General features: G+C 48.3%; 59 protein-coding genes and 1 pseudogene (2 of these 60 cut by a window edge). 43 read left to right on the forward strand and 17 right to left on the reverse strand.

Annotated elements, in window-relative coordinates; genetic code table 11:
- From GOM71_RS14025 to GOM71_RS14065, 9 genes are all read left to right on the forward strand, one after another.
- Positions 1-111 carry the final stretch of a HelD family protein gene (locus GOM71_RS14025; RefSeq protein WP_156282109.1) on the forward strand. The gene continues 1,989 nt to the left of window position 1, outside the view, so 111 of the gene's 2,100 nt are visible here — the last part of the coding sequence; its start codon lies beyond the left edge, outside the window; it ends in the stop codon at positions 109-111.
- A 128-nt stretch (positions 112-239) separates the two neighbouring features.
- Complete coding sequence (locus GOM71_RS14030; protein WP_253944844.1) at positions 240-947, forward strand: DsbA family protein; 708 nt, start codon at positions 240-242, stop codon at positions 945-947.
- 7 nt (positions 948-954) lie between these two features.
- Positions 955-1,380, forward strand: a complete 426-nt coding sequence (locus GOM71_RS14035; protein ID WP_156282112.1) for a disulfide oxidoreductase — start codon at positions 955-957, stop codon at positions 1,378-1,380.
- Between the two features lie 167 nt (positions 1,381-1,547).
- The gene (locus tag GOM71_RS14040; RefSeq protein WP_156282114.1) at positions 1,548-2,648 is read left to right on the forward strand and encodes a nitric oxide synthase oxygenase; all 1,101 of its coding nucleotides are present in this window, start codon (positions 1,548-1,550) and stop codon (positions 2,646-2,648) included.
- A gap of 6 nt (positions 2,649-2,654) precedes the next feature.
- The gene (locus GOM71_RS14045) at positions 2,655-3,815 is read left to right on the forward strand and encodes a DUF3900 domain-containing protein (protein ID WP_367649609.1); all 1,161 of its coding nucleotides are present in this window, start codon (positions 2,655-2,657) and stop codon (positions 3,813-3,815) included.
- Between the two features lie 93 nt (positions 3,816-3,908).
- Positions 3,909-5,195 (forward strand): hemolysin family protein, encoded by a 1,287-nt coding sequence (locus tag GOM71_RS14050; RefSeq protein ID WP_156282116.1) that lies wholly within the window; start codon positions 3,909-3,911, stop codon positions 5,193-5,195.
- 146 nt (positions 5,196-5,341) lie between these two features.
- Positions 5,342-6,130, forward strand: coding sequence for an undecaprenyl-diphosphate phosphatase (locus tag GOM71_RS14055; protein WP_156282118.1), 789 nt, complete (start codon positions 5,342-5,344; stop codon positions 6,128-6,130).
- Between the two features lie 69 nt (positions 6,131-6,199).
- Positions 6,200-6,406 (forward strand): hypothetical protein, encoded by a 207-nt coding sequence (locus GOM71_RS14060; protein WP_156282120.1) that lies wholly within the window; start codon positions 6,200-6,202, stop codon positions 6,404-6,406.
- A gap of 101 nt (positions 6,407-6,507) precedes the next feature.
- On the forward strand, positions 6,508-7,083 hold the full coding sequence (locus tag GOM71_RS14065) for a hypothetical protein (RefSeq protein ID WP_156282122.1): 576 nt from the start codon (positions 6,508-6,510) through the stop codon (positions 7,081-7,083).
- Here GOM71_RS14065 and GOM71_RS14070 read toward each other — a convergent pair.
- On the reverse strand, positions 7,076-8,482 hold the full coding sequence (locus tag GOM71_RS14070) for a hypothetical protein (protein WP_156282124.1): 1,407 nt from the start codon (positions 8,480-8,482) through the stop codon (positions 7,076-7,078). The two genes, GOM71_RS14065 and GOM71_RS14070, sit on opposite strands and share 8 nt — an antisense overlap.
- 17 nt (positions 8,483-8,499) lie before the next feature.
- Between GOM71_RS14070 and GOM71_RS24725 the strand changes: the two genes are divergently transcribed.
- Together GOM71_RS24725 and GOM71_RS14075 are read left to right on the forward strand one after the other, a co-directional pair.
- Complete coding sequence (locus GOM71_RS24725; RefSeq protein WP_301539632.1) at positions 8,500-8,631, forward strand: hypothetical protein; 132 nt, start codon at positions 8,500-8,502, stop codon at positions 8,629-8,631.
- Between the two features lie 60 nt (positions 8,632-8,691).
- A complete protein-coding gene (locus GOM71_RS14075) occupies positions 8,692-8,961 on the forward strand; it encodes a hypothetical protein (protein WP_156282126.1) in 270 nt (89 codons plus the stop codon).
- Between the two features lie 102 nt (positions 8,962-9,063).
- Here GOM71_RS14075 and GOM71_RS14080 read toward each other — a convergent pair whose 3' ends face one another.
- On the reverse strand, positions 9,064-9,690 hold the full coding sequence (locus GOM71_RS14080; protein ID WP_156282128.1) for a DedA family protein: 627 nt from the start codon (positions 9,688-9,690) through the stop codon (positions 9,064-9,066).
- 212 nt (positions 9,691-9,902) lie between these two features.
- Here GOM71_RS14080 and GOM71_RS14085 point away from each other — a divergent pair, with 212 nt between their 5' ends.
- The 23 genes from GOM71_RS14085 to GOM71_RS14195 all read left to right on the forward strand — a co-directional run bounded on the left by GOM71_RS14085 (position 9,903) and on the right by GOM71_RS14195 (position 34,538).
- Complete coding sequence (locus GOM71_RS14085; protein ID WP_156282130.1) at positions 9,903-10,151, forward strand: hypothetical protein; 249 nt, start codon at positions 9,903-9,905, stop codon at positions 10,149-10,151.
- Positions 10,152-10,209: 58 nt separating this feature from the next.
- The gene (locus tag GOM71_RS14090; RefSeq protein ID WP_253944845.1) at positions 10,210-11,154 is read left to right on the forward strand and encodes a serine hydrolase domain-containing protein; all 945 of its coding nucleotides are present in this window, start codon (positions 10,210-10,212) and stop codon (positions 11,152-11,154) included.
- 81 nt (positions 11,155-11,235) lie between these two features.
- Positions 11,236-13,203, forward strand: coding sequence for a stalk domain-containing protein (locus GOM71_RS14095; RefSeq protein ID WP_156282134.1), 1,968 nt, complete (start codon positions 11,236-11,238; stop codon positions 13,201-13,203).
- Positions 13,204-13,434: 231 nt separating this feature from the next.
- Positions 13,435-15,021 carry a PucR family transcriptional regulator gene (locus tag GOM71_RS14100; RefSeq protein WP_156282136.1) on the forward strand — a complete coding sequence of 529 codons (1,587 nt, stop codon included), beginning with the start codon at positions 13,435-13,437 and terminating at the stop codon, positions 15,019-15,021.
- A gap of 14 nt (positions 15,022-15,035) precedes the next feature.
- Positions 15,036-16,382 carry a 5'-deoxyadenosine deaminase gene (locus GOM71_RS14105; RefSeq protein ID WP_156282138.1) on the forward strand — a complete coding sequence of 449 codons (1,347 nt, stop codon included), beginning with the start codon at positions 15,036-15,038 and terminating at the stop codon, positions 16,380-16,382.
- 35 nt (positions 16,383-16,417) lie between these two features.
- Positions 16,418-17,518, forward strand: a complete 1,101-nt coding sequence (locus tag GOM71_RS14110; RefSeq protein WP_173275624.1) for an XdhC family protein — start codon at positions 16,418-16,420, stop codon at positions 17,516-17,518.
- The gene (locus tag GOM71_RS24450) at positions 17,400-18,038 is read left to right on the forward strand and encodes a nucleotidyltransferase family protein (protein WP_367649613.1); all 639 of its coding nucleotides are present in this window, start codon (positions 17,400-17,402) and stop codon (positions 18,036-18,038) included. Before GOM71_RS14110 ends, GOM71_RS24450 begins: the two co-directional genes overlap by 119 nt.
- A gap of 193 nt (positions 18,039-18,231) precedes the next feature.
- Complete coding sequence (locus GOM71_RS14120) at positions 18,232-19,389, forward strand: BMP family ABC transporter substrate-binding protein (RefSeq protein WP_156282143.1); 1,158 nt, start codon at positions 18,232-18,234, stop codon at positions 19,387-19,389.
- Between the two features lie 158 nt (positions 19,390-19,547).
- Positions 19,548-21,086, forward strand: a complete 1,539-nt coding sequence (locus tag GOM71_RS14125; RefSeq protein ID WP_156282145.1) for an ABC transporter ATP-binding protein — start codon at positions 19,548-19,550, stop codon at positions 21,084-21,086.
- On the forward strand, positions 21,083-22,213 hold the full coding sequence (locus tag GOM71_RS14130; RefSeq protein WP_156282147.1) for an ABC transporter permease: 1,131 nt from the start codon (positions 21,083-21,085) through the stop codon (positions 22,211-22,213). The genes GOM71_RS14125 and GOM71_RS14130 overlap by 4 nt, the downstream gene beginning before the upstream one ends.
- Before the next feature lie 16 nt (positions 22,214-22,229).
- Positions 22,230-23,159: an ABC transporter permease gene (locus tag GOM71_RS14135; protein WP_156282149.1), complete on the forward strand. Its 930-nt coding sequence runs from the start codon at positions 22,230-22,232 to the stop codon at positions 23,157-23,159.
- 173 nt (positions 23,160-23,332) lie between these two features.
- Positions 23,333-24,241: an FAD binding domain-containing protein gene (locus tag GOM71_RS14140; RefSeq protein ID WP_156282151.1), complete on the forward strand. Its 909-nt coding sequence runs from the start codon at positions 23,333-23,335 to the stop codon at positions 24,239-24,241.
- 9 nt (positions 24,242-24,250) lie between these two features.
- Positions 24,251-26,575 carry a xanthine dehydrogenase subunit D gene (gene pucD / locus GOM71_RS14145; protein ID WP_156282153.1) on the forward strand — a complete coding sequence of 775 codons (2,325 nt, stop codon included), beginning with the start codon at positions 24,251-24,253 and terminating at the stop codon, positions 26,573-26,575.
- The gene (locus GOM71_RS14150) at positions 26,572-27,090 is read left to right on the forward strand and encodes a (2Fe-2S)-binding protein (protein ID WP_156282155.1); all 519 of its coding nucleotides are present in this window, start codon (positions 26,572-26,574) and stop codon (positions 27,088-27,090) included. The genes pucD and GOM71_RS14150 overlap by 4 nt, the downstream gene beginning before the upstream one ends.
- A 23-nt stretch (positions 27,091-27,113) precedes the next feature.
- Entirely contained in the window at positions 27,114-27,584 is a 471-nt protein-coding gene (gene uraD, locus GOM71_RS14155; protein WP_253944846.1) for a 2-oxo-4-hydroxy-4-carboxy-5-ureidoimidazoline decarboxylase, read from the forward strand.
- Positions 27,585-27,597: 13 nt separating this feature from the next.
- Complete coding sequence (pucL, locus tag GOM71_RS14160; RefSeq protein ID WP_156282159.1) at positions 27,598-28,557, forward strand: factor-independent urate hydroxylase; 960 nt, start codon at positions 27,598-27,600, stop codon at positions 28,555-28,557.
- 2 nt (positions 28,558-28,559) lie between these two features.
- Entirely contained in the window at positions 28,560-28,928 is a 369-nt protein-coding gene (gene uraH, locus GOM71_RS14165) for a hydroxyisourate hydrolase (protein ID WP_156282161.1), read from the forward strand.
- A 42-nt stretch (positions 28,929-28,970) separates the two neighbouring features.
- Positions 28,971-30,353, forward strand: a complete 1,383-nt coding sequence (locus GOM71_RS14170) for an allantoinase (protein ID WP_156282163.1) — start codon at positions 28,971-28,973, stop codon at positions 30,351-30,353.
- Entirely contained in the window at positions 30,350-31,606 is a 1,257-nt protein-coding gene (gene allC, locus GOM71_RS14175; RefSeq protein ID WP_156282165.1) for an allantoate deiminase, read from the forward strand. Before GOM71_RS14170 ends, allC begins: the two co-directional genes overlap by 4 nt.
- A 25-nt stretch (positions 31,607-31,631) precedes the next feature.
- A complete protein-coding gene (add, locus tag GOM71_RS14180) occupies positions 31,632-32,669 on the forward strand; it encodes an adenosine deaminase (RefSeq protein ID WP_156282167.1) in 1,038 nt (345 codons plus the stop codon).
- Between the two features lie 345 nt (positions 32,670-33,014).
- Entirely contained in the window at positions 33,015-33,380 is a 366-nt protein-coding gene (locus GOM71_RS14185; protein WP_367649611.1) for an ArsR/SmtB family transcription factor, read from the forward strand.
- 73 nt (positions 33,381-33,453) lie between these two features.
- On the forward strand, positions 33,454-34,224 hold the full coding sequence (locus GOM71_RS14190; protein ID WP_156282169.1) for a metallophosphoesterase: 771 nt from the start codon (positions 33,454-33,456) through the stop codon (positions 34,222-34,224).
- 41 nt (positions 34,225-34,265) lie between these two features.
- Positions 34,266-34,538 (forward strand): HesB/YadR/YfhF family protein, encoded by a 273-nt coding sequence (locus GOM71_RS14195; protein WP_156282170.1) that lies wholly within the window; start codon positions 34,266-34,268, stop codon positions 34,536-34,538.
- Positions 34,539-34,602: 64 nt separating this feature from the next.
- Here the strand turns inward: GOM71_RS14195 and GOM71_RS14200 are convergent, their stop codons facing one another.
- Positions 34,603-35,244 (reverse strand): metal-dependent hydrolase, encoded by a 642-nt coding sequence (locus GOM71_RS14200; protein WP_156282171.1) that lies wholly within the window; start codon positions 35,242-35,244, stop codon positions 34,603-34,605.
- Positions 35,245-35,353: 109 nt separating this feature from the next.
- On the reverse strand, positions 35,354-35,677 hold the full coding sequence (locus tag GOM71_RS14205; RefSeq protein ID WP_156282173.1) for a hypothetical protein: 324 nt from the start codon (positions 35,675-35,677) through the stop codon (positions 35,354-35,356).
- A 105-nt stretch (positions 35,678-35,782) separates the two neighbouring features.
- On the opposite strand from GOM71_RS14205, the gene GOM71_RS14210 reads away from it, so the two are divergent.
- Together GOM71_RS14210 and GOM71_RS14215 are read left to right on the forward strand one after the other, a co-directional pair.
- Positions 35,783-36,508 carry a polysaccharide deacetylase family protein gene (locus GOM71_RS14210; protein ID WP_156282175.1) on the forward strand — a complete coding sequence of 242 codons (726 nt, stop codon included), beginning with the start codon at positions 35,783-35,785 and terminating at the stop codon, positions 36,506-36,508.
- Positions 36,509-36,583: 75 nt separating this feature from the next.
- Positions 36,584-37,564, forward strand: a complete 981-nt coding sequence (locus GOM71_RS14215; protein WP_156282177.1) for a CgeB family protein — start codon at positions 36,584-36,586, stop codon at positions 37,562-37,564.
- On the opposite strand, the gene GOM71_RS14220 is transcribed toward GOM71_RS14215, so the two are convergent.
- Positions 37,551-38,171 (reverse strand): polysaccharide deacetylase family protein, encoded by a 621-nt coding sequence (locus GOM71_RS14220; protein WP_156282179.1) that lies wholly within the window; start codon positions 38,169-38,171, stop codon positions 37,551-37,553. The two genes, GOM71_RS14215 and GOM71_RS14220, sit on opposite strands and share 14 nt — an antisense overlap.
- 98 nt (positions 38,172-38,269) lie before the next feature.
- Between GOM71_RS14220 and GOM71_RS14225 the strand changes: the two genes are divergently transcribed.
- The 7 genes from GOM71_RS14225 (at position 38,270) to GOM71_RS14255 (ending at position 44,030) form a co-directional block, all read left to right on the forward strand.
- Complete coding sequence (locus tag GOM71_RS14225) at positions 38,270-39,250, forward strand: CgeB family protein (protein ID WP_156282181.1); 981 nt, start codon at positions 38,270-38,272, stop codon at positions 39,248-39,250.
- Positions 39,247-39,891, forward strand: a complete 645-nt coding sequence (locus tag GOM71_RS14230) for a polysaccharide deacetylase family protein (protein ID WP_156282183.1) — start codon at positions 39,247-39,249, stop codon at positions 39,889-39,891. Before GOM71_RS14225 ends, GOM71_RS14230 begins: the two co-directional genes overlap by 4 nt.
- 24 nt (positions 39,892-39,915) lie before the next feature.
- On the forward strand, positions 39,916-40,896 hold the full coding sequence (locus tag GOM71_RS14235; RefSeq protein WP_156282185.1) for a CgeB family protein: 981 nt from the start codon (positions 39,916-39,918) through the stop codon (positions 40,894-40,896).
- Complete coding sequence (locus GOM71_RS14240; protein WP_156282187.1) at positions 40,893-41,651, forward strand: glycosyltransferase family 2 protein; 759 nt, start codon at positions 40,893-40,895, stop codon at positions 41,649-41,651. Before GOM71_RS14235 ends, GOM71_RS14240 begins: the two co-directional genes overlap by 4 nt.
- Before the next feature lie 103 nt (positions 41,652-41,754).
- Positions 41,755-42,717 carry a nucleoside hydrolase gene (locus GOM71_RS14245; RefSeq protein ID WP_156282189.1) on the forward strand — a complete coding sequence of 321 codons (963 nt, stop codon included), beginning with the start codon at positions 41,755-41,757 and terminating at the stop codon, positions 42,715-42,717.
- Between the two features lie 17 nt (positions 42,718-42,734).
- A complete protein-coding gene (locus tag GOM71_RS14250) occupies positions 42,735-43,247 on the forward strand; it encodes an acyl-CoA thioesterase (protein ID WP_156282191.1) in 513 nt (170 codons plus the stop codon).
- A 267-nt stretch (positions 43,248-43,514) separates the two neighbouring features.
- Positions 43,515-44,030, forward strand: coding sequence for a hypothetical protein (locus GOM71_RS14255; RefSeq protein WP_156282193.1), 516 nt, complete (start codon positions 43,515-43,517; stop codon positions 44,028-44,030).
- Positions 44,031-44,098: 68 nt separating this feature from the next.
- Here GOM71_RS14255 and GOM71_RS14260 read toward each other — a convergent pair whose 3' ends face one another.
- From GOM71_RS14260 to GOM71_RS14315, 12 genes and pseudogenes are all read right to left on the reverse strand, one after another.
- Complete coding sequence (locus GOM71_RS14260) at positions 44,099-44,593, reverse strand: C40 family peptidase (RefSeq protein WP_173275630.1); 495 nt, start codon at positions 44,591-44,593, stop codon at positions 44,099-44,101.
- Positions 44,594-44,959: 366 nt separating this feature from the next.
- Complete coding sequence (locus GOM71_RS14265) at positions 44,960-45,238, reverse strand: translation initiation factor 2 (RefSeq protein WP_156282196.1); 279 nt, start codon at positions 45,236-45,238, stop codon at positions 44,960-44,962.
- Positions 45,239-46,060: 822 nt separating this feature from the next.
- Complete coding sequence (locus tag GOM71_RS14270) at positions 46,061-47,176, reverse strand: hypothetical protein (RefSeq protein WP_156282198.1); 1,116 nt, start codon at positions 47,174-47,176, stop codon at positions 46,061-46,063.
- Positions 47,177-47,500: 324 nt separating this feature from the next.
- The gene (locus GOM71_RS14275) at positions 47,501-47,962 is read right to left on the reverse strand and encodes a hypothetical protein (RefSeq protein ID WP_156282200.1); all 462 of its coding nucleotides are present in this window, start codon (positions 47,960-47,962) and stop codon (positions 47,501-47,503) included.
- Positions 47,963-47,966: 4 nt separating this feature from the next.
- On the reverse strand, positions 47,967-50,054 hold the full coding sequence (locus GOM71_RS14280; RefSeq protein WP_156282202.1) for a site-specific integrase: 2,088 nt from the start codon (positions 50,052-50,054) through the stop codon (positions 47,967-47,969).
- Entirely contained in the window at positions 50,054-51,409 is a 1,356-nt protein-coding gene (locus GOM71_RS14285) for a tyrosine-type recombinase/integrase (RefSeq protein ID WP_156282204.1), read from the reverse strand. The genes GOM71_RS14280 and GOM71_RS14285 overlap by 1 nt, the downstream gene beginning before the upstream one ends.
- Before the next feature lie 417 nt (positions 51,410-51,826).
- Positions 51,827-52,261 carry a hypothetical protein gene (locus GOM71_RS14290; protein ID WP_156282206.1) on the reverse strand — a complete coding sequence of 145 codons (435 nt, stop codon included), beginning with the start codon at positions 52,259-52,261 and terminating at the stop codon, positions 51,827-51,829.
- Positions 52,262-52,327: 66 nt separating this feature from the next.
- On the reverse strand, positions 52,328-53,614 hold the full coding sequence (locus GOM71_RS14295; protein ID WP_156282208.1) for a hypothetical protein: 1,287 nt from the start codon (positions 53,612-53,614) through the stop codon (positions 52,328-52,330).
- A 259-nt stretch (positions 53,615-53,873) separates the two neighbouring features.
- Positions 53,874-53,975, reverse strand: a pseudogene (locus GOM71_RS14300) (DUF4256 domain-containing protein); the annotation flags it as partial.
- 334 nt (positions 53,976-54,309) lie between these two features.
- On the reverse strand, positions 54,310-55,095 hold the full coding sequence (locus tag GOM71_RS24985; protein WP_156282210.1) for a TniQ family protein: 786 nt from the start codon (positions 55,093-55,095) through the stop codon (positions 54,310-54,312).
- Position 55,096: 1 nt separating this feature from the next.
- Positions 55,097-56,179, reverse strand: coding sequence for an ATP-binding protein (locus GOM71_RS14310; protein WP_156282212.1), 1,083 nt, complete (start codon positions 56,177-56,179; stop codon positions 55,097-55,099).
- Positions 56,088-57,671 carry the 3' portion of a hypothetical protein gene (locus GOM71_RS14315; protein WP_156282214.1) on the reverse strand. The gene runs 387 nt beyond the window's last position, so only the last 1,584 of its 1,971 coding nucleotides appear in the window; its start codon lies off the right edge, out of view — the gene reads right to left on this strand; its stop codon occupies positions 56,088-56,090. The genes GOM71_RS14310 and GOM71_RS14315 overlap by 92 nt, the downstream gene beginning before the upstream one ends.

Here is a 57,671-nt window from a genome sequence, read left to right on the forward strand (position 1 = left end):
GCCAAGCTGCTCTATGTCGGCTGTACAAGAGCACTTCACAAGCTGAAGCTGCTGCACACAGGAGAGCTGACAAAGCTCATTGCGCCTGAGCAATTGACAATAGCTCCATAAGTTTGACAGTATTAAGACAACTCATGCCGTTTTATTGACTTTAAAACAGTGTGTAACTAAAATTGTGACAGGACATAAACGTATGGATGTCAGCAAGACTATCTTCGTCTAGAAAGGATTTGAATGGATTGAGCAAACCGAAATCGAAAAAACAGCAGAGACCGAATCAGCAGCAGTACAAGTCGAAACAATCGCAAAGAAAAGCTTCGAACAAACCGCTAATCTTTCTAACGTTGGCTTTTGTTGCGGTCATTGCTGTCATCATCATCGGCATGAACCAGCAGAACAAACCGGTCAGCTTCGACTATGCAAGCCTTCCGATGCAAGGGAGCGCGGACGCGCCGGTGAAAATCGTCGAATTTGGCGATTACAAATGCCCGGCCTGCCAAGATTTTGCGCAGAACGTTAAGCCGCAGCTGGAGCAAGAGTACATTAACAGCGGTAAAGTTGCTTTCCACTTCATCAACTATACGTTTATTGCAGAGGATTCCTATACAGCGGCCTTGGCGGCTGAATCGGTTCGCCAACAGAATGAGGAAGCTTTCTGGACGTATTATAAGCTGCTATATGATAATCAAAAAGCGGAAACGATTAAATGGGCGACGCCTGATTATCTCGTTCAGCTTGCTAAAGACGCGAAACTGCCAATCGATTATGATCTGCTGCGCAGCGATATCGACAACAAAACCTATAAAGATCGCATAGAGAAAGACAACTCCCTCGTTCGTCCAATGAATGTTACGGGCACGCCAACGTTGTTTGTAAACGGCAAAAAACTAAATTCCTATTCTTATAACAGCGTTAAAGCCGCAATTGATAATGAGTTAAAGGGGTAGGCAGCACATGAACGAAACGTGGATGCAAAAATACAGCCTTTATTTCGCCTGGATCGTGTCGCTTGCAGCGACGGGCGGCAGTTTGTATTTTAGTGAAATCGAAGGCTTTATTCCATGCGATTTATGCTGGTATCAACGTATCTTCATGTATCCGCAAGCGATTCTGCTCGGCATTGCAAGCTATCGCGGAGACCGGCGGATGATTGGTTACTTAATCCCGTTAAATATTGTCGGCGGACTCATTTCTTTGTATCATAATGTGGAAATTTGGTTTCCGAAGCTGGGCGAAATGGCGCCTTGCCGCTCGGGCATCCCATGCAACCAGGACTACCTTAACATCGGAGGCTGGCTGACCATTCCGCTTATGGCGATGGCAGCTTTCATTCTTATTACGATTTTTCTGTTGCTTGGACGGCGCAAGGAAGAGGAATAATCCGCTTGTTGGACAAGTGTCTTAAAAAGCTTCGGTCGAACGGATGGTTTAAATCATCGTTCGATCGAAGCTTTTTTTCCAAATAGCGCAGCACTATTTTCCAAGAACTATAGTTTACAGCGGAAGAAGCGCATCGGTATAATAAAAAATTAGGGAGTAACGTCAACATGAGTATAGCTAGCCGATATTTATTGAACGAAGCGGAGCCATTTATATCCGCATGTTACGCAGAGCTTGGCAAGCCGGAAGAGGAAGCGGTGAAACGGATTGCCGAAGTGCGCAAGCAAGTAGATCTTGAAGGCTTTTATACGCAAACCTATGAGGAAATAAGCCACGGAGCCAAAATGGCATGGCGCAACAGCAACCGCTGCATCGGGCGTTTGTTCTGGCAGTCGCTTGAAGTGTTTGACGCAAGACGAATGAAGCAAGAGGATGAAATGGCCGAAGCGATATTTAATCACATAAAATATGCGACTAATAACGGTCGCGTTCGTCCAGCTATTACTATTTTCGCGCCTCAGCTTGGATATCAGCGTATCCGAATATGGAACCATCAGCTTGTCCGTTACGCCGGCTATCGTACTGCAAACGGCATTATCGGTGATCCGGCGTCGGTGAAGTTTACAGTGAAGTGCATGGAGCTTGGGTGGAAAGGCCGGCAAACGCCTTTCGACATACTGCCCCTCGTCATTCAAATCAATGACAGAGCTCCGATGCTGTACGAACTGCCGGACGGCTTAGTATTGGAGGTGCCGCTTGCTCACCCGGAGCTTAAGAACTTCGAGGAGCTTCAGCTGAAATGGTACGCGGTGCCGTTTATTTCGGATATGAAGCTGGAAATCGGCGGGATCGACTATACGGCGGCTCCGTTCAACGGCTGGTACATGGGAACGGAAATCGGATCCCGTAATTTGGCTGATACGGATCGTTATAATAAGCTTCCTGATGTTGCAAAGCTGATGAATCTGGATATGACGACAAATACGTCTCTTTGGAAAGATCGGGCGCTTGTCGAGCTGAATGCATCCGTTATTCATTCGTTCAAACGGCATGGCGTAAGCATTGTCGACCATCATACGGCTGCCGAGCAGTTCATGCGATTCGAGAAACAAGAGCAGGCAGCCGGCCGCGAGCTGACCGGGAGATGGTCGTGGCTAATTCCGCCGATGTCGCCAACAACGACTGCTGTCTGGCATCGCGGCTTTAAGGATAAGGAAATAAAACCGATTTATAGCTATCAATCATCTGCTTATGATGCCGGAGGTTAATGAATAGTGGATTTTCGAATGGAGTATTTATCCTTTTTCGTAATTGTAACCGACAGCGAGGACAGCGCTTCTTCCAAACGGTACAAGCATTTTCAGACGCTGGATGAAGACGATTATGAGGACAGTGAAATTAAAAAGTTTGTCGACGGCGAATTTAAACGGATTGTAAAGCGTAAAGCCGAGCGCAATCCGAATACGGAAAACGCGCCGACCAAAATTGGGCGATTTATGGTGGAGCCCGGCTATGAGCTTGGGAGCAACCAGAACTACAACTTGTTTCAAAGGCTGCGCGAAGCGGACAGCAAGGAGCGTTTTATCGGCATAGCGGACGAGCTTGTGCACATTTATATGGATACGAGCGCGGTTCGCGGCGGGGCGTTCATTATCGCTCGCGTAACGTTGAATACGTTTTTCGATGAACCATTTTTGTTTTTGCTGAAATGCGATTTTGAACCGAATATTGCCCGTATTGCCGATGAGCGCAATCTGATTTCTCAAGTCGAGATGGCGATTAGCGCACGGAGCATTAAATCGATTCAATATCCGCATATGCCTGAGGACGGCGTTCTGGAGCATTGGGAGCTGAAAATCCATCAGGCGTCGCATGCGCGGTATTTCGAAGACTTTTTGAAATTCGTCTCGTATGAGAAGCCTCTTCCTGAAGTGATGGGCGATCAGGTCGTTGAGATGGTTCAGCAGTTTATCGAAGAGAAATGGGTCGACGCGCCCGAAAGCACGGAACGGCGCGAAGAAGAGAATGCGCTTGAAATTTGGGCGAACAGCGATAAGCGCGAGCTGCAGGAATACTGGTCGCATGAACAGGTTGCCGCAGCGTCGGCAGCGCTCGTTGAGCAAAAACCGGATTTGTCGTTTACGTTTAAGCTGGACAGCGTAACGATTAAAGGTCTGCTCGCCGACTTTGGCTCGGCGTTCCATTTCGCCAAGCACAACGGAAGGTATGTTGTGGTCATCGAAGGGGACTCCTTTCAGTTTGATAAAGGAAAGTCGCCAATGGAGCTGCTGCATCCGCCGGATTTGGCTGATATTATGGATACGATCGGCACCCATCGCAAAGAACGTACCGGCAGCGATACGGATAGGGGTTCGGCAGCTGCGGATGCAGGCGTCATGAATCCAGACGCTTCCGCTGACGATGTTCCTTGGTAAGCGAACTCGGATTCAGTAGTGAATGAATGGCTATCTCCTTAGGGAACAATAGGGGATAGCCATTCTTTTTTTCGAAGGGGATTTGATACAGTCATGGCTTGGAATTTACTAATTTTTGCGCTGCTGCTGCTGTTTTCGGCATTCTTTGTCGCAACCGAATTTGCCGTCGTACGAATGCGTACGAGCCGTGTCAATCAAATGGTTAACGAAGGCGCTAAAAACGCGAAAGCGGTAGAGAAAATCATCCACCATCTCGACGGGTATTTATCCGCCTGCCAACTCGGCATTACCATTACATCCTTAGGCCTCGGCTGGCTCGGGGAACCAACGGTGCATGAACTGCTGCACCCGCTGTTCGAACATTTTAATTTGCAGGGCGATGTGTTGAACGTTGTTTCTTTCATCGTTTCTTTTGTCATCGTAACCTATTTGCATGTCGTGCTGGGGGAGCTCGCGCCGAAGTCGATCGCGATCTTGAAATCGGAAGCTGTCAGCCAATTTACCGCTCCGATCATTATTTGGTTTAATCGCATTATGTTCCCGTTTATTTGGCTGTTGAACGGCTCGGCGAACGGGCTGATCCGGCTGTTCGGCTTCAAACCGACCGGAGAGCATGAAGAAGCGCACTCCGAAGAGGAAATTAGGCTCATTATGTCGGAGAGCTACGAGAGCGGAAAAATCAACAAGAGCGAGCTCAGCTATGTGAATCGGATTTTCGAATTCGACGAGCGGCTTGCTCGGGAAATTATGGTGCCGCGAACCGATATGATTTGTCTTTACGCCGAAAAAACACGTGAAGAAAATATTGCGATTATCCGAAGGGAGCAATATACCCGTTTTCCCGTGGCCAGCGGAAGCAAAGATAACATTATTGGCGTTATCAATACGAAGCAATTTTTCATGCATGACTTTGCCAATCGGGATACGAGCGTCAAGTCGCTCATGCAGCCGATTTTGTCGGTGCCGGAAGTAATGCCGATTAAAAAGCTGCTTCGCCGAATGCAGCAGGAAAGCGTTCATATTGCGATTTTGCTCGATGAGTACGGGGGAACGTCAGGACTTATTACGATTGAGGATATCGTCGAGGAAATTGTCGGCGAAATTCGGGATGAATTCGATTCCGATGAAGTGAAGGAGATCGATAAGGTTGGCGAGTCGACGTTTATGGTGGACGGAAAAGCGCTTATTTTTGAAGTGAATGAAGCGACGGGCAGTCATCTGGAAAGCCATGATGTAGATTCGATCGGCGGTTGGCTGTTTAATCAGCAGCCGGAGCTTGCGGTAGGGGAGCCGTGGACTTACGCAGAGCTGACTTTTACAATCCGCGAGAAGGAAAAGCATCGCATTCGAAAAATTGAGATTACGGTAAACCGTAAATAACGTACAGGTGTTCCAGCTGTCATTATGATCCATGATCACGATGACGAAAGGGCACCCTTTTTTTGTGTTGAAGCAAGTCATTCCCGGTCATAATTGCCTGTTTGTCCTAATACAATGAAACCGAATGAAGGACAGGGGTGCTGCCGATGGAAGACTTAATAAACGCCATAATTCTCGGTATTGTTGAAGGGCTTACAGAGTTTTTGCCGGTATCGTCTACCGGACATTTGATTTTGACGGCCGATCTGCTTAACTTTCAAGATGCGCGGGCCAAAACATTCGAGGTAGTCGTACAATTCGGAGCTGTACTGGCCGTGCTCGTACTGTACCGCAAGCGGTTCGCCAGCTTGCTCAATTTTAACTTTGCCAAGCCGTCCGGGCTAAACGCGCTGCACATCTTTCTAGCGCTGATTCCTGCAGGCATCTTCGGCGTCCTGCTGCATGGGGCGATTAAACATTATTTGTTCAGTTCGTCAACCGTACTTATTGGTCTGGTCGCTGGAGGGTTGCTGATGATCGCCGCCGACCGCTGGAAGCGAAAGATTACAGCGGAGGAGATCGACGACATCTCGTACAAACAGGCGTTTGCGATCGGTCTTTTTCAAATACTGGCGCTATGGCCGGGTTTTTCGCGTTCCGGATCAACGATATCAGGCGGCATGCTATTCGGAGCGAGCCAGAAGGCCGCTGCCGAATTCACGTTTATCGTATCCGTGCCGATAATGGCAGGGGCAAGCGGTATTGATCTTATTAAAAGCAGGGAGTTTCTAACCGCAGCCGATTTGCCACTGTTTCTTATCGGGCTGTTAGCCGCTTTTATCGTTGCGACTATAGCGATCGTAACCTTCCTCAATTTAATTAAAAAATTGCGGTTGTCCTGGTTTGCCTATTACCGCTTTGCGCTTGCCGCCATTTTTGCCATCGTCATGTTGTAACCCATTAACTGCGGGGGGCTAGTCCGTCCCTGAACAGCGCCATAATTTGCTCTGCAGCCTGTTTAAGCGTTGCTCATCGCTTACGATTTCTTTACGGTTTTTTACCGTAAGAACAGCGGTGTAGGCGTGGGCGAGGAACAGCGGATTCGCATGGACAATTTCGCCTATTTTCGCCCGATTACGGCAATGCTGTACTTGACGGCGATGGTTGTGCTGGGCGCTATTGAACACAAGCCAAACAAGGCCGAAAACGGCCTTGTTTGGCTTATTTCGTGAGCAGCAACGCCGTGAGCCGTCACATTGCAGCGCATGTGTAACCATTTTGCTTCAATTGCCGTCTATAGTTGCAAACAGAAAGCAAATGGAGGTTTTTTGCATTGAAAAAAGCAACTATGATTACCGGTTCGTTAATAATAGCGATCGTTCTCGCCATTATAGTTGGCGTAATAGGCGCGGATAAGGTGCAGGCGTGCTCGTGTGAGGCAAATCCGGGCCCAAAAGCAATGTTGAAATTTCAGGATGTTGTTTTTGCGGGAAAAGCGGTGGCGGTGAAATCGAAAAGCAACATCCCGCTCCTTGCCTCATCCGACGTTCCGGTTCGAGTCGATTTCCAAGTTAGCGAGATTTGGAAAGGGGCTGTTGATGCCGATACGGCGGTTTTTACAGCTTCAAACGACAGTTGCGGCGTTGATTTTAAGCCTGGCACCGACTATTTGGTTTACGGCAATATGGAGAACGGCAAGCTCCGAGTTAATCTATGCGGCGGAACGAAAAAGCTGAACGCAGCTTCAGCCGATTTGCTCGTGCTAGGCAAAGGAACAGCGCCGTCCGGGCCTTACCGCGAAGACGGCGCTCTAACGAGGTGGATGCCGCTCTTGATCACGGCAGCTGCACTGACACTGTTTCTTTTCTTTATTGGCTATGCGCGCAAGCGCAGACGAACGTTTAAATAAGGAACATTGCAACGATAGTTGTTACGATCAGGCCGATAATGACTGGCTTCAAGTTGCGGCGCGCAAGCTCAAACGGGCTGACGCCGCAAATCGCTGCCGCAGGTATAAGCGCCCACGGCACAAGGGTGCCGCCGCCAACCCAAATCGCGGCAACTTGACCGAGCGCGGTCAGCGTAGCGATGCCGGAGCCGATTGCACCGGCGAACAATTTGGCGATGGAACCGGCGAGCGAAATGCCGGAGAAGCCGGAGCCGTCAAGACCGGTAACTGCGCCGACCGTCGTCAGCGTTACAGATCCGACAGCGCCGTTAACGGGAACGCTGTTCGCGAGCGCGACGCCAAGGTCGTTGACGATGCCGTGCGAGCCGGCGGGCAGCGTTTCGCCGAACATGGCGATGAAGCCGGAATCGCCGAGATAGAAAAAGGCGGCGATTGGAATGACCGGGCCAAATACTTTGAAGCCAAACAGAAACCCTTCGATCAAATAGCTGGTCGTTTTTTCAAGCCCTTTCGCTTTATGCGCCAGCATTGTAATGAGCAGAAGAATAAATATTGCAGTGCCGCCGATTAATGCGGTTGCGTCTCCGCCTTGCAGATCGAGCGCGAACATCGCAATGACGTCGAGTGTGAACAGAATCGGAATGAGAATGGCAAGCACGATTTTGGATCGTCGCGAAAGCGCATAACGATCTGTCGCTTCGTTGCCGTCAGCTGCCGCTGTGTCGGCGGCAGATACGAGGCCGTTTCGCCATTTTCCTTTTTTCATATCGCTGCGCATCATCCGGAAGGCGAAAACTGTTGTCACAACGCCCATGACGATGACGAGAGGGATGCTTGCTTGCATCACATCAGTGACGGGAATGCCTGCGGCATCGGCTGTCAATTTAGGCGCGCCTTGAATAATATAGTCACCGGATAATGCGATGCCGTGGCCGAATAAATTCATCGCCATAGCTGCGCCAAGCGCAGGCAGTCCGACGCGAATCGCTACCGGCAGCAGGACAGCTCCAATGAGAGCGACAGCTGGAGAAGGCCAGAAAAACCAGGACGTAACGAGCATAATAAGTCCGATTCCCCAGAAGGCGAGCGCAGGGGAGCGAAGCAGGAACGTGAATGGTGAAATCATGACTTCGTTTATGCCTGTTCGAATGAGTACACGGCTCATTGCGACGATTATGGATATAATGAGAATCGTGCCGAGCAATTCTTTAATGGCATAAATAAAACTGTTGAAAATGCCGCTGATCGAGCCGGTCAACGTTTCCGTTGCGAGCAGGCCGATGCCAAAAATGCCGACAATGCAAATAAGCGACGTATCGCGCCGCATGAGCATGAATCCAATAATGGCGATAATGAAGGTTAAATACACCCAGTGAATCGCCGACAATTGAATTTCCATATGGGATCACCCCTTATATGATACAAGAGACAGGTTTGACCCGCTCTCGTACTGTACATTATGCGGAAGCCATAATAGGCGTTCATACCGAACGAAACTATTTTGTTGCAGCAGCGGCATTGACGAATCCGGCATTAACGATACAATAAATGTGTTAAAGTTAAATTTTTGAGGCAAATTAAGATTGTGATTGGAGTTCGGAGGTCATCATGGAACAGGTAAAAGTGTTAAATGCAAAAATGACGTATACGAAGGAAAGCGGTTATGTCGGACAAGTTCAATTTGAAGTGACCGGATTTCCGAATCAGTATGAAATAACGCTGCATAGCCGCAAAGCGACAGAGTGGGGTTACGGGTTATTTTTTCTGAACGAGTCAGGAGACGAGGAGCAGCTGCTTCAGGTGGAAGATATGCTGGAAGAGGATGACGAGCTTTTCGATTATTTAGTCAATGCGGCACAGGAGAAACTTGAAAAATAAATTTGCTCAGCGCAGCAAAAAAACCATTCGTTTTCTGGCATTTGCCGGGAAAATGAATGGTTTTTATCTATTGCGCGATTATTATCGTTCTTGCTAACGATGTTACATATTCCGCTCGGCTTTCTCGTTCTTCCGTGAACGGCTGCGAATACCGAAGTGCCAAACCAGGAAAGCCGCCGCGACTGCAGCCAATATGAGAACAATGATGACGCCGTATTCGTAAATCAGATTTCCGATTTCCTCGACATGATCGCCAAACAATGAGCCGATAATAAAATAAGTTAATGTCCAAATCAATGCGGACGGATAAGCGTACATCGCAAAACGCGCATAATTCATTCGGTTTGTGCCGGCAACAAACGGCATAACATGCCGCAAAAACGGAAGCAGCAATCCGATGCCAAGCGACCAGCCGCCATATCGTTCATTGAGCTGATGCGCTTTAGTGACAAATTTCTCGATGTTTTTTTTGCGCATAAACCAATCGAACAGCTTAGAGCCGGCAAATCGGCCGATTGCATAGTTAAAGGTCATAGCAGAGCATATGCCTAGAAACGTCATCAAATAAGCCGGTATAGGATCAAGAATGCCTGATGCCGACAATGCGCCTCCTGTAAGAACGACGGCTTCATTCGGGATGGGAAGCCCGATTAAACCTAAACATAGTACAAGGAAAAGAGCGACATACCCGATTTGTTCGATAATGTCCAATAAAAATTGATAGCCCATTGGCTTTGTTCACCCTAACGATTATAGATTTCAAATTTGCAATCCTGTTTGCTCATCATAGGCTAACATAATTATAAAAATTACGAAAGCGGTGATAATCAGAACGAACGGAAAAAATTTCTTAACCGTTTCGTAACCAATTCGGCTGTTGCCTTGTCTAATATGATAGCATGGCTTCATTTTAGTTCAATAATAAAAGGCGGCGGGACGAAATGTCTTCATTTCAAATACAGGTGGAACGGCTTCGCGCATACGAGCCGATTTGTTATACGATTTGTTTATCTTTGCTTGCGGATCAACGAGCGGCTGAGTTTACGGCGGAAAAGCTGCTGTTAAAGCTGTTTGGCGACGCGTCATTTTGGCAGCTTGACGAAAGCAAGCGGGAACGTTATGTATTACGTTTAGCAAGCGCTATTTGTTTCGAACAGTTTGAAACGCAATACTATATGAAATCCTCATAACGGCTGGAAGGAAGTATGAAACCGGATGGCGATTGCACACCACGATAATGACCCTTTCTTGATCAAAAGCTCGCCTGCAGAAGCAGGCTTAGATGCGGCCGCATTGGAAAGACTGGAACCGCTGCTTGCCGAATGGCGCATGACATCGGTGCTAATCGCAAGAGGCGGACAATTGGCGTACGAATGGCATGAGAAGGGCGAAGACAGCGTAGCGCCGCTGTTATCCTGCACTAAAAGCGTTTTGTCCTCTTTGATCGGCATAGCAATTGAAGAAGGGCGGATTGCCGGCGTCGATCAGCCGATTTCCGATTATTTCGGCGAAGCGGCTGATCCGCAAATCAAAATCAAGCATTTGCTGACGATGACGGCGGGCTGGGATTGGCCTGATTTCGATAAACGATATAAAGCGATGAAAGCTTCCGCTGATCCAGTCGGTTTCGTGCTGGACTGCGATCTCGTACATGAACCGGGCAGCGCTTACGCTTATAATTCCGGCGGATCGCATCTGTTGTCTGTTATTTTGACGAAAGCGGTCGGATGCAGCGCTTTGGATTATGCGAGCAGCAGGCTGTTTCAGCCGATGGGCTTTCGCCAGGCGAAATGGACTTCGAGGCGAGGGATTAATGAAGGCGGTACCGGGCTCCAGCTTTACAGCCGGGATTTAGCCAAGTTTGGACAGCTGTTTTTGCAAAAAGGAAATTGGTTCGGCCGGTCCTTGCTATCAGCCGATTGGATCGAACAATCGACCAAGCCGCATCATCGCGCGTTGTTAAACTACGAACCGCCGATATACGGCGCATACGGATTTCATTGGTGGCATTCGCCCGCATCGCATAACGGCGCGTTCGATTGCTTTTTTGCGTTTGGCCACGGCGGTCAAATTCTTCTTGTCGCTCCAGAAGCGGAGCTTGTTGTTGTCGTACGGAAACGTATAACCGGCCGAAACGCGGCGATCTACTCCAGAAGACTTATTATGGATTATATTGTATCTTCAATAATTTAATTATAGGTGCAACTTTTTCCTTTACGTTGCGTTCATAAGTTTGTCAGATCATGCCTTAATACATATCAAAAGGAGATTTCAATGGTTAAAAAAGCAAGCCTTTTCGCTCTTGTCGCCCTGTTACTCATGTCTTTAGCCATACCATTTCAAGCCCATGGAGCTGCGCCGCCTGCGACAGACCATTTGGTGCTCATTCAGAAAACCTCGCAAATGTATCACAACGGCAAATATTTTAAAGCATCACAGCCATTGACCGAGAAGAAGGGGGTAACTTACGTCGCAGCCCGTTCGATCAGCGAACGGTTATATTCAAAGCTTTACTATGATTCGAAAGCGCAAGAATATGTCATTTCCTATTTGAAGCAAGAGATTCGTTACCGGACGAACAGCTCCAGCTATAAAGTAAACGGAGAAGTAACGGAAATGAACGGCGCTCCGTTCATTCAGAGCGGGACGCTGATGATCCCGATTCGTTCCCTTCTTAAACCTTACGGCATTACAATGCAAGTGAAGGCTGCGGAGAAAAAAATCGATTGGATCTGGATCGTGAAGCCGCAAGCCGATTTCACCGTTTCCCCACAGACGATTTATGCAGGAGAGACGGAAGTGTCGTATGTTGATAAAGCGTATCATCCTGGCGGCAAGCTGATTGTGGACGAGCGTTGGGAAGGATATGCGACTTCGTTCAGCACGCCGGGACAGTATACGGTAAAACGCTGGGTGCAGGATGAAAACGGAACGTGGAGCGATCCTTACTCGGTGGTTATCGATGTGATGAAACCGAATGAACCGCCAGCAGCTAAGTTTGTAACGGACAAAGCTTCTTACAAAATGGGCGAGCCTATTTTGTATACCGATTTAAGCACGGATCCGGAGAACCAGATCAAGAAGGCGGAATGGACGAACAATGCCAAAGGCTTTTTCGTGCCGGGACCGCAGACTGTTACGCTTAAAGTAACGGATGCGCATGGCGCAACCAGCGAATATTCGCAAACCGTTACGATTGAGAATGAAACGCTGTACGCGAAACAAGATTTTGATAAGCTGTTTACCGATGTAGGCGATAAATTCCAGATTGATGGCGGAAGCGTCCTTCAAATGTCAACCATCCCGTGGACATTCACTGTGAACGGCCAACAGACGCTTATTCGCAGCAATAGCCCGGAGCATATAGAAGAAGAGGGCATTTATTACTCGGATACAGCCTCCGGCAATGTGCGCTTCCTGACGCACAATCAGAATAACCGCGTTAATCCGGTGAGAGTATACATTGTCGCAACGAACGAAAATGCGGAAGAGGCTACTGTGACGGAGCAGCATGTCGGCGTAGGCGGTCCCGCTCCTTACGTATCGCAAACCGGCAAAGCCGCGGTCGGCAATTTCTTGCTCTCGCATTCCGGCGTTGCGCTCAACAAGGTTACGGCGATTCCGGCTGGCGAAAGCCGCGTCATCCTCAGCAAGCTTAGCGATGTGAATTTGGCGCAAGCGAGAGTTGTGACAATGTATGCCGACGTTGTAACGTCCGCTCCAATCAAGTTTACCGTCGTTGTTGTCGACGCCGACAAAGACGTTCTTGCCGAATTGCCGAATCTTCAGCAATTGCCGCGAGACGGCAAGCATGTTCGCGGTACTTTCCACGACGCGAACCGCTCCGTTGGCATTATGGAACCGATCGGAGCGACGCCTTCGCGAATTATTATTACGGACAAAGTCGTCGATACGCGTTTGACGGGCTATGATGTGACAACCGGCGACCTCATGTCCAATGACGGCAATAACGGCGCCTATTACTCCGTAACGCTGTACAATGTTCATCCGCGCACGTTAATCGGAATCAATCCGAGGGGCGGTCATTACGGCGGCGCTTTCCTTGTTAATAATCAACTCGTTTACACGACATCGTCGACGATATTGAAGGATGCAAATGACGTTGGGGTACTGTACCGGACGGGAGACCGTGCGGAAACAGTGACGATCGCCTTTACGCCGGCGTCGGGCAGCAACCTTCCGTTTAATATTTTGTTATACCCGCTGCCTGCCTTGAAATAGAAAGCCATTCATGTAAGAGAGCTGTCTGCTGATTCTAAAGATCAGCGGGACAGCTCTCTTTTTTGTTTAATTGTGTTAATTAATGTGACATATAATTAATAAAATCAACTGAAATCTATTGAATTTAGTTCATCGCTGAACTATTATGTTATATAATATTACATATCCATTGATTTATCGTTTGCTCGCTTCGATTTACATGTCATTCATACAAGAAGCGGAGGGTTCTCTATGCATTTCACAGTCGAACAGGCGCTGGCGGTGTATCCGCTGTCGGAAGGGAAGCTTGTTGCCGGAACGTCCGGAAGAAGCCGGATTGTCAGATCCGTTAATGTAATGGATGCTCCCGATATTACGGATTGGATTAAAGAGGGCGAAATGCTGTTTACGACCGCCTATTTTATAAAAGATCAGCCGCAGGAAGCTGCGGAGCTGCTCTTTAAGCTGAATCAGCGCGGATCGTCTGCGCTTGGCATAAAGCTCGGTCGTTTCTGGGATGCGATACCCGACAACTTGATCGCACGCGCTGACGAGCTGGGCTTTCCGCTAATAGAGCTGCCGTACGAGTTTACGTTTTCAGACCAAATGAACGGCTTGTTTCGAGAAGAAATGAAACGGAATACCGGAGTGCTTCAAGATGTGCTGGATAAACAGATTCGATTGATGCGCTTTGCGCTCAAATCCGAAAATATGAGCGAGTTGTTTGATGCGGTAACGGAAATTACAGGCTATCCCATTGCGGTAATCGGTTCGCGCGGACAAATGGTTCACAACGAATCGGATGTCGATGATAGGGAGCTTCTCGCCAATTGGCCCTGGCCGCAGCCTCAGAAGTGGATGAAGAGCGCGAAATGGCAAGCATTCCGCGTGCCGTTGATGAAAAACGCGCGTTGCACCGGATTTGTATTGTTTTTTAACCCGCAGCTGTTCTTATCGTCTCCGGAAGAAAGTTTATATCTGCAAGCAGCGGAATTGATATCCTATCATATGAATATGAAATACGAGGATTATTTCGAACTGTCTGCGCAAAAGGATTTTGGCATACTTATTAAACGTCATTTGAAAAACGGTTTGCCGATCACTGCTGTGATCGAATATGCGGATCGATGGGAAGTCGACTTGCTGCAACAATCATATGTTTGCGTTTTGACGGCATGGCAGTTGGAGAATGGCCGATCGCCAAGAGCTGATAAAATCGACCGCTTGAAAACGGAGTTTTTAAGCCACACCCGTCTTCAAAGACTTAAAGGGCTGCATATGGTGATGGATGAAGGACTTCTGTCTATCTTTCCGGAATTGGGCGGCGTTCCAGAGGGTGAAATCGAACAGGCGATTTCCGCATGTTTTCACTCTGTTTATAGCGATATCGACGCGATGCCTATGGCAGCATTCAGCGGTCGCAAGAAAAAGCCTGAACAACTTCTGGAAGCTTTTGAGGAGTGCAAGCATTCGCATCGACTGGCTGCGGAGTGGGAGGCCGGACAGCTGATCGTCAAGTTTGAAACGATGGACCTTGCGCTGCTATTTGAGCATGTATCAAAGGAGCGGATGGAGGCGTTCTGCAACCGGTGGCTCGGCGGGCTCATTAATCGCGATCCGGATTATGCAGGAGAGATGCTTCGCACGCTGGAAGCTTATCTGGAGCACGACGGTCAACTGAACGAAACGGCGAAAAAACTGTTTATTCATCGGAACACCGCTACGTACCGCATAGAAAAGCTTAGCGAGATTTTGGATGTCGATTTTAAAAAGATGAATGATTTGCTGCGGCTCAAAATAGCGTTTATGTTCCGCAAGCTGTTAAACAAAAACGGTTAGAAGGAGCGATTCTCATGGGCGCGAACATTGCAGCGACAGCCACTATACTAATCCGCAATGCAGTCATTATGACGATGAATGCGGCGGATGACATCATTTTCGGAGACGTACTTATTGAGGGGGAGAGAATCGCGGCGATTGGAACGGATCTACCCGAGAAATCGGCCGATACCATTATTGATGCGGGCGGCAAAGTGCTGCTGCCCGGCTTTGTGCAAACTCACATTCATTTATGCCAGACGTTGTTTCGCGGACGCGCCGACGATCTTGAACTGATCGATTGGCTGCGTCAACGGATTTGGCCGCTTGAAGCGGCGCATAATGAGGATTCTGTCTACTATTCCGCCATGCTGGGAATCGGAGAGCTGATCCGCAGCGGTACGACGACCATTCTCGATATGGAAACCGTCCGTCATACCGAATCTGCGTTTCAAGCGATTGCAGAAAGCGGAATCCGCGCGGTATCCGGCAAAGTGATGATGGATCATGGGACGGAGGTGCCGCTCCCGCTTCAAGAAAAAACAGCTCAATCTTTGGAAGAAAGCGTTCGTCTGCTGGAGAAATGGAACGGCGCGGAAGGCGGGAGAATCGAGTACGCCTTCTGCCCGCGCTTCGTCGTTTCTTGCACGGAGGAGCTGCTGATTGGGGTTCGCGATTTGGCGGAGCAATACGGCGTACGAATCCATACGCACGCATCTGAGAATACAGGCGAAATTGCCATCGTCGAAGCGGAACGGGGCATGCGCAACGTCGTCTATTTGGATCACATTGGATTGGCTCGGCCTAATTTGATTTTGGCGCACAGCATTTGGCTGAACGATGAGGAAAAGCGGATCATCAAGGAGCGAGGCGTCAAAGTGACGCATTGCCCCGGTTCGAATTTGAAACTCGCTTCGGGAGTCGCCGAGATCCCGGAACTGATACGCGAAGGCGTAACGGTAGGGATTGGTGCGGATGGCGCGCCGTGCAACAACAATTTGGATATGTTTCAAGAGATGCGGTTAACCGCATATATGCAAAAAGTAAAGCATGGTCCGACAGTGATGAATGCCCGAACCGTTCTGCGGCTGGCGACGATGGGAGGCGCCGCTGTGCTCGGGATGGAGGATCGAATCGGCAGTGTCGAGGCAGGCAAGCTTGCGGATTTGCAGCTGCTAGATTTGGAAGATTTTCACGTGTATCCTTCATTTGACGCGGATTGGTATTCTCGAGTCGTTTATGCGGCAACCCGGGGAGATGTCGATACGGTCATCATAAACGGGAAAATCGCAATGAAAGGAAAAATGATGCTTACGATCGACAAGCCGACTGTGCTACGCGAGGCCGACCGTTCATTAAAGATGCTGCTGGCCAGACTTTAATAGAGTCCGAAGAGTCGGGAAGGGGGCTTATGGACATGCATCATGTGCTAGATGCGGTTAAGATGCTTGAACAGCGGGCAATGCTTGCGACGATCATTTCGGTCGAAGGGCATGCTTACCGTAAACCTGGAGCCTCTATGCTCATTATGGAAGACGGCGGTGTTGTCGGCACGATAAGTCCCGGTTGTCTTGAGGGCGATTTAAAGGAAAGAACTGCGGCGATTACGGCAATTCCGGGCAGCTGGGATATCGTATCCTACAACATGGATCCGGACGAGGATGCGGTATGGGGAGAAGCGATCGGGTGCGGCGGCAAGATTGAAGTGCTTGTCGAGGCCGTTGACGGGCTGTTATTGCAGGCGCTTCAATGTATGGATGATCTGCTTGCGCTGGGTGAAGCCGTTCGATTCTCGCGGTTCATGGACAATAAAGGGCTGAATTATACGGTTGAAAATGCTGCTGCGCTAAATGAGGCGGCAGCTCCGCTCGCTCCGATAGTTGATCGGCCGCAATTGTTCTCGACGGTCGTATCGCCCCGTGAACGGGTCATCGTATTTGGCGCCGGAATTGACGCAGAGCCGATTAGCCGATTGCTACAGCAAAGCGGGTTCCGCGTCGTCATCGCCGATTGGCGCCAATCGTTGCTCAATCGCGAGCGATTCGCCGGCGCTGAATTGACGCATAGTTTCACGGCGGCGGATATGGCGCGCAACATCGGACTTGGAAGCGAGGACTATATTGTCGTTCTGAGCCATCAGCTGCTCCGTGACCGGGAGTGGATTCGCAATTGCCTTATTAGCGGCGTCCATTATATCGGCGTCATCGGCTCCAAACGAAGAATTGAGCTTCTGTTTGAAGGCGAGCCGTTGCCGCCATCCGTACATGCGCCGATTGGTCTTGATATCGGCGCGGACGGCCCGATCGAGATTGCAATAAGCGTTGCGGCTGAAATGATTGCAGTTCGAACGGCGGCTAGACGAGCCAAAGCATCTACGATCGGAGGCGGTCAGAATGAAAGTGTACGGCATTTATTTGGCGGCAGGGAAAAGCAGCCGCATGGGGAGCCAGAAGCTGGAGCTGGAGTTGAGCGAAGGGGTGCCGCTTGGCGGCCAGGCGCTGCATGTTCTATTAGATAGCGAGTTATCGAATATCGCCGTCATTATTCGGCCGGGCGAAGTGCCCGGCTGGTTTCGTTCGTTGCAGCAATTGGCCCGGCCGGAGAAGTTTGCAGCTTGCAGGGTCGTCGTTTGTGCGCATGCGGACAACGGTATGTCCTACTCAATAAGGAGCGGAATTAACGCCGCACGATCCAGTCGGAACGGCTTTGACGCGATAGCGATCGCGCTGGCTGACCAACCGTTCATTACGGCTGAGATGGTGCGGCGTTTGTTGTCTGTACTGGAGCAAGATCCGCAACTCGATTACGCTGCCTCAGCCTGCGACGGCGTTCCGATGCCGCCTGCAGTTTTCCGGGCGTCGATGGCGCCGGCGCTCATGTCGCTGGAGGGAGACGCGGGAGCGCGCAAGTTGTTTGCGCAACCGCACTGGAAAGGCAGTTTTGTCGAATTTATTGGTGAGGAGCAGAAAAGGTTGATTGATGTCGATGATGCTCAAGGCTTGGCGGATGCTATCGAAATGTTTAAATCTATCTTCTAATGTTATATAAATGTCACATAAAATCAGTTTTCTCCTGACAAAAGTGCATCATGCACAATGGGATGCGATTGTTTTGGCGCTTCTACCCAAATGTTATGTCATATATGTTGACGCATATTTGGCGTGTGAGTATATTGAAGCTACATCATCGATTCCAATCATGGTGAATAAATAGAGAGTCGGGAGGAACGGTATGAAAATTTATAACCGTAAATGGTCAGTGGGGTTTGCACTCTTAACAGTTCTTGCATTGGTATTGGCTGCCTGCTCCAGCAACTCAAGCAATAAGGAAAGCAATGCGACGACGGCGCCGACAGAAGGCACTGACGCCGCGGCATCGGAAGCGCCGGCGAAAGAGCTGCCTCGCGTAGCGTTCGTCTACATCGGGCCTCCAGGCGACGGCGGATGGACATTCGAGCATGACAACGGCAGAAAGTATATGGAGGAGAAGCTCGGCATCAAAGCGGACACCGTCGAGAACGTGCCGGAGAGCGCAGATGCGGAACGAGTCATTACGGAGCTTGCCCAAAATCACGACATCATCTTTACGACAAGCTTTGGTTACATGGATCCGACGCTAAACGTCGCGAAGAAGTTTCCGGATGTGAAATTTATGCACGTTGCGGGTTACAAAACGGCGGATAACATGGGCACTTACTTCGGCAAAAACTTTGAAGCAAGCTACTTAACCGGCATCGCGGCAGGAAAAATGACGAAATCGAACATTATCGGCTATGTCGGCGCCTTCCCGATTCCGGAAGTTATTTATAACATAAACGCCTTTACGCTAGGAATTCAAAGCGTAAATCCTGACGCTAAGGTGCATGTCGTATGGTCGAACACTTGGTACGATCCGACGACGGAACGCCAAGCGGCGATCAGCTTGCTCGACAAAGGCGCTGACGTGCTTCTCGCCTACCAAGATTCCCCGGCAACGCTGCAAGCTGCAGCTGAGCGCGGAGCGCTTGCGGGCGGCAACGATTCGGATATGACGCGTTTCGCACCGGAAGCTTATTTAACGAACCCGACTTGGAACTGGGGCCCTTATTACACCAAAGTCGTTCAATCGGTAATCGACGGCACTTGGAAGAGCGAGCAATTTTCAGGCTCGATGAAGGATGAAATGGTAGGCCTGGCGCCGATCGGCACCAGTGTTCCGGATGATGTGAAGAAGCTGGTTGAAGACGCGAAAGCAAAAGTGCTGAGCGGCGAGCTGAACGTATTTGCCGGACCGATTACAGACGCCGCGGGATCTGTGAAAGTCGATTCAGGCAAAACGATGACGCTGGAAGAAATTTTGGTCATGAACTGGTTCGTTAAAGGCGTCGAAGGGACGATTCCTAGCAACTAACCGTTTGAAAAAAACAGCCCTGCCCCGGCAATTCCCGCAAATGCGGGAGGTGTCGGGGTTCGGCATAACGAACAGCGACGTCCGCAAAGTCCGCCGGCCTATACGCATATAGCCGCTGGCAGCATCGCAGGCGCCGGTAACTTGAAGGGGGATTCGTCATGAGCGAGATTTATTCGGTCGCTATGCATCAAATCGTTAAAAAATTCGGATCGGTTATCGCAAATGACCACGTGGACTTTCGGGCGAAGCCCGGCGAAATTCATGCGTTGCTTGGCGAGAATGGCGCTGGAAAAAGCACGATGATGTGCATGCTTTCAGGTGTATACCGCCCGACTAGCGGTGAAATTCTCATTCAAGGCCAGCAAGCCCGAATCCGTTCGCCCAAAGATGCGATGAAGCTTGGCGTCGGCATGGTATTTCAAAATTTTCGGCTCGTGCAAAACTTGACTGCCGCAGAAAATATCGTGCTTGGCGAAGCCTCATCCTTCTGGAGAGGTCCAAACTGGATGAAACGCAAGCAAGAGGAGATTGAAGCGCTGGCAAACCGCTTTGGCCTTGGATTTCCGGTCGATCGCCCGATATGGCAGCTGTCCGTTGGGGAGCAGCAGCGCGTAGAAATCGTAAAAACCTTGTATCGCGGAGCCGATCTGATCATCTTGGATGAGCCGACTTCGGTGCTGACGCCCGGCGAAGCCGAGCAGCTGTTCGAGACGCTGTTCCAGATGAAAGCAGACGGCAAGACGGTCATTTTGACAACTCATAAATTGAAAGAGGTCATGGCGTCTTCAGACCGGATTTCGGTAATGAGAAAAGGAAAATTGACGCACACGATCGACAAATCTGATACGAATGAACGGGAGCTGGCGCGACTTATGGTCGGCAAAGAGCTGGCGCCTCCGAAGCCGCTTGCCAGCCGGCCTGCCGGAAAGCCGCTGCTTGTCGTAGATCAGCTCGATGTGTTTGCCGACCATGGACGCAGAGCCTTGAATCAATTGCAGCTGACGGTTCATACCGGCGAGATCGTAGGGATTGCAGGCGTTGCAGGGAACGGACAAAGCGAGCTGGCCGAAGTATTGACCGGCTTGCGCGCTTGGCGCAAAGGCAGCATTACGTTTAACGGCAAGGAGCTTCGCAACGGCTCCGTCAGAGATGCGATCGAAGCGGGAATATCGCATGTTCCGGAAAATCGAATGAAAAGCGGCCTTGCCGGCAGCCTTGGCGCAGTCGACAATCTGCTGTTCAAATCGTATCGCTCGAAGGAACGGTCGATATTCGGGTTTTTGCGAACGGGAGCCAATCGAGCTTGGTCGCAATCGCTAGTTGAGCAATTTGATGTTAAGACGCCAAGCGTGGATACGCCGGTTCGCCAGCTGTCGGGCGGCAATCAGCAGAAGCTGCTGTTTGCCAGAGAAGTTCACCATGATCCGCTGTTAATGGTCGCCGTTCATCCGACGCAAGGCCTTGACGTCGGCGCAACGGAAGGCGTTCATCGGCTGTTGACGCAAATGCGCGGAGAAGGCAAAAGCGTGCTGCTCATCTCAGAAGACTTGGATGAGGTCATGCAGCTGTCCGACCGAATTCTCGTCATCTATAACGGACAAATGGTCGGAGAGCTTGCCCGAGGCGAGGCGAGCCGGGAACAAATCGGCATGTATATGGCCGGTGTTCACGATTCAGGAGAGGAGAAAGCCGTATGAGCGAACAACAGCTAACGAAAGGCGCGTCTATCGAATCGCCGATATCTGCTTCCCCTGTGAAAGCAGGAGCTGGGCGGTTTTCGTTTCGGATCGAAATCGATCCAACCCGTTCCGACAGTCCTTGGTGGATGACAATCTTGTCCGTAGCGCTGGCGCTTCTGTTTTGCGGCATTTTCATCGCGGCGAACGGCATGAACCCATTGACGGTATATACCAAAATGATCACCGGCGCGTTCGGCAGCTCCTTTGGCTTGACGGAAACGCTCGTCAAATCGATTCCGCTGCTGCTTTGCGGCATCGGAGTAGCGATCGCATACCGCATATCCGTATGGAATATCGGCGCGGAGGGGCAATTTCTGGCCGGAGCGATGGCGGCGACGGCGGTTACGATTTATTTTCCGAATCTGCCCGTTTATTTAACGATGCCGATGATGATCGCATTCAGCATTGCAGGAGGCGGCATTTGGGGACTGCTTACCGCGATCCCTCGCACTTATTTTCAAGTGAATGAATTGATAACTTCACTCATGCTCAATTATGTGGCCGTGCTTGCGCTGAACTATTTCGTATTTGGACCGTGGAAGGATCCTCAAGGGATGAATTTCCCCGGCACGCCAATGTTCACCGATGCGCAGTCGCTGCCGTTAATTGGCGACACTCGCCTTCACTACGGTATAATTTTCGCCGCAATAGCCGTTCTGCTTTATTGGTTTCTCATTCGCTATACCCGTTGGGGCTACGAGCTCCGGCTGATCGGCGCGAACCCGGAGGCGGCGAAAAACGCCGGCATTCGGATCAGCCGCCACATTTTGCTCGTTATGCTCATTAGCGGCGGCATTGCCGGTCTTGCGGGCATGAGCGAAGTGGCAGGCGTTTCGCATCGTTTGATGTACGGCATTTCGCCGGGCTACGGCTATACGGCGATTATTGTCGCATGGCTAGCCAAGCTGAATCCGTTCGGCATCGTCGTCTCGGCGTTTCTATTTGGCGGATTGATCGTTGGCGGGTACAGCGTTCAGACGATCGGTTTGCCGTCTTCGATTTCGTCGATGATTCAAGGCGCTATTCTGTTCTTCCTTATTGCAGGGGGAATGGCAAGCAAATTCCGCATTCGGAGAAACGGTTGAGAGGAGCGCGATAGAGATGGATTTATTTACGCAATTGCTTGTCGCCGCCGTTTCTTCCGGTACGCCGCTGCTTATCGCGACGCTCGGCGGCATCTTGATCGAACGCTCAGGCATCATTCAGCTCGGAGCGGAAGGGCTCATGCTGATGGGAGCCGTCATCGCCTGCATGACTTATTTGAATACAGGCAATCTTGCCGTTACGATTTTAGCCGCTTGCGCCATTAGCGCCGTACTCGGACTCGTTCACGCATTTTTGTGCGTCACACTGCGCGCAAACCAGATTGTCAGCGGCCTGGCCATGACGCTATTCGGGGCAGGGCTCAGCGCTTACCTCGGCAAATCGATTGCAGGCCAGCCTGTCACAGGAGCGGTTCCGAAAATCAATTTGAATGGGCTTGACTCTATTCCGGTAATTGGCGATATGTTCGGCCATCTCGATCTGTTTACCTGGCTAAGCTTTATCCTCGTTATTGCGATGCATCTGTACATTCACCGCACCTCCTGGGGCTTGCATCTGCGGGCGATCGGCGACAATCCGCCGACTGCCGATGTCATGGGCATTCGCGTTCAGACGCTGCGATATGTGTACGTTATTATCGGTTCGATGCTGATTGGCATTGCCGGAGCGGATATGCTGCTCGTCTATTCGCCGACCTGGATCGAAGGCTTGACGGCTGGACGCGGCTGGATCGCCGTCGCGCTCGTCATTTTTGCAAGATGGAACCCGCTTCGAGCCTTATTTTGCGCCTATTTCTTTGGTGCGCTTGATACGCTTGGCTTCCGCATACAATTAATTGGGAGTGAAATTCCGTCTTATTTCCTTAAAATGATTCCGTATATCGTGACCATACTTGTGCTTATGTTTCTGGGCTGGCGCAACCGGAATAAGCCTTCGGGCTCGCCTGAAGCGCTCGGAGCCCCGTATATTCGCGAACAGCGCTTTTAACGGCTGCAATGCAGCTAATGAGTAACTTTAAAAATGCAGAGTGACTTTAAGCTCCGCTTAAAGATCCTGATGTAGCTAAGGAGTGACTTTGAACTCCGTTCAAAGATCCTGATGTAGCTAAGGAGTGACTTTGAACTCCGTTCAAAGATCCTGATGTAAGGAAGTGGATTGCCATGGCGGCAAACTTGCAAGGCAACCCTATCATTTCATCTGTATGGCATCCGAAAGATGCAGAGGAAGCGCGGCGCATCAAGCTGCAATGGGGAGAACAGGCCGTATTCACGGCTGGCGGAACGCTGCTGCGGACGCAATGGGAGTCCGGCATTGCGGATGCGCCTGCTCATCTGATTGATTTAAACAGCGTCGACGAGATGCACGAGCTGACTGAAGGACAGTCGGGCGAATGGCTGATCGGGGCGATGACGACGCTCTCGAAATGCCGGCGGCATGTCATGCTGCAATCGAAGCTGCCGCTTATCGCGGAAGCAATGCGCTCGATTGCCGCGCCGTCAATTCGCAATTTAGCGACAATCGGCGGAAATATCGCATCGGTTGTCGGCGACTCGCTGCCGGCATTGCTCGTATACGATGCGATTTTACATTGGTATGACGGGCAAACAACGGCGCGGCAGCCGCTGTATGAATGGTTGGAGACGGCCGCGTTGCACAGCGGATGGAAGGATCGGCTGCTGCTTCGAGTCGAACTTCCGAAAATGTCGGTTGCTCCGGAATCTAAGCCGTTCGCCGTGTATCAGAAAATTGGCCGGCGCGAAGCGTTCACGCCATCGGTCGTTACCATTGCCCTTACCGGCAGCTTGAATGCCGATGGCCGATGGAAAGATATTCGAATTGCCGCCGGAGGCGGTCAAACGGTTCCCCGCAGATTGGAGGCCGCAGAGGCTGAATTGAATGATAAAGCAGCGGATGCGCATTCCTTATCAGCTGTCTACAATGGCATATTGGCCGCTTTTGAGCCGAAGGGAGATGCGTTCGCCTCGGCGGACTATCGCAGGAAGACTGCGGCCAACATCGTTGTATCTGAATTATGGTCCGCGGCAAAGCGGCTGGCGGACGAAAGGTAGGCGAGACTTATGCTGTTGAATCGAAGCACAAGCGGCAAACGATGGCGAATACGCCCGGACGGCCCGGACAAAGTAACTGGCAAACTGGCCTATTTAACAGATTATACGACGAAAGCTATGCTGTACGGGCGGGTGCTGCGAAGCCCGCATCCGCACGCGCGGATTGCCGCCATTCGCACGGACAAAGCAAAAAAGCTGGCAGGCGTTCACGCGGTGTTGACTGCTGTCGACGTTCCAGGCTTGAATCGTTTCGGCATCGCGCACCCTGATCAACCGGTTTTTTGCGAGGATGTCGTTCGTTATATCGGAGATGCTGTGGCGGCGGTTGCCGCTGAAACAGAGGAATTGGCCGAACAGGCGCTGACGCTCATTGAAGTCGATTATGAGCCGCTGACCATCGTTGACGATGCGGAAACCGCGCTTCGACCAGAAGCGCCGCAGCTTCATCCGGGCGGCAACGTGCTTCACCGTTCGTCGCATTGCTTCGGCAATCCGCCTCAAGCCTTTGCAGCCAGTGCGCATATCGTCGAAGAAACCTATTTTTCACCCCGGCAAATGCACGCCTATATGGAAACCGAAGGCGGTCTGTTTGTGCTTGGAGAGGACGGCAGATTGAACGTATTCGCTCCAACGCAGCACGGGTTTATGGATCGGATGCAGCTCTCGCGCATTTTGGCAATGCCGCAGGAGGATATTCGCATCGTATCGAGCCCGATTGGAGGCTCGTTCGGCGGCAAAGACGAGTTAAACGTTCAGCCGTACGGAGCATTGCTTGCGGTAGCAACCGGGAAGCCGGTGCGCCTTCATAACTCCCGCTGGGAATCGGTTCGCGCCGGGTTGAAACGCCATCCGATGAAAATAACGATGAAAACGGGCGCTGATGCGAATGGCAAGCTCATTGCCCATACGGTGCGAATCATTGCCGATACCGGCCCCTATGCAACGCTTGGAGCCGAGGTGCTTAACTTCGCCGTCGAGCATGTCATCGGCCCGTACCGATACGAGCATTTGGAAGTAAACGGCATATCAGTCTTTACGAACAACGGAATGTCTGGCGAATTTCGCGGCTTCGGCGGCAATCAGGCGATATTTGCGCTAGAGGGCCAACTGGATCGATTGGCCGAACTGGCCGGAATCGAGCCCTGGGAACTGCGCCGCCGCAATATGCGAAACCCGTCCGATCCAGGTCCGTTTGGCCAGCCGATTGCCGCTACCGAAGGAGCGGCCCAAGTGTGGGAAGCTCTTCAGTCAAGCAAGCTTTGGCGGGAAAGGGAAGCGTATTTGGGGGCTTCGACAAACGCCGATGGCGAACGGCTTGCCCGGCGAGATGCCGGCGATCCGCCGTGGATCAGCACCGGTATCGGGGCAGCTTTTACGATGCATGGAGCAGGTCTTGGAGTCGGCATTCCCGATCCGGCAGGCGGAAGGCTGACGCTGGCGTCCGATGGGCGAATTGAAGCGGTGTTTGGTTATGAAGAATTCGGGCAGGGCCTTATCGCATCGCTTGAGCAAATGCTAATTGAGCAGTTTGGTTTTGCCGCGGACGATATCCGCATTCTTATTGGAGATACGGACGTTGTGCCCGACAGCGGCTCGACTACAGCTTCCAGAGCGACGAGCATGATGTGGCAGTCGCTCCAGAAATTGAAGCCCCTGTTCGAGGAAGAAGCTTTGGGCGCAGCATCGCGAGCGCTCGGCATTCCAGCCTTGCAATTAAGGCTTGGCGAAGGCGGCATTTGGCATAAAGAGGGTAAGAAGATGCTGATTGCTTATTCGGATCTTGCTCAACAAAGGGAAGATTGCATCAGCTGCACAACTCGGTTCCATTTCCCGACTTCCTCTATCGATCGGGTCGGCGCGCACTATTTATATACGTACTCCGCTGTGGCCGTGAAAGTAAGCGTGAACCGGCTAACCGGTCGCGTGCAGCTTGCAGACCAATACCATGCAGTTGCTGCCGGTCCCGTTATTAACCCGCAAGGCTTTCTCGGCCAAATTGAAGGCGGCAGCAGTATGGCGCTCGGATATACACTGACCGAGGATGCTGTAATGGAAAAGGGGCTTTATCTGACCAAAAACTTGGATACTTATTTAGTGCCAACCATTGCCGAGCATCGCGGCACGATTGAAGTCGAGGCATTTGAAGATTTGCCCGATTCGGATAATTACGGGCCAAGAGGCATTGGTGAGGTTGGCTCCGTAACGCTTGCTCCGGCGATTGCTGCCGCAATCTACGAAGCGACCGGCGTTCGAGTGACGAAACTGCCGATTGATCCGGAGCTGTTGCAATTAGACGCGAGCGCTCTATTGACAAAGGCGGTGAATGGACGATGAGTTTGGGAGATTATTCGGCATCACTGCGTAACAACGCGATCCATTGCATCATCAACGACCGTGAGCTGAATTTAAATATCATGCCATCCAGGCGATTGCTGTCGGTGCTGCGGGATGAGCTGGGCCTGACAGGAACGAAGCGGTCTTGCGAGATCGGACGTTGCGGTGCTTGCATGGTGCTGGTCGACGGAGAGCCGGTCAATTCTTGCTTGACAATGGCCTATCAATGCGAGGGCAAAACGGTTACAACGATTGAGGGCATTACTGCGAGCGCTCAGAGCCTATCAGGCGGATTGGATCCCGTTCAGCGCGCGTTTCTGGAAGAAGGCGGTTTTCAATGCGGGTACTGTACGCCGGGAATGATCGTCTCGGTAAAAGCGCTGCTGGAGCACACGCCAGATCCGAGCGAGGAAGAAATTGAAGAAGCTTTATCCGGCAATATATGCCGATGTACGGGCTATGGCGGCATTAAGCGGGCCGTACGCCAGGCCATTGAATGGAGGAACACGCGATGATCCGTCTTTCCGTAATCAATGACATGAGCCAAGCTCAGTTTGTCGGGGCGCTTGGCGATATTTTCGAACATTCTCCATGGGTTGCCGAGGCGGTCTGGAATAAGAGGCCATTCGCTTCAATAGAAAGCTTGCATGAGTCGATGGTGAGAACGGTTCAGGAAGCATCGGAAGAATCGCGGTTGAAGCTGATCCGCGAGCATCCTGATTTAGCCACTCGTTTGCAGATCGGAGAGTATTCGACGAAAGAGCAGCAAGGGGCGGGGCTGGATCGTCTCTCAACTGGTGAATTTGAGCAATTTGCCGAAGCAAACCGCAATTATACGGAGCGATTTGGGTTTCCGTTTATTGTAGCCGTCAGGGGAAAGAACAAGGATGACATTTTGGCGGCACTGCAGGCTCGGATAGGCAACAGTGCGCAAGAGGAGGCCGAGGAGGCGATGTGGCAGATCGCCCGCATAACCGCTTTTCGCCTGCATGATCTGATTATCGAATAGGAGGATCAAGCCTATGCTCAAGCTTCGCAGCGGACGCACGCTTTATTACGGAAAAGGAGATGTTCTGTCTTATCGTACTTATGCTGCTCCACTGGAGGTTGAACCTATTGCGGAATCTGCTTTTTCAGGCGATAAAAATGTTATTTTTGCCCATCATATCCGGTTCGCCGTCAGCGGAGAGCCGCTTCTTGATTCATTCGTGACAGGAGACAATTCGCTAGTCGTGGCAACCGATTCGATGAAAAATTTTATATTGCGCCACACGGCCGATTTCGAGGGCAGCACGACGGAAGGGCTGCTTTCACATATCGGCCGGCTGTTTATGAATCGATATGCTCACATCGATCAGCTGGAGATTAGCGCTGACCGAATTCCGTTCCATGACGTTCAAATCGCGGGAAGCTCGGATATGGAGAACAGCGGCCTCGTCTTTCGCAGTTCGCATAACGAGCATGCAGGCGCAGCAATGACTTTTGCCCGAAGCATAGACGGAGCGATTGAGACGGTTGAAGCCGAATCCAGCGTATGCGACGTGCAATTAATTAAGGTGAGCGGGAGCTCTTTTTACGGTTTTGTACGCGATGAATATACGAGCTTGCCTGAGAGCTTTGACCGTCCTTTATTTATATTTCTTGCTTTGTTCTGGCGCTATGAAATCGAGCAACATGCGCTTGACGCCAGTTGCAAGCAATATGTTCCGGCCGAGCAGATTCGCGATATTGCCGGGCAAGTATTTCATGAAAGCAACTCGCCTTCCATCCAACATTTGATTTATCAAATTGGACGGCGTATTCTGGCAAGATTTCCGCAACTGAAAGATGTTCGGTTCGAATCGAACAATCGAACGTGGGAAACGGTCGTAAGCGCAAACGGAGCAACGAACGCTCAAGCGGCCGTGTATACGGAGCCAAGGCCGCCGTTCGGCTTTCAAGGCTTTACGATGACGAAAGCAGATTTGGCTGAGGAGGGTTGAATTTGGCTGCAAACGGTAGAATCACGACGCATGTGCTTGATCTTGCATTAGGCAAGCCGGTCTCAGGCATTGCCGTTGAGCTGTGGCGGATCGGAGAAGACGGAGGGCTGTCGCTTCTTGCGGCGAGCGTAACAAACGGCGACGGGCGGCTGGACTCGCCGATTGCGCAAGGCGAGACGATCACCGAAGGCGTTTACGAGATCGTTTTTTTCGCTGGCGATTATTTCCGAAGACCCGGCCATCCATCTGCATCGCAAACTTTAATATTTGACCGGATTCCGATCCGTTTCCTCATTACGAATAGCGAAGATCATTACCATATCCCGCTGCTAGTTGCGCCAGGAGGATACAGCACCTATCGCGGCAGTTAACAAATAAAGAGATGATCCTGATGTCAAGGAGGCTGATGTTAGATGAATGCGCCTTTCGATCTTATTATCAAAAACGGAATTGTCGTTTTGCCAGGCGAGGCGCGCAAGCTGGACATCGGCATTCGCAACGGCAAAATTGCCGCCATTACGGAGTCGCTGGCGGAAGCGGAGCAGGCGGCTGGAGCAGTCATAGACGCGAAAAGCCGCTATGTGCTTCCCGGCATGGTCGATATTCATGTTCATTTCAATGAGCCTAATTTCGAGCATTGGGAAGGATTTAAGAGCGGATCCGCTTCGCTTGCGGCGGGCGGCTGCACGACATACGTCGATATGCCGTTAAACGGCAATCCGCCTACGGTTACGCTCGACGCACTGCGCGATAAAGAAAAGCGCGCTTCGGAAAGTTCAGTTGTTGATTACTTGCTCTGGGGAGGATTAGTGCCGGGCAAGCTGGATCAGATGAAGCCGATGGCCGAAGCGGGGGTTCGCGGCTTCAAGGCGTTTATGTCCAATCCTGGCGGGGAAGGCGAAGGCCGATTCCGCGAGGCGGACGATTGGACGCTGTATGAAGGAATGAAGGAAATAGCTGCAATCGGCGGCTTCGTCGCCTTGCATGCGGAGAGCGATTCGATCACTTCGACGCTGTCTGCCAAAGCGGTGTCTGAAGGCCGGACCGACGCGCGGGCATTTGCTGCATCAAGACCGGTCGTAGCCGAGCTCGAAGCGGTCAACAAAGCGCTGCTGTTCGCGGAGTTGACAGGATGCAACGTCCATTTTGTCCATATTAGCAGTGTGGAAGCGGTAGAGCTGATCGAGCGCGCGAAGCGAAAGGGACTTGAGGTAACGGTTGAAACCTGTCCTCATTATTTGGCGATGACGGAGGATGATATGGCGGACAAAGGCGCTCTCGCCAAGTGCGCGCCGCCTCTTCGCGCAAATGAGCAAAAAGAAGGCTTATGGCGATTAATTCGCGAAGGCAAGCTGGACGCCGTCGCATCCGACCATTCGCCATGCCCGCCTGAATTAAAATGCGGCGATTCGCTCACCTTTTTCGAGGCATGGGGCGGTATTTCCGGGGCGCAGAGCAGCATGGAGATTATGCTCCACGAAGGATGGATCGAGCGTCAAATTCCGATCACTGTTATATCTGAACTGCTGTCCGCGGGACCGGCAAAAAGGTTCGGCATTTATCCGCAGAAAGGGGTCATTGCCGAAGGGTCTGACGCCGATCTGGCCATTGTGGACGCGAACACTGCTTATACATTAACGGAATCTCATTTGCTTTATCGACATAAGCACAGCCCCTACGTCGGCCGAAAATTCAAATGCAAGGTATCAATGACGCTCGTTAGAGGACAAGTAGCCTACGATGCGGATTTGGGCATACATGAGGACTGCCGAGGACGGAAGGTGACGCCGTTATGAGACTGCCGATGAAACAAGAGACCGCTTTGTTCGTCTCATCGCTGCTTCAGGAATTGGCTGCTTTTGGCGATGACGGCAACGGAGGCGTAACGAGATTGCTTTACACGCCGGAATGGCGCAACGCACAGCTGTTTCTTGCAAAAAAAATGGAAGAGCAAGGACTGAACACTCGATTTGATCGTGTCGGCAATTTATACGGCGCTTTGCAAGGCACGAACCGCAGCGGCAAAGCGGTATTGACCGGGTCGCATATTGATACAGTCGTGTCTGGGGGCCGTTACGACGGCGCGTACGGGATTGCTGCCGGTTTGGCGGCGCTAGTCTATTTGAAAGAAACTTACGGCGATCCGCTTTATACGCTTGAGCTTGTATCGTTCTGCGAGGAGGAAGGCAGCCGTTTCCCGCTTGCATATTGGGGATCGGGCAATGTGACCGGACTTTACGAGATCGGCAAGGCGGATCGCATATTTGACAATTCAGGCGTTAGCCTTGAAGCGGCGATGCTGGGCGCAGGCTTCGGAAAACCGGAGCAGCCGGAAAGTCTTCGAGCCGATATCGCCGCATTCGTGGAGCTTCACATTGAGCAAGGGCCGGTGCTGGAAAGGCAGCGAAAAAGGGTGGGCATCGTCGATGCGATCGTCGGTCAGCATCGATACGCGGTTACGGTGCATGGCGAAGCGAATCATGCCGGCACGACTCCGATGAATATGCGAAAAGACGCGCTTATCGGCGTATCCGAGATGATCCTTCAGCTTGAAGCGGACGCGTTAGCTGCGGGCGAACCGCTGGTCGCAACGGTCGGGAGGATCGACTGCGCGCCGAATACGCCAAACGTTGTACCCGGCTCTGTCGGCTTCACGGTCGATATTCGTCATACGGATGATCGGATTCTCTCACAGTTCAGTGAATCTGTACTCGCCAAGTTTAAGGAAATTGCCATTTGGCGTGAGCTGGACATCCAAATTTCGCCATGGCTTGACACGAAATCGGCGCCGATGAACTCGCAGCTGATCGATCGGCTTGAGCATATTTCCGCTGATCTGTCCCTTGCCTCTCGTACGATACCCAGCGGCGCGGGGCATGATGCGCAGCTGCTCACAGCGGTATGCCCAACCGCAATGCTGTTTGTTCCGAGCCGAGCCGGCATCAGCCACTCGGCGCTCGAATATACGAGCGCTGAAGAGCTCGCCGACGGGGTATCCGTATTGGCGGCGCTGCTCTATGAATTGGCTTATGAGGGTAAACTGCCTTAATGAGAGACCGACAGGAGGTGAGTAAATGGAAGAGAAGCTGATGGAGCGTCTAAAACGTCTTCCGAAAGTGGATCTTCATCTGCATCTGGACGGCAGCGTGAAGCCAAGCGCCGTTCAGGAGTTAGCCGAACGGCAAGGCAAGAAGCTGCCGATAACGGACGGCGGTGATTTGACGCCCTGGATGCAGATTGATTCCGGCTGTACCGATCTTCGTCACTATTTAAGCAAGTTCGACTTTGTGCTTCCGTTTCTGCAAACCGGGGATGCGCTGGAGCAAGTCGCCTTTGATACGGTTCAACAAGCGGATGAACAAAATTGCTTATACATTGAAGTGCGATATGCGCCATTGCTCCACACAGTGGGAGGGCTGGAGCTCGAGGAGATTATTAACCATGTTAACAATGGACTTGCGCGAGGGGAACGGACATTCGGGGTTCTGGCAAGATCGATACTAATCTGCATGCGCCACGACAGCTATGAACGCAACGCGGCCGTTATCGAGGCGGCCAGTCGTTATTATGGTAATGGCGTGGTTGCTGTCGACCTGGCAGGCGATGAAGCGGGATTCCCGCCTCATCTGCATCGTCCGCTGTTCAATTTGGCGAAACGGCATGAGCTTCCGATTACGATTCATGCTGGAGAAGCGGGCGGCGCGCAAAACGTCATTGAAGCCATAAAGGAGCTGGGAGCCAATCGGATCGGTCATGGCATCCGAATCGATGGTGAGCAGGAAGCGATCGAGCTCGTTCGCAGAACCGGAACGCCGCTTGAGCTTTGTCCGGTCAGCAACATTCAAACAAAGGCAGCTGCGGACTGGGAGTCGTACCCGATAAAATCTTTTTTAGAGCAAGGCATTGCCGTAACCGTCAATACCGACAATCTGACGGTGTCCGACACGTCGATTACGTTAGAGTATGCCATGCTGTATGAACGCTGCGGATTGTCGATGGAGGAGCTAGGCAAGTTGATTCGCAACGGCGCAGCTGCGGCATTTCTTGAGCAGCCGTTAAAAGCCCGGCTTATTGAACGGGTTGAGCGGTTATTGGAGCATGAAGGTCTATAGACGGATAAACATCGCTGCGCGGCAGTCTTATTTATTTGATTGAACGCCTGAATGTCCGAATAGCGCTGTTGCACAGCGTTACAATATAAGGCCGTTTTCGGCCTAATATTGCTATCTGAGCTTGAGACCTCCAAATCTAAGGCCATATTCGGCCTTAGATTTTTTTTGTTTCCTCGATTTGTTATACCAATTACAATCGATAACCTTATCGTTATGACCCTCGAATGATTACATTTCGCCGTGCACAAAGCAATTGCGAGGGAGTAGTCGTGATGCTAGACTGACGGGGCAGCAACAATTATTTTCTGCTATAATAAGGCTTACGAAAGGAAAGGCGGTGCATGGGTGGATAAATGGATCGAGGAACAATGTGACGACAACTGCATCGGAACGGCAGAAGGCGGGGATCAGCTGCGATCGGCAAAGGTTGAGGAGCAAACAGCCGTCGAATTGGCCGAGCTGTTTAAAGCGCTTGGCGATCCGACAAGGGTGAAAATGATATATGCACTGCTGGAGAACGAGCTATGCGTCCATGATTTATGCGTTGTGCTGGACATGGCGCAATCGGCTGTATCGCACCAGCTCCGTTATTTGCGCAACGTTCGAATCGTGAAGCGCCGGAAGGTTGGAAAAACCGTCTATTACTCGCTTGACGACGATCATGTGAAAGAAATTTTCACGCAGACGCTGCAGCATTTGCATCACGGGTGACGCCGTCCAGAGCGGCCTGCGAGCTTGAAACGGCTCTCCGCAATAGGTTATGCTTGAAGCGGGTGATATTGGAATGGAATATGCGATTGCAGCAATTATAGTTCTTATCGTTATTTATGCGCTGTTCATCTTCCCGACGCAATGGCTTAAAGTGGAACGGATCCGACATGACGCGGGGCTTGGCATAAAGATGCTGCAAATTAGCGATCTTCATGTGGAGAAAATTCGGATTAGCGCAGCCCTGATAAAAAGATTGATTGAGACAGAGAGTCCGTCATATATTTTTATCACAGGCGACATTACGCAAAACGGCAGCGCTTTGCCGAAAGCCCGTCGTTATTTGGAAGCGGTCGCATCGTGCGGCATTCCGGTCTACGCCGTACTTGGCAATCATGATCATCGGCTGAAGCCGCATCATAAGGCGGAGCTTGAGCAAATGCTGCTGGATACCGGGATTCGCCTGCTCAACAATGAATGCTTTGACGCAGGTCCCTTCCAGCTCGTTGGGATTGACGATTATGGCAGCAAGAAAAGCCGGCCTGAACAAGCGTTTCAGCATGTTGATCCGGCAAAGCCGGTAATCGTTCTGACGCACGATCCGAATCTCGTGCTTCATCTCAATTACCGCTATGCCTATTTGATGGCGGGGCATTTTCACGGGATGCAGTTTCATGTTCCGTTTCTGTTTCGATATATTCGTAAAGGCAAGCTTGCGGCTGACGGAATCATTAAAGGACTTCATGAAAACCGTTATGGCGTATTTTATATATCTAAAGGAATTAGCCAGGCCGGTCCTAACGCCCGATTTTTAATTCGCAGCGAAGTGACCGTACACCAGCTTTAAAAGCCGATAACGGGATGAGACCAAGGGAAGAGGTGACAGATATGAAAATGAATGTTACGGCTGCAGCAACGTCCCGATTTATGGAAGATTGGGGATTTAAGCCTTCGGACAGCATTCGGATTTACGTGCGTTACAGCGGCGGCGGCGAGGACGCTTTCTCGTTCGGCATAATGAAAGATACGGCGAGATACCCTGCGGTCAGCACGGTGCAAGACGGCATTCACTTCTATATGGAAGAGAACGACGCATGGTATATGGACGGCAAGGATTTGACTATCGACCTTCGCAATGACAGCATTGTATTCGTAAAATAGAAGAGAGGCTATTCCCGGATTCGTCGAAAGCTCGACTCTGGGAATAGCCTCTTTTTTCGTATCGTTATAGCAGCTTGATCGATTTCTTGTAGATCGGATACAGCCATTTGACGCCGCTTGGCGTTAACGTATCCGCAACCAGATGCGAAACATAGCCTATAACCGCAACTCGCATAATGCCTTCCAGCTGCAGCTCCCGCTCCAGTCCATAGCCGATCGCACCCCATGCGATAACCGCCCAAACCGTATGCGTCATTCCGCGATGTTTGAGCCATGGCGCGATACCGACAAATAGGCCGAGTCCGATTAGCCATGCCATGTTCGATAACACGCCTCCGTACAGCAGTCCGCCCCCGACGACCGTAACGAGAAAGTTGCGAATTGCGCCGCGCCCGGCGAACAATCCCGTTAATAGCGCTGCGATCGAGAAGATCGCAAGCTTCAAATTAAAGTAATGATCGGCTGCATAGAGATATGCGACCGCGCCGACGAGCAGCCAGCCGCCTCCGTGGACAAGAGTGTACAGCAGCTTGGAAAGCTTGCCTAGCTTCGAGCTTAAAATGCTTGGTCCGTCCAAATCGGCGCTTAATGCGGACACTGCGGCTACACCCACATATGCTGCTGCATTAAGCGGAGTAAAGGGGTAATAGGCGGCAGCGGCAGCGCCGATCACGATTCCGATCGCTAAATGTGTAGAGCCTTTCATAGAGCCTCCTGTGACTGACGATGCAGCATATCGATTGATCGAACATGTGTTCTATTTATTAGTATAGTCGAAAGACATCGCAAGAACAATAGTCTGAACGCAGAAGATTCTATTCGCTATCTCTACGGTTTTTACCCGCTTCGCGAAGGGCAATTTGTTCGGTTACGGCAAACGCAAGCTCTTCGTTATGAAACAAGGACAATACGGTCAGCACCGTATCATCATCGATCTCGGCAGCTTCCTCGCGCGGAGCGGTTGAGGCCATCGCTTCCTCTAACGCTGCGTTGCCTGTTTGTCCCGGGTAGGCGCTCGCATAAAGCTCTGCAGCATCGATATTATTGTTGACGCACCATTGCGCGAAGATGAGAATCATCGTTTGCTCGTCACGTTTGTAGCTTTCGATTATGTATTGGTCTCTTTCCTTGTTGTTCATTCGGTTTAACTCTCCTATCCCAATTGTCTAATGGCATTAATAATTAACAGTATAACATTCCTCGCGGCTACAGTCAGGCGAACGGCAAAATATACGAAACGGTAGGTGAGCGCCCGTCGCTTTCATTCGATTATTGAATACAATACGGCGTATATAACGATTCAGCCAATGGAGAGGAGCGTGCGAACGCACGCCATGACGATAATAAAAAAACGAATGGGCAGAAAATCATCGAACAAGAAAATAATCGCTTTAACATTCGATATCGCCGAAGGCCGCAGCGTGCCAATGCGAATGATCAAGCTTCTGCAACGGCTGAAAGTAAAGCAGGCAACCTTTTTCCTGACGGGAGAATGGACCGCACAGCATCCGTCAATTGCGCTGCTGCTCAGAAAAAAGGGATACGAGCTCGCTTCCCATGGCTATCTGCATCGCAATTATCCTTTATACGCCGACAGCTGGATCGAGAAAGAGGTTAAACGGGCCAAACGAGCGATTCGGATCGCGACAGGAGTTCGAACGAATATGATTCGTACGCCTGGAGGCGAAATAAACGCAAGAGTCGCCCGCAAGCTTCAATCCATGGGGCAGACAATTGTGCATTGGGATATCGATTCATTCGATTGGAAGCTGAAGCAGACGTCTGCCATTGTGTATCGCGTTGTCCCCAAAGCGTTTCCCGGCGCGGTTGTGCTGCTGCATGCCTGCGATCCGTGGGTGCAATCGCTTCGCGCCGTGCCGCGAATTGTTTCCGGGCTGCGGCGCAAAGGCTATCGCTTCACAACGGTCACCGGGCTTATGAAACAATCGGGCAGAACAAAGCTATACTAGGCTATCGTCTATACCTTTTGCAGATAGGCATGAATACAATAGAATTGCCTGTTCAGAAAGGGGGAACGGAAACGAATGCGGATCATGTTTTTAGAAAGCCATCCGATGTGGATACACGGCTTGCCTAACGGATTTCGCAGATTGGGCCATCAAGTCTGCACAATTGCGCCAGACAAAGTATCCCCTTCGACCTTGCGAAGCTTTAAGCCGGATTTTATCATGACAGTCGGTTGGACGCCAGCTAATAACCGGGCTTGGAAACAGCGCCGCATTGCAGAGCTCGCCAAGCTTGCGGGAGTCCCGCATGTCTATTGGTCGACGGAGGACCCGGGGTATACGGACACCTTCTCATTACCGCTAATTCGCCGCGCAAAACCCGACTTCGTATTTACCATTCATCGTAAAACAATCCCGCGTTTCCGCAAGCTGGGCATATCGGTTGCGCATCTTGATTTCGGCAACGATCCAGATACGCATAAGCCGATGCCCGTTCAAGCGAAATATAAAAGCACAGCAGCGATGGTGGCGAATGGATACCCGCAACTATATCGTATAAAGCCTACCCATTACCGATTTCAATCCATAAGAAAAATAACGAATCCTTTTCTGGAGCTGGGGCTGAACGTTAATTTATACGGACGATATTGGAATGGAATGAAACGCATATTTTCCAAGCCGATTCCGTCACGACGCATTCATGGTTATTTGCCATACAAAGAAGCGATGAAAGTATACAGTTCCGTTGATTATGTGCTAGGTCCGCAAAACGCAGCGGATCGGCTGACTCAGCGAACCTATGAAATATTGGCTTCAGGCGGACTTCTAATCACTGACGATACGCCTGAAGTCCGGCGCTGGTTCAAGCCGGGAAAAGAGCTTCTTGTCACCTCCTCGGAAGAAGAAACGAAAAAGCTCATTCACAAATACAATAAGCTGCCGAAGGCAAGACAGCGCATTCGCCGCAACGCAATTCGCGCATCCAAAGCGCATTCGTATGAGAAGCGGGCAGCCTACGTGCTAACTGTCCTGCGTAAACGAAACATCATCTCGCATTAGCGATCAGTTCAGATACCGTAACAAATTGGAAGCCTTTTGCCCGAAGTTTGCGAATGATGGCAGGCAGCGCATCAGCTGTCTGCTGTGCGGTGTCGCTTGCATGGAGCAGTATAATATCTCCGGCTCTGACGTTATGAGTGGAACGGCGAACGATCGTTTCCTTGCCCGGATTCGTCCAATCGAGCGAATCGACGCTCCAATGGATCGTTCGATACCCCAGCTTCGCAAGCAAAGCCGTTACGCGGGCGTTTAAATCTCCATTCGGCGTGCGAATAAGCCGGCATCGAACGCCAGAGGCAGCGCGTATCGCTTTCTCGGTCTTTCGCACCTGACGGATTATCCATGCATTGGTGTGAACGGTGTAATTTTCGTGCAAGTAGCCGTGCGAACCGATTTCGTACCCCAGCGACCGAATACGCCTTAACGTTACCGGACGTTCCTGCGCCCAACCGCCGGCTACGAAAAATGTCGCTTTCTTTACATTGGACCGCTGCAACACGCGCAAGACGCGAGCCGGCATTACTTTGCCCCAACCGATATCAAATGTCAGGGCAACTATTTTTGATGAAGTGATCACACGGTAGTACGCATTCGTATTAGTCATCATGCTGTTCAGCTTCGCCTCCTAACGATAGTTGTAATATATGAGCGCTATTACCGCGATTGATTGGATACGGGTCCAGATCAGCCAGACGGAGTGATGCAATGAACATTTTGTTTCTCGAAAGAGGCCATTTATGGCGATACGGACTGCCTGACGGACTCAGGGAGCTAGGCCATGCCGTTCGGATGTCCGGAGTGGTGACGCGAAGATCGCTCACAGGATGGATTCGCGATTTTAAGCCGCATTTGTTCATCTCGGTAGGCTGGGGGCCAGACCAAACAAAGGAGAAGCAGCTCCTCATTCGCAGCATGGCGAGCCGATATCGCATTCCGCTTGTGTATTGGTCAACGGAAGATCCGAATTTTACGGACGTTTTTACGTTGCCGCTAATGAAGCGTATGAAACCGGATTATACGTTTACTATTTCGGGCAAAGCCGCTGCTCGGTTTCGCAAGCTTGGTTATTCGGCAAAAGTGCTGGACTTCGGGTTTCATCCGCGTATTCATAAAAGAGTAAAGCCGCTGCGAAACTATCGTTCGGACATTGCGGTCGTAGCGAACGCCTATCCCGACGTGCTCGCCAAATACCCGAAGCTTTACCGCCGTAAAGCGATAGAACTGCTTATACGTCCGATAGTCAAAAGCGGGATGAGCATTCGATTCTATGGGCGCAACTGGGAGCGCATGAAGCCGTATTTAGGGCAGCAAATTCCGGGAGGTTGGATTAAGGGACCCATTGCCTATAAGGACGCCTATAAAGTCTATAGCTCGGCAAAGCTTATTATCGGCTTGCAAAACTATACCGATATGGCAACGCAGCGCACCTACGAAGTTTTAGGCTCAAGCGGTTTGCTGCTTACGACAGATACGCCCGGCGTGCGCAAAATCGTAAAATCCGGCGTCGATGCGTTGTTGACCCGTTCGGCTGAGGAAACGTTGAAGCTGGCTCGCTATTATTTGAGTCATCCGCAGGAGCGGGAGCGAGTACGCAGACAGGGCCGCATCACGATTGCAAAGCATCATTATCGTTTGCGTGCTGCTGCTCTGATGAAGGAACTAAAGAAAAGCGGGGTCATTCGATGATTGCAACTACTGGTAAAATCGCTTATCTTACGTTTGATGACGGTCCGCTTGCGTATACGCCTTATTTATTGCGCATTCTTCATCAATTGAAAGTGAGAGGCACTTTCTTTGTAATTGGAGACAGCAGCGCAAGAGGCCGAAAGATCTATCGCACAATTATCCGAGACGGCCACGCGATCGGAAATCATACCTATTCCCATCAGACCGAGACGATCTATCGCTCGAAACGCCATTTTTTGCGAGACTTCAAACGGTTGGAAGAGCTGCTCTTTCGTTACACGGGTAAGAAAACCAAGCTTTATCGTTTCCCGGGCGGAACAAACAACATGGAAAGCGTAAGACATGGCGGCGGCAAAAAAATGATGGCTTCCATTATGCGTCACCTGGCGCGCAAAGGATATGTGAATATTGATTGGACGATCGATTCTGGCGATTCAGTGCGTCCACGCCCAAGCCGAGAACAGATTATTAATAAAGTACTCAAGGCTGCGTCCGGCAAATCACGCATTATTGTATTGTTTCATGATTTCAGTATGCTATCTATTCAAGCGCTGCCCGCAATAGTAGCCGAGCTGCGCAAACAAGGCTATCAATTTCGGATTTTGTCGCGCCGTTCCTATCGGTATCAAATTGCGCTTTAATTTGGATTAAAGGAGGCAGCCCTGATGAAGGTGCTTTTTCTGGAGAGTCACCCGATGTGGATTCACGGCCTGCCAAATGGCTTTCGTGATGCCGGCCATACGGTGAAAATATCCGGGGCATTAACATACAGTAAATTAAAAGCCTTGCTTCGCGATTTTCGGCCGCAGCTTATTATTTCGCTTGGATGGACGTCCGAGCATGACCCTTCCAAACAGCTGCTCGTTCGAAAGCTTGTAGGCGCTAGCGGCATTCCGCATGTCTATTGGGCAACGGAGGACCCGACGCATCACGAAACGTTTACGCTTCCTTATGTCCGGAGAGTAAAGCCCAGCTTCGTATTTACGATTTGCCGCAGGATGGTCAAGGAATACGAGCAGCTCGGCATTAAAGCCGCTCATCTGGACTTTGGCTATCATCGAAAAGTTCATCGCAACGGCAAGCCGCGGCAAGTCTATCGAAGCAAGCTGGCTCTGGTAGCCAACGGCTATTCACGCATTTTAAACAAGTACCCGGATCACTATCGGATTCGCTCGCTGAGCACCCTAATTCGACCGCTTGTGAAAAATAATATTCGCGTCGATATATGGGGCAAACAATGGGAGAAGCCGCTGCCCGCGATTGGAGCAACCGTACCGAAGAGCTGGCAACACGGTTATGTGAACTATACGAACGCTCACAAAATATACAATTCAGCGGATATCGTAATCGGCCTGCAAAATCAGCTAACGCAGGTGACGCAGCGCACCTATGAAATTTTAGGATCAGGAGGGTTCCTGTTAACCAACGACACGCCTGAAATACGCAGATTGTTCCAACCGGGCAAGCATCTTGTCGTTTCCGCCTCTGAATCCGACACCCTGCGGCTTGTCCGCTATTATTTGAAGAACCCTAAGGAGCGGAATCGAATTCGGCTTGCAGGAAGGAAAGCGGCGTTTAAGCATTCCTACAAATGGCGTGCAATCCAACTGATCACCACTTTAAAAAGCAGAGGGATTCTGAGATGAAGCATAAACAGCTTGCTGCCAAGCTTCCTGTATCCGTCATTGCAAGCACCAATCGTCCGCAATTTTTCGACCGGCTGCTTGCTAACTTTATGAGGCAGCGCCACGCAGCGAAGGAGCTTATCATTGTTCTAAACAAAGATTCGATGCAATTGGCGCATTATCGCAAAAAAGCGAGCGACAAGAAGCTGCCGGTTTCCGTCTATCAGCTGCCGGAGAAAACATCGCTCGGCTATTGTCTGAACTATGCCGTATCCAAAAGCAGATATGAGCATATCGCCCGATTTGACGACGACGATTATTATTCGCCCAGCTATTTGGACAAACAGCTGGAAGCGATGTACAGGACGAAAGCCGATATTATCGGGAAGCGGGCATGCCTTATCTATTTGGAATCGAGCGGCCAACTCATCTTGCGTTATCCGACTGAACAAAATCGATTCACCACAGAAGTTGCCGGAGCTACATTGCTAAGCAAGAAGCGAGTATTCGAAAAAATCCGCTTTCGAAACATTTCCCTTGGGGAGTCGGTCGGATTTTTGCAAAGGAGCAAGAAAGCCGGCTATCGGATTTACGCTACCGACTGCGGCAATTATGTCATCATTAGACGTACCGACAAAAAAGGGCATACTTGGAAAATTAGCGACAAACAACTGATTTCGCAAAGCAAGGTCGTTAATCTGAAAGGGGCAGATTACCGCAAATATGCTGAAAAGAAACAGGGATTGCCAAATAGTATATTCAAATCGTTAACATAACATATAATATGTTATGTTAACGATTCTGCGTTTTTTCATTTCCTTTTGGAATCCTTCGCTATCTTCGTATACAATGGATGGATAGAGAGGAGGGCGTATACAGTTGACACACAAAAAACGAATTTTGCTTGATGTCGATACAGGCATCGATGACGCGATGGCTATTCTATTCGCATTATTGTCGCCGGAAATCGAAGTCGTTGGCATAACGACAGTATTCGGCAACATTGATGTCGGACAAGCGACGGACAATACGCTCCGACTGATCAAGCTGGCTAACTGCGGCTATGAAGTGCCCGTTGCTGTCGGAGCGGCCAAACCGCTCGAACGCGCATACGGCGGCCCTACCATCCATGTTCATGGACATAATGGAATCGGCGATGTCGAGCTGCCGCCGTCCGAACAGAAGGCGCTTGCACAATCGGCAGAAGATTTTATAATCAGCAAAGCTCATGAGTTTCCCGGAGAACTTATTATAGTGCCGGTAGGCAGAATGACGAATGTCGCTGCGGCCGTGCAAAAAGATCCTTCCATTGCCGGAATGATTAAACAGGTTGTCATTATGGGAGGCACCGTCTTCGCGCCTGGCAATGTTACGCCCGTCAGCGAAGCTAATTTTTATGGCGATCCTGAAGCGGCTGCCATTCTGTTCGAATCGCCGCTTCCATTAACCGTTGTAGGACTTGATGTCACGATGAAAGTATTGCTTTCGCGACAGCATTTAGATGTCCTGGAGTCCAATGCGCCGGATGACAAACTAGCGATAATCCGGTTTCTAAAGCATTCGATGGAATGGTACATGAGATTTTATGAGGAGTCGAACGGTTTCATCGGCGAATGTCCGATGCATGATCCGCTAGCAGTGCTAGTAGCCATTGATTCAACGCTCGTACATACGCAAAAGTTGAACGCTGCCATTGACTGCGGCCATGATATGACTGCCGGAATGATTATAGCCGATCGCAGGTATCGTCCCGTAATCGGCCGCGAAATCGAATTCTGCTTGCATGTAGATGAGGACCGGGCGATGAAACGCCTGCTATCCGTCTTCGCCAGCAACCAATAAGAGAGGAATGGAAACCCATGGAACAACGATATATTAGAGAATCCAGATGCTACAAAACTTCACGCGTATTTCCTACAGATGTCAACAATCACAATACGCTGTTCGGCGGCAAGCTGATGCAATTTATTGATGATATCGCATCCATCGCAGCGACTAAACATTGCCGGCGCCCCGTCGTAACGGCATCTACCGATTCCGTCGACTTTCTGCAGCCGATCCGGCCTTCTGATTCCGTAAGTCTGGAATCGTTCGTTACGTGGAACGGCCGAACATCGGTTGAAGTATTTGTTAAGGTCATTAAAGAAGATTTGTTGAGCGGGGAACGAATGGTTGCGGCCACTTCATTTCTTACTTTTGTTGCGCTGGATGAGAATCGCAAGCCAATCCCGGTTCCGCGTGTCATTCCGGAAACAGAGGAAGAACTGAAGCTGTTCGAAACCGCTCCGCATCGCGCCGAGATGCGCAGAGTACGCAGAGAAGAAAGCAAAAAATTCGCAGGATATTTGACAGTTAAACAACCTTGGGAGTAACCGATAATGTGAAAGGCGCAGCTATTATTGCTGCGCCTTTATTGCAAATTGAATCATTAGATAGACGAATAACGCGAGTACAAAACAAATGCCCAATATCGTAAAAACCGCTTTTCGACCGTTCATTGACGCACCAGCTTTCATGATGAACTTTATTTAACAGTATAGCTGACATACGTTTAAAAGTCATTCTTGGAAGGTTCTGAAATTGGCCTCTTGCTACGAAACCTATTATAATGATATGTATGGCAAGAGAGGGATGAGAAGATGGAAGCGGAAGATACGATTACGAAGATGATTACAAAAGAGGAATTTGCAGCGGTATCGGATCTGTTTCGCCAAGCGTATCCTTATTTAATTCATGAAATCGAGCGCGTTGAGTCGGAACGCGGCAAGTTGAATGATTTTCAGCTCCTTCGCGCTGTTTCCAGAGCGAAACAAAGTATCGCTGTGGTCAATTGGGATTATCGCAAAATGGTGAATGCGGTTTTTGACGCGTATGTGGAAATTTATAAGGAAACCGGACGAAAAGAAGCCGATGAATGGGCAATCGTTACGTTTGGATGCAGCAGGTATATAAAAATTTCTAGCGAAGATCAGTCTAATATTGACGAAAATGACGCCAGGGAACAACACGATAAGCTCGACGAAGCGAGTCTGCACATCTTAATGAATGAGTTGACTCTACAAATGGAAGCGAAAGAAGCGGAGCTGCTCCAGCTTTATGAACAATTTCAACGATTGCAAAAGCTTGCTCGGGAATTAACGACAGAAGAAAAATAAATAAACAAAACTCCAGGCACGATGACCTGGAGTTTTGTTTATTTCCGCGAGAGATGGGGAATACTTTCTTATACGCGGCGCGCTGTTACATAAGTCTTGTCCCATGCGCTGCCTTTAAAGGTCGAGATCGTTACGCCAATACCAACTTTGTACGTGTGCAGTAATTTACCATTGCCAATATAAATGCTGACATGATTGATTACGCCGTCACGGTTCGTATCGGAGAATACGAGATCGCCGGCTTTAAGATTAGCTTTGGACACTTTAATTCCGACTTTGGATTGATCTTTGGACGAACGCGGCAAGCTAATGCCATGTTTTTTATATACATATTGAGTAAAAGAAGAGCAGTCAAATGAAGAAGTGATGCCTGAAGGCGCTCCGAATTTATATGGCTTGCCTAAGAAAGATTTACCGGTTGCGATGATTGCATTCGCTTTCGAGCTGCTGATAGCGGCATGCGCTTGTTGCGGCGCGGCAACTGCTGCGCTGCCAAGGGCAATTGAAAGGCTTAGTCCGATACCTGCGATTGTTTTCATAAAGTTTTGTTTTTTGTTGTTCATAGTAATTACCTCCTGTAATTTATGTAGATTTTGTAGGTCTGAGGTCTAGTGGCGATCAACTGAGACTAGCATAACACACAAAAAAGTCCCATCATTTACTAATGGGAGCTAAAATGCTTGTCTTATATGGGGAAAACTCGGTTTATTAAAATAAGATGAAAGAACATTAATTTTGGACAGATTGACAAAATCATCTTTGTAAGGGCTTCCATTATTGAATGCGGCTATATTAGAGGTTAAAAAGATAGATATAGTGATTGTATTAAAATAGCCTTTGTTAACATAACTTATATTATGTATATAAAATATAAAAGCTTAGATAAGGTTCTGATCTTGATCTAGACCAAACCTTATCTAAGCTTTTATTTAAATAACTCGATTGATGCTTTCTCTAATTTGTATTAACTCATTTATAAAGTAATCCAACTGATGTTGAGTCGTTTCGATTTGCTTCATTTGAGGGGCTTGATTAGATGAACGTTCGTCATCAATGGGGTTTTCTAAAGCTTCCAAAGCTAAAGCAGCTGCTACTGCTCCAATTCCATCTCCCAAAGTAGCTATGGATGCTCCAATAAACGCGAGCTTAGCGATCTGGATATCCCTTAGAGTGGACAGATCCTTTGATCTCTTATTGTTATAATCCATGGTCAAATCCTTCCTGTAAGGGATATGGTCATCATCGATCATAATAGCATATGCAGTTTGGGCGGAGTTGGAGCCCATTGATATTTGTTCAACTTCACTAGGCTTGGGTGAATAAGATTGTCGATTGTGGAAACGCTTTCATTTAGGAACGAAAAATGGGAGCCAATAAAAGATGGATTCAGTTACTAAGATACACAACAAGTTATGAAAACTAAATAAAACAATAACTACAATTGAAAAGCAATTAAATAAGCTATTTAGGAAAGCTTCTGAAATTTATCAATTGAATAAATCCGTGACCAATTAAATAAAAGATAGACGAATTATTAAATCGTCATGAACGATAAAAACGATTATAAACAAAAGATTATTATAAACAAAAGATAGAATTGATCTAGACAAGACAACATGAAATGAATTTGATCAAATGAAATGTATCGGTTTTACCGAATTACTTTTTCACAAAACTCGTATTTTATACATATGTCAATATTGTTGTTGCATTTCTTATAACTCGTAAAGCTCGTGTGCCACATTATATAGGTTGTTTATGAGATGTTTTTCCTCGTTTGAAATACTAAGTTATTTTTCTTATAGTTTACCCCTGTGTGTCTCTTCATGGATTCTTATTCTTTCCCTTATGTAAAACAAAGAGCAAGATCCCGTGGATCTTGCTCTTTGTTTGTGAAATGTGTCTCGGGATTGGTGCCATTCAACTTCATCCTAGATGATCACATAACCGGCTGCCGCGGTGTACATTCAAAATGTTCGTGCCGCCTTAGAGCGTAATAACCCGGCTCTCAAATCAACGCGCTATGACATCTAGACTTTACTTTCGTAATAAGTCTCGAATTCAGCAACAGAGTCAAACTGGTTTAATGATACACCTTCTGCTTTGAGGTGATTCTCTAACTTTTCAATAAGCTGCAGAACGGCTACTCGCAACGGTTCAAAGTCGGTTGGATCCAAGAGCGAAACAAGATCTGGATACCCATAACGAGCGTATAACTCGCGATGCTCACCCAAGTCAACATGACTAGGCCAACGTCCCTTTTCCGCAGCGTACAAAATTCGGGCTAGCCCATCTTGTACGCCAATTGCTACGAAGAAAGCTGTTTCGTAATGTTCTTTGTCGCATGCGGTTAGCAGTTTGTTCATCATTCCCCTTTCCTCTTCGTAATACCCCTTCATTCGTCCGCTGAAAGAGCGAATTTCTTCTCGTCTGTTTTGTCGCTCCGATATAAGGTGAAGCGTATCTCCAGTTAGTTTCTCACACGCTGACATTATTTCATTTGGCGTACGGCTGAACATAATGGTATCAAGGTATTGATCCAGTTGATCCGGCTTTATGGGGAGATTTCTGACTTGCTCGCGATAATGGCCCCAACTGCGCTTATAGTAAATTTGGTTCAAGAAGCCAAGCGACTTAAAAATGTTTGCCGCGATCTCTTGAGCCTGGGTTCGACAATAGACCAACTCCTTGGAGGCTTCGGTAAGCCGCATTTTAGCCAAGTTGATCAGGCAATCCTTTAATACGGATTCGGCTTTGCTGATCAAGTCAGCTGCTTTGGACTCACTGCCCATGTTGGATATTATCTCACGGAGCCCCATGAACCTCGCAAGATCATCTTCTGATCGAACATATAACAGCTCACAGTCTGCAATAATCGTCGTGCTCCACTCCTCAGATTTTGCCATTCTTTCAGCACGATCCCATGCGATTGGCCAGAAATCAAAACTTATACCGTCGATAATAAACTGGCACTCCACTTCTCTTCCTTTGGCCGTGGCCGGAATGAAAAAGAAATCCAAATCCGATCGTTCAGTCGCTCGACCCTGTAAATATGATCCGTAGTATCCGACAATAGCAACATCTTGAGGGAAATGGGTCTTAATATGTTTTACAATAATGTCAGCTACAGCAAAAACATCAACCATCAGATAACCTCCTTGTTGTTCTATATGATTATATCAAATACAGTCCCTAATTTTGGGAAAAAATTAATTATAACTATTCTGATCATTAACACAAAAAACTGCCAATCGTTCGCCGGCAGTCTCCCGTTAATGAACATAACAAATACATTTTGCATCCCTCTTTTCCAAATCAAATATCAAGTTAAGATCTGCTCGATGTTCATTTTTAATAATACCACATATTGGAACTAAATTCCCGTTAGCATAAGCCGTCGTGCCAGTCTAGAACTTATATTTTCACTCTATATAACTTTGTTTCATCAACACATATGGTGTACTCATGTTTTACTGGTGCTTTTCAAATTCCTCTTTCAACCAAAGCTTATTATTCTGCGCGATGTATTGCTCTGATTGGATTAACAACTCCACAAGCTCTGACTTTGAAAGCTTCATATACCGCCTTCTAACTCGTTCTATATCCCGATCTTCCTTAACCTGTTTAAAGATATTTGAGAGCTCCTCCTGTGGCATTCTAGGCGCTTTCCGAGCTTTGGAACTCTTTGATGTCGAGTGCTGGGAGATGTATTCATGCAACTCTTTGTTTGAAAGAATAGTATTGGCGTGTATTCCTATTCCATCAGGGTCTATTTCTTTCGATTTTTGTGCAACTGCTCGATGAGAAACTCTTTTGGATTCACTAGCTAAGAGATCAGTAGCTTGTTTCCCCAACTCAAATGCACGCCTCTTCTTTTTTTCATAAACATCATGTAACCAATCAATTGTTGGAGAATCGGATTCCCGGTTCATACATTTAGTCCCCTTGATATTTTTCGATAAGTCGAATTTCATCTAGCTCATGTTTGGCACGGTTTTTAGCTATTTTCATTTTCTTCGCTTCAAGAGGTAAGCCTTGTTTTTCAAACCTCTTTTCACTCTCGTCTGCCCAGTTATAATAAGCAAGGATCTCCTCTTTGAATTCCGGTCTTGGAACCTTTGCACCGCAACCAACACAGGCCATCTTTGTCGGACATACTGAATCGATCGTACATATCCCACCGACCACCTTTGACAATGTTCCAACTCTCTCGCGGTACTCTTCGAACATATCCTTGAGTTCATCAGGAGCCCTTAGAATTCCTTTTTGAATATCAATATACGATACCCAGTTTTCATGAAGCGTTTGGATGGACGATGAAATCTGTTGTTTTGTCGGTGCAGAATAATAAGTTGTAACCTCAATGTCTCTTTGGTGGAGCAGGGTTTTCACAATATCCACCGGTATCTTTTCCGTTTGAGCTGCATGAGTCGCAAAAGCATGACGGAGTAAGTGTGCCTTGAAGACAACTTGGCTTCCCTCAGCCGTTTGGACCACAATGCCGTGTAATAAGAACCGCAAAATCGCATTTACTGAGAACTCGTTTATGTGCTGATTCTGATACTGAAAGATGTACTTCTTATTCTGGGACATCAGGTGCTTTCGATTATTCACTCTAAATTCAACATCAGGCAGCATTTCAGACTTGTAGGAATCCTTTAACGTCTTCAATATTTCACTCATAAACTTAAAGACATCCTCAGGCATGTAATAATTTTCTGCCTCTTCTCTTCCCTTTGGGATTAGTCGAAAAATATAATTCTTCCTTGGTGGATCCATGCTTTTATCAATTGTAACCACGCAGCAATCCTTATCGTAACTGATCTGAAGGAGTTCGTTCATTCTCGCTCCGGATGAAGTAATGATATCTAGGGCGAATTTTGCAAACATACATGCAACAAAAATAGGCTCTATATTGATTAAGAGTCTGTTTGTCAGCCTAGCAGTACGTGTTGTCTCAAAACCCTGAATCAAGAGCCCTTTATTCCGAGGTAAGAAAGGTGAAGGGATTTCTCCGCCCTCTTTTATGTCATATCCCCATTGATTCAAATAATCGATGCAGTTTTTCTTATGTTCCTCTGAAATGTAATCAGTTGCCCAGTTGCCCAACAATCTCATGCGCAGTAAATCCAAAAACCAAGGACCATCTCCGACAGAACCGTCATCGAGCTTTTCGGCTTTAATGAATTCAAGAACGATATCCTCATCATTAAACTCTCGATAAGTTTTCTTTCTCCCCTGGTAACTGCCAAGCCCTTTCAAATCAACAAGTTGGAAGTACCATCGCTCACCAGCGTATTCAGTTTCGTCGTAATTGAATTCAATAGGCAAGGCAATACGTTCTGCTCTAGCCTTTGCTACGGCACTTCTGAATGCTTCGCGCAGTCGACGAACCTGATTCCATCGAAGATGACCTTCCGCCCTTATTTCGGGCAATAGCGGCGTTACAGCAGAAGTGTCTTCTTTCCGTTTGTTTTTTGCTGTTGTTATTGCCTTCTCGCGCACAGAAAAATCTCGATTATCAAAAGGCAACAATGGTAAAACATATGGTGCCAACTCTTCTTGTTTTTCAGTTGTAAATTTAGATCCGACCCATTTATTAAGGTTAAAAGTAATTGACCCATAAAACGTTAAAAATGATTGTCTCTGCCGATCTGAATGTTCTTTAAGAATCTGGCCTGATAGATACTGTTCAACGTGAGTAGGAGAAAACTCGGCCATTGATGAAAGTTGAAAATGATGGAATAGCTCACGAAATCGAGCATTTAAGACAGTCGTCATACTTGAGATTGATGCCGGGGACAAATTACGATTCGACAGACTAAGAAGAGCTAGTGCGAAATGGTTGCCCCAGGGGGTACCTGCGGATTTTCGAATAAAATAAGATAGATTCTTTTCTTCGACCTTATTCCAAAATGATTCTCCGTCCAAATCGCACAAGCATAAAATAACATCGGTAATTTTGTTTTCTAACTGGATCTGCCACGTTTTATTCTCGGTTGGTACTTTGTTGTGTACACTCATTATGAATCCATCCCTTCATAAAACTCGCTTAACCAGTCTTCTGCGCGGCCCTCGTTTAGAAGCTTTAGATCAGAAATTACACTTGGTTCTTGGTTAATAACTTGTTTTTTCTTTGCCTTGTTTTTAAACTCTTTCTCACGCTTTAAGTAATTTTCTTGCAATCTTTCATGGAGATCTCTGAATTTTTGTTCATCGTAATAATGCTCGTAAATCGATAATGTTTCTGGATCTCTCCACTTCATGTACTCAATCAGCTGCTTCTTCTTATCTTCAATTTGACCGGCTGTTTCGGACGTTTCATAGATTCCCCTTAGCATCGACGTGACAAACCAATGCCGAGCCTTATGCGGATTCAGTTTTATCCCTACTTGTTTCGTGAACTTACTCCAATTCCAATAAAATGCAGTATACGTATAATCGGTGCCCCGAGAGGATAAGAATAATGACTCATCATCCGGGAGATCTTGGAATTTCATTTGAGAACTTGAGGAAAGCCGTCTTTCAGTATTCACATATTTTATTAATAACTTGAGTGTCTCAGGTGAGATGCGAACAAATTTGATTCTTCTTTTAAAACTACCTTTGTTCATCGCAGCTAATTCATGGATATCGCTTCTCTTCCTATAATCGCCTACAGTTAAGTCCAGAATTTCTGATATCCTAGCTCCTGTCTCAAATAAAAATCGGGAGATGACTTCATCTCGCAGGCTCCAATTACTAGCCTCTCCAGCATTATAAATTCGATATGGAAGATCCCAATCTCCGATTATTTCTGGGACCCATTCATCATTAATGACCTTGAAATATGAATCTGTTTGTTTACGATGCGATATAGGATCTTCAGTTCCTGCCGCCTGAGGCATTTTAGGTCGATCGACTCGTACACCAGGTTGTCCACCAAATCTATCTTCGAAGTGAATGTCGACTAGTGGATTATTATGGGCATATAGCTTAAGATATATCATCGACTTGTAAAACCCTTTAGCCGCAGCTAAGAACAGGTTTACCGTCTTAGAGCTTTTGCTTGTCAGGTAGATTCCTTCATAACCGTCTCGCCCTCGAACTTTACATTCCATCTTCGAAATTAAGTAATCTCTAACGGCTACTTGGACTGCAGCTGCTTCATCATTCCATTGAACTAATCTTCCCTGATATTGACTCTTATGCTTTAGCCAGTAGAAAAAAGGCTCCAAAGCATTTAAATACGCAATAACAGAACTCTCACCAATCCTAGTAATTTGATGATGATAATATTCGGTGAGAGGTATAAATGGTTTCTTCTCATCATCAAATACGATGAGTCTGTACTTACTAACTGTCCCCTTTGGACAGTATTGATGAAAATAGCTCCCCATATTTCCCCCTTAACAACCGTTCAAAGGCAATAAAAAAAGGCCACTCCCGATAACAAAAACGGGACGCGCCAATATCATGTGACACATTATATGAGAATACAGGTCTAACATAGCATCGTCAATCAAACTTATAACTAAAGAATATATAGTATTTTATACAAATGTCACTAGATTTTAATTGATCAGCCTCGCCTAAATAAATCAAATACAAAACAAAAAACCAAAATCGATTGCGAACCTTAATGATGATTGCAGCTTGCAACTTAGACGCAGCGATGAATACCCGCAGTATTTTCATAGGGCTCCTCCTCGTTATAAACAACACTTAAGATGACAGCTATGTTCCATGCGTATGGCGCAGAACGCCAAAAAACCACCATCCCGAATAGCGGGACAGTGGTTCAACTTCTCCCAAAATCAATCACGGTTAACTACGATTTGGACCGCCTCAATGAAAGTTGTGTATTCGGGATATACCCGAAGCCACAGCTGTACGTCAGTTCCCGCCTCAAGGACGGCCGGCGACACCTTTGTGATCCGATCCCCTCTCTTTTCGTAAATTTGCGTTTTTTCGGTGAGTTCGATATGAAGCCGCCGCTTTTCATCATCCTGCTTCGGATAACTCGAAAGGTAATTCTCGAATGCCGCCGCCGTCGGCATAAAATTCTCTAAACCAAGCGTGTAGGTCACCTTCAGCTTCAACCCGTCAATAATTTCCTTGTTGTGTTGATCTACTAGGGTGGCGACCGTACCGGGATATTGATAAAAAACATCTTCAACTTCTGATCGATCATCTTTGCTGCAGGAAGTTAAAATCACCAGACAAAAGAGCATGAAAAGGAACCGCTTCACGTGTGGCCTCCTTGGGAAGCGGAACAGAACGGCCACAAGTCCGCCGTTCTGTCCGAATCGATTTTTTTATCCTTTTGTAACATACCAGTTTCGTCCGGTATTATCCATATCGTAATGGGCAAATGTATAGCCGGCCCCTGCGGTCCACTTGATAGAGTGAGCGCTCTTGTAGGCCGTTACGACGTCACTGTTGAAGGTTCCGATCGGTGTGGATACCGAAACACCTGCCGTAAACGACCTTTCCGAGGTGTAGGATTTTTGGGTCGAGGCGCTGGTCCCCTTATTCCCAATGACAAACGGTGCGCCGTATTTACTGGCCGTTACGTCGGCATATGGTTTGCCGTTATTGCCGTTGCTGTACCAGTTTTCCTTAACGCTGGAACCATTAAGCTCTATCGGTGTAACGGAATTTTCCGTCCATTCATAGGTGTTGCCGTAGTAGACGTCATATTTTTGGTAGCGATATTTGTACCATGCGTAAACGTCTCTGGTGAGATTGCACTGCATGCTTGATCCAATATACATACAGGTGCCCGGGACGCTGTAATCCACTGTAGTCGAAGTGTCGGACGATAAAGAAACTGCGCCGTTGTAGGTCCACGGATCACTGTTTTTCTTGTACCCGATATTAATGGTTACCTTGGCGGAAGAAGTCATAGAGAATGCAACCGTTTCATTGCTGGATACGTTGAATGAACCGATCTTCGTTTCATGGGAAGTCGTCGTATCCGTTTTGTTGCAGGCTTTGTACATCCCTACGAGCGGCTCGCACACGAGAGCGAGCGTTTGAACTTGACCCGCCGTCTGCTTTTCTTTTTTCGGCGGCGCCTTTTTCTCACCTTTAAAGATCGTCTTCACCAGTTTTTTGCGGCTTTTTTCAAGCTCCTTCAGCGTGTTGGGCTCGGCTTTTCCCCTATCCTTTATGTGAGGAACGGCGACGACTTCCCGGGATAATTCATTATCGGGAGAAGAAAACCATATTTCATATACCGCATCGGCCGCATTACCTGGTGCGGACGCGATTTGTTCGGCAGATACCTTTGATTTGAACCGGATTTGCCCCTTTTTATCCGTTTTGCCCGTAAAAACGATTCCGGAATCATCGGATAGGGATTTCACGACAACGTCTGTATTTTCGACAGGCTTTCCATTCTTGTCCAGAGACTCTACGACGACTTCAGGCTCGTCGGACAAATCAGGAACATTACTGAGATCACTGTCGGCGCTTTCAGGTGATTCTACCAAAGTGAACGATTCTTCCGGTTCGGCGAAAGCGGATAGAGCGGTTGACGACATCAGGAGAATAGCCAGCAGAAATAAAGTCGTGAAACGAAACCTTGCGTTTTTAGTCACTAGAATGATCACACTCCCAGCAAAATTTGAAAACGTATTCCCTATGATTATAACAGAGGGAAAACTGTAATAAACGGGACGATATTCCTAAATTTAACTTTAAGGATTTGATGCAATTTGTCGAAGGTATCGGGCAATGCCCGATCATGGAGAGTATTGAAAAGATCTGTGGTGTTGGTATGCAGGTTAGGAGCGGATTTCTGTGAATATGGCCTCCGTAGATTGGTAAGTTTTACTTGGGAATCTCCCTCGGGCACTGCTTCGTCGAACAATCACAGAAAATGTACTTGCCCGTTTTCTCGTCACGGCCAATCACATCCGGTTCACCGCCGGTTCTCTCCATTTCATGGAGCGTCCACAATTATCGGTATTAGCCTCGAGGTGTGACTGTCAATTGCCCAATAGTACTTCTCCATACACAATTCCTCCACCTGTTCAAATTTGAAGATGGGAACCATTCTGAATATATTCGTCTCCAGACATTTTGGATTTCTAAACCGATCTCCACGTCATCCGGAATCGATTCTCGACTTAAGAACAATCCGAATTACTGGGAGGAACTGTCTTGGATATATCGGGCTTTCCGGCGTTTACTTTTGGTAACTTGGCATTTGCAAGTCATGCCCAATTCCAATCCTTACGGTTAAGGATACATGTTTTTGTCGTTTACGGTTAAGGATATAAGTTCTTGTCGTTCACTTACGACAAGAACTTATATCCTTAAAATAAAAAAGCCACGTTCTACGCGGTTCTGTAAGTATATATGTTGTTGTCGTCCGACACGTGTTAGTTTTTCTATTAATTTTATTATAAGTGATAGTTGGTTTAGTAGTGAACAAGTCTATGCCTACTGTAAATGGATCAAAAACAAACCGCTCACTGCTTCTCCTGCCAGCTCCCTTTAGCCAGTGCTCCATTGAAGAATCCTTCATTTCGAAGGATTGCTTCCACTCGGTCCAATGTGAATAATTTGCCATCTTATAGCCACAACTGCAAGTGAATGGTTCATCCATTCTCCGATCACTTAACAGAAATGGAATTTCATAAGAGCAGCCGGGACAAGAAGACAAGATTTTAGTATTATGAACTGGGCATCTTTCAGTTAGAATAAACTGGTGTACCCAACTATGGTAACCGTATTTCATACAATCCGGACACCATCGGATTGAGTTAGGAAACCAAGTGTGAATGCTCTCGTATATGTACTCTACTGGTTTTAAAATCAGGTTCATGTCTGTATTGTTTTGACCTACTACATCATAGCCCATGTATTTATGTAGCTTTTGATGATCAAATCCACTTAATCTAATTAAATCCCTCCTTTTGTCTCCTATTAATGTGTTCTTAAATTGTTGTATCTCATTGCTGCCGAGTGTTCTTATTAAGTCTGTTCGCGTTATATGGTTCGCATAGCATAATTTCTCAAACATCGACCATGGCGACTCAAAAGCATTAATCCATTCAGAATTCCACACAATCATTTCAAGTCGCCTTCTTTGCTATGGCCATGTAGATTTCTGATTCTATATAACCTGACCTTTGGATAGCTTCTCTCCATTGGTCTGAGGAAAGCCACTCCGTAGACATGCCATTTGAACCATTAATCTTGAAGGCATTCTCTACTGTGAAAGCTAAATACTCCATTGGTAATTCAACCATTCTGCCAGAAAGACCATATTCGTGTCTGATCTCTAGAAAGAGGTTGAATAAGCTTTTTGAGAAGTCCGCAATCCTCTTTCCCGAGTCAAATGCATCGGGAAAGTAATACCTGGTGTAGTACCATCCGCTGTTAACAGGAAACTCGGACTCATCATAACTTTGTAGTACAAATGCCATTTCCTCCTCATCGGTAATCCCTTTAAAACGATATTCAGAAGGCATAAACCGACCGATTATGTGAGTCTTCGAATTGGCTAAGAAGAAAGTACGACGGTCCACGAGCTGTTCTTGTCCAATTGAAATCGTGGTCATTCTAACGTTTCTCCGATGTAGTTGATTATATATATCGATTAAGCAATCGTATTGCCACTCCGTCAACTTATGAGCTTCATCCATTATCAATGCTACTCTTCGATGTGCGCACTGTTCAGCTTTCTGATGCATTATACTTACAATTTGATTTCTGAGCACAATTTCATCTTTCTTTGTTGGGAACCCGAAGTTGAAGTCCGTCAGCATATCTCTGAAAAACTTCTCAGCTGATGGGACCTTATAGCTTTTGCTATCAGCTACAAAAACGGGAAGTTGGTATTCCAATACTTCTGGCAAATAATTAACAGCAAATGTAGTTGCCTTGGTTTTACCCAGCCTTGGTCTCCCATACACAATCATGCCTGGCGCTCCATCAGTTATAATTTGGACAATCTTGTCCATTAATCTATGGATTTCTAAAGTGGGTAGAACATAAATTCCTTGTTCTATTGGATGTGTGCCTGATGGAATCATCGGCCTAATCAATGAAATGGCCACCTTTCTAAAGAATAATCGTTTTAAACTTTCGGGCAGATGTAGTAGACTGTACTTTTTTGAGTTTTTCTTGTTGCTCTCTGGCCTTATCCAATCCATTAATCTCCTCGTGTTGCTTTACTAATTCCTCACTTCGTGGTTTGCCTTCTTCCTCGTTACTTTTCCGTATAACTTGCTGTACCTTAGCGATTTTATTAGCAGTAACTTTCTTCTTGTGTTTGGTTTGTGACAAGAGATACTCATGATATACAAAGATCGGATCATCCCATTGAGTGAAATGGATCAACCTCTTCGCTTTTAGCATATTTATCGCTTTTCTCATTTGTAAGGAATGAGAAGTTAATGACCATTTTCCGGCAGCCACTAGCTCACCGAATTCACTCCCATCCGGTAGGTAGATTCGAATTGTGCGTAGATCATCGACATTCACATGTACTGTTACCTTCGTATTGATTAAATGTGTGGACTGAGCTAACAAATCATTTCTGTATTCAACCCCCATGTATTCAATGTAAGGGCGTTTCCCCGTACGAATGTTGCCGCGAATAGTTCTTGGTTGTTCTACTTGTGTAAACGTAAACTCTGATCGTTTATTTTCTTGAAGCACCCTAGGTATCATCCCCTTACTAACTCGTTGTTCTAGCACTTCGAGCGGTGAATTATAGAAATAGGAGCCATGAGGAGAACCATTATAATTTGCAACGACAACATCAAGAATCTCCTCTAAATGCTCATGTGTCATTTCATAGCGTATAGCCATTCCTTCTGGATCTAGTCGTCGAGGGTCATTTGGATGACTTCCTGTTGTATTCACCAAACGTTGAATGCTGCTAGTTGTTAAGGTTTGGTGAAATCGTTCAATATGTGGACGTCTCATAGGTCTATCTACAGCCCCTAAGCACGTAGTACACCCTATCAAGTTACGAAAACGTTCACGTACCATTGTTGCTAAGTGCGCTTTAGCATTATCAAAATGAACAACGTCCCATACTGCCCATTCAAATTCAGGAAACCGTTCTGAAGGGTATCCCCCCGTTGGTTGATAGCTCATACCAGGTATAGTTAGTTTCAATTTTGTAACTGGCATTATAGCTTTTTTGGCTGCAATCATTACATCACTTGCGTTATATTCCTTATTGATACATATATGTGGCCGGCCTATCACGGTATCGGTAGCACGATCAATAAAACTCAGAAACCAAAGTCGATCCAAAGTAAGAATTGCTTCATCACCTTGATTGGTTGTTACTTTTATTACAAAGATGCCATCTAAACGATGCCCATCGAATTCAACATGCTGATATGGAGTTATGGTTTGCGGGTAATTTAACTGGCCAATGCCTGAATTTTTTGCTTTTTGTTCAGCTTCTTTTCCATAGCGAGACGACGCTTTACCAAAGTGAGTATCTCTAAGGCGTTCTAAATACCGGCATAATGCCCTATAGCCTAAATGTGACGTGTTAAAAGGATAATCACTTCTGGATATTCCTACTTCCCGGCATTTATCTACGAACTTTTTATGAATATACTTGGGCCGCATAACAGGTTCGGCAAGCATCTTTCTTCCAAAAAACAAATTGACTATTTCATC

Origin of the sequence: Paenibacillus sp. NEAU-GSW1, assembly GCF_009737085.1 — a bacterium.
Taxonomy (GTDB): Bacteria; Bacillota; Bacilli; order Paenibacillales; family Paenibacillaceae; genus Pristimantibacillus.

Coding starts and splice junctions, on each gene's coding strand:
- GOM71_RS14035 (WP_156282112.1), top strand. CDS start 955: ATGAACGAAACGTGGATGCAAAAATACAGCCTTTATTTCGCCTGGATC.
- GOM71_RS14040 (WP_156282114.1), top strand. CDS start 1,548: ATGAGTATAGCTAGCCGATATTTATTGAACGAAGCGGAGCCATTTATA.
- GOM71_RS14050 (WP_156282116.1), top strand. CDS start 3,909: ATGGCTTGGAATTTACTAATTTTTGCGCTGCTGCTGCTGTTTTCGGCA.
- GOM71_RS14055 (WP_156282118.1), top strand. CDS start 5,342: ATGGAAGACTTAATAAACGCCATAATTCTCGGTATTGTTGAAGGGCTT.
- GOM71_RS14070 (WP_156282124.1), bottom strand. CDS start 8,482: ATGGAAATTCAATTGTCGGCGATTCACTGGGTGTATTTAACCTTCATT.
- GOM71_RS24725 (WP_301539632.1), top strand. CDS start 8,500: ATGATACAAGAGACAGGTTTGACCCGCTCTCGTACTGTACATTATGCG.
- GOM71_RS14075 (WP_156282126.1), top strand. CDS start 8,692: ATGGAACAGGTAAAAGTGTTAAATGCAAAAATGACGTATACGAAGGAA.
- GOM71_RS14080 (WP_156282128.1), bottom strand. CDS start 9,690: ATGGGCTATCAATTTTTATTGGACATTATCGAACAAATCGGGTATGTC.
- GOM71_RS14085 (WP_156282130.1), top strand. CDS start 9,903: ATGTCTTCATTTCAAATACAGGTGGAACGGCTTCGCGCATACGAGCCG.
- GOM71_RS14095 (WP_156282134.1), top strand. CDS start 11,236: ATGGTTAAAAAAGCAAGCCTTTTCGCTCTTGTCGCCCTGTTACTCATG.
- GOM71_RS14100 (WP_156282136.1), top strand. CDS start 13,435: ATGCATTTCACAGTCGAACAGGCGCTGGCGGTGTATCCGCTGTCGGAA.
- GOM71_RS14105 (WP_156282138.1), top strand. CDS start 15,036: ATGGGCGCGAACATTGCAGCGACAGCCACTATACTAATCCGCAATGCA.
- GOM71_RS14110 (WP_173275624.1), top strand. CDS start 16,418: ATGCATCATGTGCTAGATGCGGTTAAGATGCTTGAACAGCGGGCAATG.
- GOM71_RS14120 (WP_156282143.1), top strand. CDS start 18,232: ATGAAAATTTATAACCGTAAATGGTCAGTGGGGTTTGCACTCTTAACA.
- GOM71_RS14125 (WP_156282145.1), top strand. CDS start 19,548: ATGAGCGAGATTTATTCGGTCGCTATGCATCAAATCGTTAAAAAATTC.
- GOM71_RS14130 (WP_156282147.1), top strand. CDS start 21,083: ATGAGCGAACAACAGCTAACGAAAGGCGCGTCTATCGAATCGCCGATA.
- GOM71_RS14135 (WP_156282149.1), top strand. CDS start 22,230: ATGGATTTATTTACGCAATTGCTTGTCGCCGCCGTTTCTTCCGGTACG.
- GOM71_RS14140 (WP_156282151.1), top strand. CDS start 23,333: ATGGCGGCAAACTTGCAAGGCAACCCTATCATTTCATCTGTATGGCAT.
- pucD (WP_156282153.1), top strand. CDS start 24,251: ATGCTGTTGAATCGAAGCACAAGCGGCAAACGATGGCGAATACGCCCG.
- GOM71_RS14150 (WP_156282155.1), top strand. CDS start 26,572: ATGAGTTTGGGAGATTATTCGGCATCACTGCGTAACAACGCGATCCAT.
- uraD (WP_253944846.1), top strand. CDS start 27,114: ATGAGCCAAGCTCAGTTTGTCGGGGCGCTTGGCGATATTTTCGAACAT.
- pucL (WP_156282159.1), top strand. CDS start 27,598: ATGCTCAAGCTTCGCAGCGGACGCACGCTTTATTACGGAAAAGGAGAT.
- GOM71_RS14170 (WP_156282163.1), top strand. CDS start 28,971: ATGAATGCGCCTTTCGATCTTATTATCAAAAACGGAATTGTCGTTTTG.
- allC (WP_156282165.1), top strand. CDS start 30,350: ATGAGACTGCCGATGAAACAAGAGACCGCTTTGTTCGTCTCATCGCTG.
- add (WP_156282167.1), top strand. CDS start 31,632: ATGGAAGAGAAGCTGATGGAGCGTCTAAAACGTCTTCCGAAAGTGGAT.
- GOM71_RS14190 (WP_156282169.1), top strand. CDS start 33,454: ATGGAATATGCGATTGCAGCAATTATAGTTCTTATCGTTATTTATGCG.
- GOM71_RS14195 (WP_156282170.1), top strand. CDS start 34,266: ATGAAAATGAATGTTACGGCTGCAGCAACGTCCCGATTTATGGAAGAT.
- GOM71_RS14200 (WP_156282171.1), bottom strand. CDS start 35,244: ATGAAAGGCTCTACACATTTAGCGATCGGAATCGTGATCGGCGCTGCC.
- GOM71_RS14205 (WP_156282173.1), bottom strand. CDS start 35,677: ATGAACAACAAGGAAAGAGACCAATACATAATCGAAAGCTACAAACGT.
- GOM71_RS14215 (WP_156282177.1), top strand. CDS start 36,584: ATGCGGATCATGTTTTTAGAAAGCCATCCGATGTGGATACACGGCTTG.
- GOM71_RS14220 (WP_156282179.1), bottom strand. CDS start 38,171: ATGATGACTAATACGAATGCGTACTACCGTGTGATCACTTCATCAAAA.
- GOM71_RS14225 (WP_156282181.1), top strand. CDS start 38,270: ATGAACATTTTGTTTCTCGAAAGAGGCCATTTATGGCGATACGGACTG.
- GOM71_RS14230 (WP_156282183.1), top strand. CDS start 39,247: ATGATTGCAACTACTGGTAAAATCGCTTATCTTACGTTTGATGACGGT.
- GOM71_RS14235 (WP_156282185.1), top strand. CDS start 39,916: ATGAAGGTGCTTTTTCTGGAGAGTCACCCGATGTGGATTCACGGCCTG.
- GOM71_RS14240 (WP_156282187.1), top strand. CDS start 40,893: ATGAAGCATAAACAGCTTGCTGCCAAGCTTCCTGTATCCGTCATTGCA.
- GOM71_RS14250 (WP_156282191.1), top strand. CDS start 42,735: ATGGAACAACGATATATTAGAGAATCCAGATGCTACAAAACTTCACGC.
- GOM71_RS14255 (WP_156282193.1), top strand. CDS start 43,515: ATGGAAGCGGAAGATACGATTACGAAGATGATTACAAAAGAGGAATTT.
- GOM71_RS14260 (WP_173275630.1), bottom strand. CDS start 44,593: ATGAACAACAAAAAACAAAACTTTATGAAAACAATCGCAGGTATCGGA.
- GOM71_RS14265 (WP_156282196.1), bottom strand. CDS start 45,238: ATGGATTATAACAATAAGAGATCAAAGGATCTGTCCACTCTAAGGGAT.
- GOM71_RS14270 (WP_156282198.1), bottom strand. CDS start 47,176: ATGGTTGATGTTTTTGCTGTAGCTGACATTATTGTAAAACATATTAAG.
- GOM71_RS14275 (WP_156282200.1), bottom strand. CDS start 47,962: ATGAACCGGGAATCCGATTCTCCAACAATTGATTGGTTACATGATGTT.
- GOM71_RS14280 (WP_156282202.1), bottom strand. CDS start 50,054: ATGAGTGTACACAACAAAGTACCAACCGAGAATAAAACGTGGCAGATC.
- GOM71_RS14285 (WP_156282204.1), bottom strand. CDS start 51,409: ATGGGGAGCTATTTTCATCAATACTGTCCAAAGGGGACAGTTAGTAAG.
- GOM71_RS24985 (WP_156282210.1), bottom strand. CDS start 55,095: ATGATTGTGTGGAATTCTGAATGGATTAATGCTTTTGAGTCGCCATGG.
- GOM71_RS14310 (WP_156282212.1), bottom strand. CDS start 56,179: ATGGATTGGATAAGGCCAGAGAGCAACAAGAAAAACTCAAAAAAGTAC.